A 56274-nucleotide genomic window follows, 5' to 3' on the forward strand; every position below is an offset into this window, starting at 1 on the left:
CCGAGGGCGTGCGCGGAGACGGCGGGGTGCTCAAGAACTCCGAGGACAAGCGGTTCATGTTCGAGTACGTGCCTGAGGTGTTCAAGGGCCAGTACGCGGACAGCGAGGGCGAGGCCGACCGCTGGTACACCGACCAGGAGAACAACCGCCGCACGCCGGACCTGCTGCCGCGCGACGAGGTGGCGCGGGCGATCAACTCCGAGGTCAAGGAGGGGCGCGGGTCCCCGCACGGCGGCGTGTTCCTCGACATCGCGAGCCGGCTGCCCGCCGAGGAGATCCAGCGGCGGCTGCCGTCGATGTACCACCAGTTCAAGGAACTCGCCGACGTCGACATCACCAAGGAGGCCATGGAGGTCGGCCCCACCTGCCATTACGTGATGGGCGGGGTCGAGGTCGACCCGGACACCGGCGCGGCGAGCGTGCCCGGCCTGTTCGCGGCGGGCGAGTGCTCCGGCGGCATGCACGGGTCGAACCGGCTCGGCGGCAACTCGCTGTCGGACCTGCTCGTGTTCGGCAGGCGGGCAGGGCTCGGCGCGGCGTCCTATGTGGACGGCCTCAAGGAGCGGCCCGCGGTCGCGCAGTCCGATGTGGACGCCGCGGCCGCGATGGCGCTCGAACCGTTCGACCCGCCCGCCGACGGCACGCCGGAGAATCCGTACACGCTGCACACCGAGCTGCAGCAGTCGATGAACGACCTGGTCGGCATCATCCGCAAGGCCGGGGAAATCCGGCAGGCGCTGGAAAAACTCGCGGACATCCGCCGCCGCGTCGGGCTCGTGACGGTGGAGGGCCACCGGCAGTTCAACCCCGGCTGGCACCTCGCCCTCGACCTGCGGAACATGCTGCTGGTGAGCGAATGCGTCGCCCGCGCGGCGCTGACCCGCACGGAAAGCCGCGGCGGCCACACCCGCGACGACTATCCGTCGATGGACGCGGAATGGCGGCACCGGCTGCTCGTCTGCTCCGCGCAGCCGGGCGACAACCCGCTGGTGCCGGACGTCGACGTGGCGGTGAAGGAACAGGTGCCGATGCGCCAAGACCTGCTGGAGCTGTTCGACCTCGACGAGCTGGGCAAGTACTTCACCGACGGCGAGCTGGAGAACCATCCCGGGAGGACCGCGTGAGCTACCAGGCGAAGTTCCGCGTGTGGCGAGGCGACGAGACCGGCGGCGACCTGCAGGACTTCACCGTGGAGGTGAACGAGGGCGAGGTCGTGCTCGACATCATCCACCGGCTGCAGGCCACCCAGGCCTCGGACCTCGCCGTGCGCTGGAACTGCAAGGCGGGCAAATGCGGTTCCTGCTCGGCGGAGATCAACGGCAAACCGCGGCTGCTGTGCATGACGCGCATGTCGACGTTCACCGAGGCCGAGGTCGTGACCGTCACGCCGATGCGCACCTTCCCGGTGATCCGGGACCTCGTCACCGACGTGTCGTTCAACTACACCAAGGCTCGCGAGATCCCGTCCTTCACGCCGCCGGAGGGCCTCAAACCCGGCGAGTACCGGATGCAGCAGGTGGACGTCGAGCGCTCGCAGGAATTCCGCAAGTGCATCGAGTGCTACCTGTGCCAGAACACCTGTCACGTCGTGCGCGACCACGAGGAGAACAAGGAGAGCTTCGCCGGACCTCGTTACCTCATGCGGATCGCCGAGCTGGAGATGCATCCGCTGGACGTCGCCGACCGCCGCGACGCCGCGCAGGACGAGCACGGGCTCGGGTTCTGCAACATCACCAAATGCTGCACCGAGGTGTGCCCGGAAGGCATCCACATAACCGACAACGCGCTGATCCCGATGAAGGAACGCGTCGCCGACCGCAAGTACGACCCGATTGTCTGGCTGGGGGACAAGCTGTTCCGCCGTAACCGGTGAGCGATTCCTGCAGTGGGGGCGGGTTTCGCTCGCCGCGCGGGTCGCGTGCGCCGCGGTCGTTACGCGGACTGGGAGCCTGTTCATCGGGGTCGTGGGCCTGCCTGGCTCGCGGCCCCGGGCTGTCCGGCTCGCGGCCCCGGGCTGTCCGGCTCACGGCCCCGGGCTGTCCGCTCTGGCTCCGGCCCCGTTCGCTCGCTGACCCGTGCCCGTTCGCTCGCGGCCCTGCCCCTGGCCCTGGCCCGGCCCGGCTCGGCCTGGTCTGGCGCTGGCCGCTGCTTGCTCGCTGGCCCCCGCCCCGCCCCTTCCCCCACCCCGGTTCTGGTCGCAGTTCGCTCGAGAGCTGTGGGCGTATTCAGTTGTGGTTGGGCGATAGGCGATTCCTCCTTCCTCAGAGACGGTGGGCGTGACGGCATGGACCCCGGCGCAGGCAGGCCGGGTGCCTGCGCCGGCGCGGGTCGGGCTGGGTGCCGGGCATCGGCGCGGTTCGCGGAGGGTTCCTTGGTCGGGTGGCTCGGTCTCTCCGCGCGCTGGCGAGGTCGAAGACGACCACGGCGCGGGCCAACGCGCGGGGAGCGATCAAGGAACCTGCGCGGCCGCTGCGAGGATGCTCGCGGGCTCATGCCACAGGACTTGCTTTGATGACATCAACGTTACCAGCGCTCACGACCGGGCCGCATCACTCGATCGGTTCGAGTCAAGAGTCGATTCCCGTTGCCAGGCAAGAACTTCCAGAGAGGAAGCCATGATCACCGGAGCCCACGTGATCCTCTACAGCAAGAACGCAGCCGCAGACCGGGAGTTCCTCCGGGACATCCTGGAACTAGGCCACGTAGACGCAGGCGAAGGCTGGCTCATTTTCCGTTTGCCCCCAACGGAAATCGCGGTGCATCCGACCGAGGGTGAGCCGCAGCAGGAGTTCTACCTCATGTGTGACGACCTGGACGGCACCGTCCGGCAGTTGACCGACAAAGGGGCCGAAGTGGACGGTGCGGTCATGAAAGCATCGTGGGGCTCGCGGGTGTCGATCCGGTTGCCCAGCGGCAGCCTCCTGCCGCTGTACCAGCCCCGGCATCCGTTAGCGCACCACTGAAACGAAGAAACCCCGGCACCGCAAGAAAGCAGCGCCAGGGGCTTCACCCGAAAGCTACCAGTCGAAAAGCCGGAAACAAAGAAACCCCCAGCGCCGCAAGGAAAGCAGCGCCGGGGGCTTCACCGGAAACCGTCAGGCCGGGCCAGTAGCCATCCCGCCGGTAGCGGTAGTGCCGAGACCAGCCATTGTCGCACCGTCGTCCGTGTCGATGTGCTTCTTGCTGCGGCGGTTGCGGCGTTCCAGGTACGTCGCGAGCGCGGTCAGCAGGAGGCACATCGCGATGTAGATCGCGGCCGCCACGAGGGTCGACGGGACGAGCGGGCGGCCGAAGTCGCCCTGGCCGCCGATGTAGCGGGCGTAGTACAGCAGTTCCGGGTACGTCACGAGGAAACCGAGCGCGGTGTCCTTGAGCAGCACCACCAGCTGGCTGATGATCGTCGGCAGCATCGCGCGCAGCGCCTGCGGCAGCAGGACCGTGAACATCACCTGGGTCTTGCGCATGCCGAGCGCGTACGCGGCTTCGCTCTGGCCCTTCGGCAGCGACAGGATGCCCGCGCGGAACACCTCCGCCAGCACCGAGCCGTTGTACAGCGTCAGGCCGGCCACCACCGCGAACAGCGGCGACGTTTCGACGCCGAGGGTCGGGAGGCCGTAGTAGAACAGGAACATCAGGATCAGCAGCGGGATCGCGCGGAAGAACTCCACGACGAACGTGCAGATCCCGCGCACCCACGCGTGGTCGGACAGCCGTCCGGCGGCGAAGATCGCGCCGAACACGATGGCCAGCACCGCGCCGAACGCGAAGGCCTTCACCGTCGCCAGGATGGCGCTCGCGAGGTCGCTCTGCACCTGGGAGTACTGCAGCCACTCCCATTTGCGGGCGGTGAACTGGCCGGTGTCGACGAAACGGTAGATCACGAACGCGATCAGCGCCGCCACGACGAGGGCGCCGAGCACCGCGTAGATCCGGTGCCGCACGCGCGCTTTCGGGCCCGGGGTGTCGAACAGAACCGTGCTCATCGGGCCACGCTCCAGCGCTTCTCCAGGCTGCGCTGCACCAGCGACAGCACCGACACGAGGATGATGAAGCCGAGCGCCACCCACAGCAGCGCGACCATCTGGCTGTCGCCGCGTTCGGACACGTACTGGCGGATCGCGCCCGCCTCCGCGACCGAGAACCCGCTGGCGATCGTCGTGTTCTTCAGCAGCGCGATGAGCATGCTGACCAGCGGCGGCACCACCGAGCGCAGCGCCTGCGGGAGGACGACGCTGCCGAGGATCTGCCCGGAGGACAGGCCCAGCGCGCGGCCCGCCTCGGCCTGGCCGATCGGCACCGTGTTGATGCCGGAGCGCACGACCTCGCAGATGAACGCCGACGTGTAGATCGTCAGCGCCACCGCGGCGGTCGGGAAGTAGTCGATCTTGACGATGTCGAGCAGCGGGTACGCGAACACGAGGAACGCGAAGACCAGCGTCAGCGGCGTGTTGCGCAAGAGGGTGACGTACGTCGTGCCGATCGCGCGCAGCAGCGGGACCGGGCTCACCCGCAGCATCGCGAGGATCGTGCCCAGCACCAGGCTGCACGCCCCCGCGATCAGGAACAGTTCGATCGTGGTGAGAAAGAACGGACCGAAGAGGTCCAGATTGTCGAGCAGGACGTCCATGGAGCCTTCCCCGCGTCCGTGTGCCGATAGTGGGTGTGCCGCGGCCGGTGGGCGAAAACCTCGCCCACCGGCCGCCGGATCAGATCAGTACCGCTGGATGGCCGGCGGCGTCGCGGGCGCGCCGGACTTGCCGAGGGTGGCGTCGTAGATCTTCTTCCACGTGCCGTTGTCGATCGCGGCCTGCAGCAGGTCGTCGATCTTGTCGCGCAGCACCTTGTCGTCCTTGTTAAGGCCGATGCCGTAGGGCTCCTTCGAGAACGGCTTGCCGACGACCTTGAAGGTGTCCTTGTCCTGCGCGGCGTAGCCCTTGAGGATCGCGTCGTCGGTGGTGACCGCGTCGACCTCCTTGGTGTTCAGCTTGTCCACGCACTGCGAGTACTTCTGGAACTCGACGATCTGGTCGGTCAGCTTCTGCTCGCGCACGCGCTGGATCGGGGTCGACCCGGTCACCGAGCAGACCTTCTTGCCCTTCAGCGTCTCCGGGCCGGTGATCGAGTTGTCGTCGGCGCGCACCAGCAGGTCCTGCCCGGCCTGGAAGTACGGGCCGGCGAACGACACGAGCTTCTTGCGCTTGTCGCTGATGGTGTAGGTGCCGACGTAGAGGTCGACCTGGCCGTTGGAGATGGCCTGCTCGCGGGCGGCCGAGTCGACCGTCGTGTACTTGATCTTGTCCTCGCTGAAGCCGAGGCCCGCCGCGACCATCCGGGCGATCTCGATGTCGAAGCCCTTGAACTTGCCGGTCTTCGGGTCCTTCTGGCCCAGCTCGGGCTGGTCGTCCTTGACGCCGATGGTGATCGTGCCCGCGGACTTGATCTTCGTGAACACCGCCGAGCCGTCGAGCTTGACGTCCTTGGCGACCTCGTACGTCGGCAGCGGCGCGGCGCTGGCGTTGTCCCCGCCGGAACCGGCCGGGGAGCCTTCCTTGCCGCAGGCCGTGAGCAGCAGCCCGCCGGCGAGCAGAGCGGCCGCGAGGGTGCGGATCCTCATGTCTGTCTCTCCAATATCTGTCCGGGAACGTCGGTACCGGTCCGGGTACGGCCGATTACAGCCACCTCGGACGCGGGGCGCCGGGGGATTCCCCCGAACGGGTCAGTGGGTCAGGATCTTGCCGAGGAAGTCCTTCGCGCGGTCGGACTTCGGCTTGGTGAAGAACTCCTCCGGCGTCGTGTCCTCGACGATCTCGCCGTCGGCCATGAAGAGGACGCGGTCCGCGGCGCGGCGGGCGAAGCCCATCTCGTGGGTGACCACGAGCATGGTCATGCCGTCCTTCGCCAGCCCGGTCATCACGTCCAGCACCTCCTGGACCATTTCCGGGTCCAGCGCCGAGGTCGGCTCGTCGAACAGCATCACCTTGGGCTTCATCGCGAGCGCGCGGGCGATCGCGACGCGCTGCTGCTGGCCGCCGGACAGCTGGGCCGGGTACTTGTCGGCCTGGTTCGCGATGCCGACGCGCTCGAGCAGCTGCATCGCGGTCTTGCGCGCCTCGGCCTGCGCCGTCTTGCGCACCTTGACCGGCGCGAGCATGACGTTCTCGAGGATCGTCTTGTGCGCGAACAGGTTGAACTGCTGGAAGACCATGCCGACGTCGGCGCGCAGCGCGGCGAGCGCCTTGCCCTCGGCGGGCAGCGGCACGCCGTCCACGGCGATCTCGCCGGAGTTGATCGGCTCGAGCCGGTTGATCGCGCGGCACAGCGTCGACTTGCCCGACCCGGACGGCCCGAGCACGACGACGACCTGGCCGCGCGGCACCTCGAGCGTGATCTCGCGCAGCACGTGCAGATCGCCGAAGTACTTGTTCACGGCGGCCGCCTTGATCATCGGCGTCGCCACCTCGGTGGTCATCGTGGCCTCCAGAGCTCCGTTGGTCAGCGGCGTCCGCGGAACCGGGGTTCCGCAACGCTTGCGGAAACCTACTACCGGGACATCTCTTGTAAAGACGGCTTGAGCAATACTTAGGGTTTCAACTACGTATCGGATCCGGCCGTCGTGGCGGCTTTCAGCCTAGTCGGCACTGTGGCCGCCGCCACGCACCGTGTCCGCGGGGCGCGGCGCCCTAGAGTCCGGCTACCGTGGCCTGGATCACCGGGGAGGAGCAAGCGTGCGCGTGCTGCTGGTGGAAGACGACGACCGGGTCGCGGGCGCGCTCGTTCCCGCGCTGGTCCGCCGGGGCCTCACCATGCAGCGGCTGCCGTCCGGGGCCGGGGTGCTCGACCGCGTCCACGACGTCGACGTGATCCTGCTGGACCTCGGCCTTCCCGACGTCGACGGCGTGGTGCTCTGCCGGCAGATCCGGGCGGTCAGCGACGTCGCGGTGATCGTCGTGTCCGCGCGCGGCGAGGTGAACGACCGGGTGCACGGCCTGCGCGCCGGAGCCGACGACTACCTGGTCAAGCCGTACGACGTGGAGGAACTGCTCGCCCGCGTCGAAGCGGTGCGCCGCCGGCGTGTCGACCGGGCCGCGCAGACGGTGCCGGTGGTGGAGGTCGGCGACGTCCGGATCGACCTCGCCCGGTACGAGGTGCTCGTCGCCGGCGAGCCGATCGCGTTGTCCCGCAAGGAGTTCCAGGTGCTTGCCCTGGTCGCCGCGGCGGGCGGCGCGGTGCGCTCGCGCGAGCAGGTGCTGAACGAGGTGTGGGGGCACCGCGGCGCGGCGGAGAGCCGTTCGCTCGACGTGCACGTCGCCACCCTGCGCACCAAGCTCGGCCGCCCGGCGCTGATCGAGACCGTCCGCGGCGTCGGCTACCGGCTGGGCAGCGGACGGGACTGACCGGTGCGCGTCCGGCTGCAGGGCATCGTCGTCACGCTCGTCGCGCTGCTCGTGTTCGGCCTCGGCATCCCGCTCGCGCTGAGCACCGCGGGCAGCCTCCAGCAGAAGCTGTTCCTCGACCGGCTCACCGACACGTCGCGGTTCGCCTCGCTCGCCCAGCGCCCGCTGCTCGACAACCAGCTCGGCAGGCTGGAGCCGGAGCTGCGCCGGTATACCGAGGTCTACGGCGTGAAAGTGGTCGTGGTGAACCAGGACGGCGAGCCGGTGCTGAGTTCGCTCGGCGCCGGCCGCGTCGACCGGTCCGCGATCGAGGTGCCGGTGAACGAGGCGCTCGCCGCCCGTCCGCCGGCGGCCGGGCCGCTGCTGATGCCGTGGGCGACGAAACCGCTGGTGCTGGCCGAGCCGATCCTCATCGACGGCGAGGTGCGCGGCGCGGTGGTGACGGAATCCGCGACCGACCACGTGCGCACCCAGCTGATGTGGCAGTGGCTGCTGCTGGCCGCGGGCGCGCTGGTCGCGTTCGGGCTCGCGCTGCTCGTCGCGCTGCCGGTGGTGCGCTGGACGCTGCGCCCGGTCCGGCGGCTGGACGAGGCGACCGGCGCGCTGGTCGCGTCCGTGGTCAGCGGGCGGGAGGCGGAGCCGGTGGGGGAGAGCGGCGGGCCGCCGGAGCTGCGGCAGCTGGGCCGGTCGTTCGACCGGATGGCGGCGAGCGTGTCGGAAGCGCTGGCCGCGCAGCGCGCGTTCGTCGCCGACGCCTCGCATCAGCTGCGCAATCCGCTGACCGCGCTGAAGATCCGGCTGGGCAATCTCGACGGCCAGGTGACCGACGAGACCGCGGCCGCCGACCTCGAAGCGGCGCAGGTGGACGCCAAGCGGCTGAACCAGATCCTCGACGAGCTGCTGTCGATGGCCCGCGCCGAATCCGCGGGCGGCGAGCTGGTGTCCGAGGACCTCGCCGAGGTGATCGCGGACCGGGTCGCGGACTGGTCGGTGGTCGGGGCGGCCCGCGAGGTCGCGCTGGAGAGCGCGGTGGACGTCGGCGGGGCGCGGGTGCTCGTGCCGCCGCGCGGGCTGGAGGTCGTGCTCGACGCGCTGCTGGACAACGCGCTCAAGTTCAGCCCTTCCGGGACGTCGGTCGAGGTCGCCGCGGAAGTCGCGGACGGCCGGGCGACGGTGTCGGTCCGCGACCACGGGCCCGGCCTGCGCGAGGAGGAACTGGAGCGGGCGGCCGACCGGTTCTGGCGGAGCACCGCGCACCAGAACGTGCCCGGGTCGGGGCTGGGGCTGGCGATCGTGACGGAGATCGTCCGGCATTCCGGCGGCGAGCTGCGGCTGTCCCTTCCCGAGGGAGGCGGGCTGCGGGTCGCGATGGACTTCCCGGTCGCGAGCTAGATCTTTTCCGCGCGGTAGTACGCCAGCGCCCCGGGATGCAACGGCAGCGGCCCGGTCTCGATCCCCGGATGCACGTCGATCGACAGCGCCGCCCGGTTGACCGCCGCGAGCGACGGGCGGGCGTCGTACAGGCCCTTGGTGAGCGCCTCGGCGACGTCGGCGGACATCGAGGTGGGCACGACCAGGAAGTTCGGCACCACGAGCGTGATGACCGGGCCGTGCTGGTTGTAGGTGCTGCCCGGGATGGTCGCGGTGCCGTACACCGGGCTGAACCGCTGCATGCCCGGCATCAGCGCGGACATGTCGAGCAGCCGCAGGCCGACCTTGCGGTGGTACTCGGTGATGAGCGGCGTCGGCAGCCCGCCGGACCAGAACATCGCGTCGATCTTGCGGTCGGCCAGCGCGGTGAGCGACTCCTCGAGGCTCAGCTGCTGGACCGTCACCGCGCTTTTCAGCCCCGCGACCTGCAGCACCCGGTCGGCGATGTACTCGACGCCCGACTCCGGCGAGCCGACCGCGATGTGGCGTCCGCGCAGCATCGGCACCGAGGTGTAGGGCGAGTCCGCACGAACGACGATGTGCAGGTAGTCGTCGTGGATGCGGGCGAGCGCGGCGAGCTTGCCGGGGTGCGCGGCCGCCGCGTCCGCGGCCAGGTCCGCGGCGACGAATGCGACGTCCGCGCCCCCGGAGAGCACTCGGTTGAGGTTGTCGCGCGACCCCTGGGTGGAGAGCACCTCGGGAGTCTCGATGCCGAGCCCGCCCGCCCACGCGGACGCCAGCGGCCCGGCGAGGTCGTGGTAGACGCCGCCCACCGACCCGGCCGCGACGCGCAGGTGCAGGTTCGCGAAGCTCGGCCCGCACCCGCTCAGCAGCACCACGAGCACTGCCAGCGCCGCGGTCAGCCTCCATCGCATGGGGCGATGGTGCCAGAGGTCAGCCGGTGACGTCGGTCAGGCTGTCGCCCATCCGGATCTTGCTGAGCCACTGCGTCGCCGTCTCGCCTGCCTCGTGGTACACGCCCCACTTCAGGTAGTTGCGCGTGCCGTCGATCGTGGTGCCGGTGTAGGTGGTCGATCCGTCGGAGAACGTCTGGCGCTTGCCGTCGAACCAGAACTGGATCGTGCCCTTGGTGCGGTCGGTGGAGATCCGGAACGCGATGTCGTGCCATTGGTCGTTCGAGACCGGCGCGTTCCACAGCTTGACGCTCGTGTGGTCGGTGGTCCACTCCTCCAGTTGGAGTTTGCCGCCGGAGATCTTGAGGACGACCGGATGGTTCGCGGTGCCGTCGCTCGGGCTGCATTTCAGCTGGAACACGTAGCGGCTGGTGGAGTCGGTGATGCGGTACTTCGACGACCAGCCGAGGTAGAAGGTCTTGCCCGCGGCGAGGTCCGGGCCGACCGCCTCGCAGCGCTCCTCGTTGGCGAGCTGCTCGGCGACCCACACCTTGCCCTTGGCGGCGTCGTTCGCGGTCTTGAAGTGGCCGTCGGCGCACTGGATCGAGTTGAACGCCCCGACGCCGTCGGCGGGGTCGGCCTGCCAGGTGACCGACAAGGGAGCCGCGGCCACGGGCGCGACCAGAGCGAGGGTGCTCGCGACAACTGCCGCTGAGCAGGCGAAAATCTTGCGCACTTTTCCTCCTGGGCGGCGGCGGTCCGATTCGGAACAATGGCGGCGATCATATCTTCGGGGGCGTGCGGAAAACAATAGCGGGAATTGTTTCCGGGCGGCCGGTCCAGTGCATTTCCGTTCCCGGTCAACGGCACATTTCCCGATTATCGGAATTCCGGGCGGACCCCGTCGCATAACGCCCCGGCGGGCGGGTGCCCGGTCCGGCGGCGGAGCCGGGGTTTAGGCTGGACGGCGATGAACGCGAAAACGTACCAGATCCGCACGTTCGGCTGCCAGATGAACGTGCACGACTCCGAACGGCTCGCCGGGCAGCTCGAGGAAGCCGGCTACGTCCCCGCTCCCGGGCAGGCGAAGCCGGATCTGGTCGTGTTCAACACCTGCGCCGTGCGGGAGAACGCGGACAACAAGCTCTACGGCACCCTCGGCCACCTCCGCCCGGACAAGATCGCCAATCCGGACATGCAGATCGCCGTCGGCGGATGCCTCGCGCAGAAGGACCGCGGCGACATCGTCAAGCGCGCGCCGTGGGTCGACGTCGTCTTCGGGACGCACAACATCGGCTCGCTGCCGACGCTGCTGGAGCGCGCGCGGCACAACGCCGAGGCCGAGGTCGAGATCCTCGAATCGCTCGAGACCTTCCCGTCCACGCTGCCCGCGCGCCGCGAATCGTCCTACGCGAGCTGGGTGTCGGTTTCGGTCGGCTGCAACAACACCTGCACGTTCTGCATCGTGCCGTCGCTGCGCGGCAAGGAGCGCGACCGCCGTCCCGGGGAGATCCTCGCCGAGGTCGAAGCGCTGGTCGCCGAGGGCGTGCTCGAGGTGACCCTGCTGGGCCAGAACGTGAACTCCTACGGCGTCGAGTTCGGCGACCGGCTCGCGTTCGGCAAGCTGCTGCGCGCGACCGGCGGCATCGAGGGGCTGGAGCGCGTGCGGTTCACCTCGCCGCATCCGGCCGCGTTCACCTCGGACGTCATCGACGCGATGGCCGAGACGCCGAACGTCTGCCACCAGCTGCACATGCCGCTGCAGTCCGGTTCGGACCGGGTGCTGCGCGAGATGCGCCGGTCGTACCGGTCGACGCGGTTCCTGAACATCCTCGACGAGGTGCGCGCCAAGATGCCGGACGCCGCCATCACCACCGACATCATCGTCGGCTTCCCCGGCGAGACCGAGGAAGACTTCCAGGCGACGCTCGACGTCGTCCGCGCCGCGCGGTTCTCCAGCGCGTTCACCTTCCAGTACTCGAAGCGTCCTGGCACGCCCGCCGCAGAGATGGACGGGCAACTGCCGAAGGAGGTCGTGCAGGAGCGCTACGACCGGCTGGTCGAGCTGCAGAACGAGATCTCCTGGGAAGAGAACCGCAAGCTGGTCGGCCGCCGGGTCGAGCTGCTGGTCGCCGCTGGCGAGGGCCGCAAGGACGCCGAGACGCACCGGATGAGCGGCCGCGCCCGCGACGGACGGCTGGTGCACTTCACGCCGTCCGGTTCGGCCGTCGACCGCTCGGTCCGGCCGGGCGACGTCGTGGAGACCGTGATCAGCTACGGCGCGCCGCACCACCTGGTCGCCGACGGCGATCTCCTGACGCATCGCCGCACGCGAGCGGGCGACAACGCCGAAGCCGGTCTTCGGCCCAAGACGAGCGGGGTCACCCTGGGACTGCCGGGCTTCGGCGCCCGGCGGCGCAGCCGGCCCCGGTGAGTGGGTGTGCAGGATGAGCGAGGGAACTCCGGCCGAGGTCGACCAGCGGCTGAGCGACGAGATCGACGACGCGGGCCGCCGGGCCGCGCGGACGGTCGAGCTGGGCAGGCGCGGGTTCACCATCTCGGTGCTGATGTTCGTGCTGCTCGTGGCCCAGATCCTGCCGTGGGCGCAGGGCCGCGCGGGCTGGGAGACGCTGGCCGGCGAGGCGGGCGGGGTCCCGCAGCTGTTCGCCGTGACTTCGACCGGGATCGGCGTGTTCGTCGGCGCGGTCGCGCTGGTGTCGCGCCGCTGGTGGGTCGCGTGGTGCAGCGCCGCGGGCGGCTGGTTCGCCTCGGTCGACGGCCTGCTGGCGATCTGGTCGCAGCAGTCCGCGCACGCCAGCGGAGCGGTGGGCGACGGCCCGGGCATCGGGATGATCGTGGCGTGGATCGCGACGATCATCCTGGCGACGCTGTGGATGCGGACCGCTTTCTCGCGGAACTGAACCGAACGACGCGAAAAGGGCCGGTACCCGCGGGTACCGGCCCTTTCGTGAATCAGCGATCCGCGACCGCGGCTTCCGCGGCCTCCATCCATTCCCGCCACTGGGCGGCCTGCTCGTCGGCCTTCTTCGCCCGCCGCTCGTCGCCGGCGGCGCGGGCCTTCGCGGCCTGCGATTCGAACTGCTCGACCCGCTCCCGGAACTGCGCGGCGCGCGCCTGCGCCTCCGGGTCGGTGCGGCGCCAGCGGCTGTCCTCGGCGGACTTCACCGCGTCCTGCACGGCCTTGAGCCGTCCGTCCAGCTCGCGGATGCGTTCGCGCGGGACCTTGCCGATCTCGTCCCACTGCTCCTGGATCCGGCGCAGCGCCGACTTGGCCGCGTCGAGGTTGGCCGCCACGTCGATCTTCTCGGCCTCGACCAGCAGTTCTTCCTTGCGCTGCGCGTTGCCGGCGAACTCCGCGTCGCGCTCGGAGAACACCGCCGAGCGGCGGGCGAAGAACGCGTCCTGCGCCGCGCGGAACCGCTGCCACAGCGCCTCGTCGCTGTCCTTCGGGGCGCGGCCGGCGGCCTTCCACTCGGCCATCAGCTCCTTGTACCGGCCCGCGGTGGCTCCCCAGTCGTCCGAGTCGGACAGCGCCTCGGCCTCGGCGATCAGTTCTTCCTTGCGCTGCTTCGCGCTCGCCCGCTGCTTGTCCAGCTCCGCGAAGTGCGAGCCGCGGCGGCGGTTGAACGCCTCGCGGGCCTTCGAGAACCGCTTCCACAGCTCGTCGTCGGTTTTGCGGTCGACGCCCTTGACCGTCTTCCACTCGTCGAGGATCGCGCGCAGCCGGTCGCCCGCGGCCTTCCACTGGGTGGAGTCGGCGGCGATCTTCTCCGCCTCGTCGGCCAGCGCCTGCTTGCGCGCGACCGCCGCGGCCCTGGCTTCCTCGCGTTCGTGCTTGACGTTGACCAGCGCCTTCTCCGCCAGCCCGATCACGTACTCGAGCCGCGCGGCCAGCGCCTTGAGGTCGCCGACCACGGCCGCCTCGCCGAGCCCGTCGCGGATCTGGGTGGCGCTCGAGAGCGCGTGCTTCGGGTCGCCCGCCCCGGAGTTCAGGCGCGTTTCGAGCAGTTCGACCTCGGTGCGCACGTCGTCGAAGCGGCGTGCGTAGTGCAGCAGGCCTTCCTCGGGCGTGCCGGCCTGCCAGACCCCGACCTCGCGTTCGCCGTCGGCGGTGAAGACGTAAACGGTGCCTTCCCCGTCGACCCGGCCCCAGGTGGCGGGGGCGGACTCGGCGGGCGGCACCGGAGGCGCGGCATGGCCGGCGCCAGTGCGCGTGCGGCACCGGGTGCGGTGCCGGGGTGCCGGGGGACGTGTTCTCCTGGGCCATCGCAGGCTCCTTATCGCCTGTACGCCCGCTGCCGCGGGCGCCCCGCCGCGTGAGCGGGGCCGGGTTACGCTGTTGTCGTGCTCTGCCGGGGGCATGGGGCCCCAGCGGCATTCAAGCAGCTCAGCGCGCGCCGTGGTACTGGATGAGCCGCCTGAAAGCGTTGATCCTACTTCTCCTTGACGCTCCGTGCCCGCGTCCATCCCCGGCCGGGTACCGTTCTGCGGCGTGATCAGCCCTGCTCAACGGCCCCGCCCGGTGGCCGTCGTCGGCCCTACCGCCACCGGGAAAACGGCGCTGGCCGTCGAGCTGGCCCTGGCGCTGGACGGCGAGGTGGTGAACGCCGACGCGCTCCAGCTCTACCGGGGCATGGACATCGGCACCGCCAAGGCCACCCCGGAGGAACGGCGAGGGGTCCCGCACCACCTGCTGGACGTACTCGAAGTGACCGAGACCGCGTCGGTCGCCGCCTATCAGCGTGACGCCCGGAGCACGATCGAGCGGATTCTCGCCGCCGGCCGGGTTCCGGTGCTGACCGGCGGCTCGGGGCTGTACGTCCAAGCGGTCCTGGACGACCTCCGCTTCCCCGGCACCGACCCCGCGGTGCGCGCCCGGCTCGACGAGGAGGCGACGGAACTCGGCACGGCCGCGCTCTACACCCGGCTGGGGGAGCGCGATCCGGTCGCCGCGGCGGCGATCCTGCCCACGAACACCCGCCGCATCGTGCGGGCGCTGGAGGTCATCGAGATCACCGGCGAGCCGTTCTCCGCGAACCTGCCGAAACCGGGTCCGGCGCGCTGGGACACCGTGCTGATCGGGATCGACCGCGAGGTCGCCGAGCTGGACGAGCGCGTCGACCTGCGGGTGGAGCGGATGTTCGAGGCCGGGCTCGTGGACGAGGTGCGCGCGCTGCTCGGCCGCGGTTTGCGGGAGGGCAAGACCGCTTCGCGGGCGCTCGGCTACCAGCAGGTGCTGGCCGAACTGGACGGCGAAGGCGACTTCGCGGCGGCTGCGGCGGCGACCGCGCAGGCCACCCGCCGGTTCGTGCGGCGGCAGCGTTCGTGGTTCCGGCGGGACAAGCGGATCCAGTGGTTCGACGGCGGATCGGCGGACCTGGCCGCGCGGGTACTCGCCGCGCTCGACCAGTAGCCTGGACGCATGGGCGGCATCGAATTCCTGAAGGGCCACGGCACGCAGAACGACTTCGTGCTGCTGCCGGACGAGGCTGGCCGTCTCGACCTCACGCCCTCGCGGGTCGCCGCGCTGTGCGACCGGCAGCGGGGCATCGGCGCGGACGGCGTGCTGCGCGTCGTGCGGGCGAAGGCGATCGGCGAAGAGTCGGCCGGCGAGTGGTTCATGGACTACCGCAACGCCGACGGTTCGATCGCCGAGATGTGCGGCAACGGCACCCGCGTTTTCGCGCGCTACCTGGTCGAAGCCGGGCTGGCCGACGGCGGCGAGTTCGTCATCGGCACCCGCGCGGGCGACCGGCCGGTCGTCGTGCACCCGGACCGCTCGGTCACCGTCCAGATGGGCCCGGCGGCGATCACCGGCACGTCGGTCACCGTGGTGGCCGGGCAGCCGTTCTCCGGGGTCGCGGTGAACGTCGGCAACCCGCACCTGGTGTCGGTCACCGACACCGACATCGCCGGCCTCGACCTGCGCGACCAGCCCGATTTCGACCACGACGTCTTCCCGGCCGGGGTCAACCTCGAGTTCGTCAACCTGCTCGGCGAGGGCGCGCTGCGGATGCGCGTCCACGAGCGCGGCGTGGGGGAGACGCGCGCCTGCGGCACCGGCACGGTCGCTGCGGTGGCCGCCGCGCTGCACCTCGCCGGCAAGGACACCGGCGAGTCCACTGTGGACATCCCGGGTGGCCGGGTGTCGGTCACGATCGGGCGCGGCGAGTCCACGCTGACCGGGCCGGCCGAGATCGTGGCCCGCGGCGAGCTGGACGAGGCCTGGTGGCTCGCCGCGGGCGCTTGATCAGCTGATCGTCACCGCCACCGAAAGTTCGCCCTCCTGGGTGGCCACGGTGTTCACCACCCCGGCGATCCGCACGTCCTCGGCGATTCCAGCGAAGCCTTCGAGCACGTCCGCCGGAGCGGTGACCGACAGCGTTTCGACGGCGGTCCGCATCGACACCTTCGCGTCGGTCTTGGCCCGGCGCACGGCGGCGATCACCGAACCGGCCAGCGGCAGCAACGCGGCGTCCCCGTCGACGTCCGGCGCGGCCGGCCAGGACGCCTGGTGCACGGAACCTTCCTGCCACCACGACCAGATCTCTTCGGCGGCGAACGGCAGCACCGGCGCGAACATCCGCACCAGCGCCGAAAGCACCGTCCGCAGCGCCACTTGGGCCGATTCCGCCGCCTCCGCGCCGAGATCGCCGTACGCGCGGCCCTTCACCAGCTCCACGTAGTCGTCGCAGAACGTCCAGAAGAACGTCTCCGTCACCTGCAGCGCACGCGCCTGGTCGAGCGCCTCGAACGCGGCCGTGGCTTCCTCGATCACCTTTGCCAGCGCGGCGAGCACGGACCGGTCCAGCGGCTCCGTGGCGACCGATTCCGCTGGCGGGGTACCGAGGCCGAGCACGAACTTGCTCACGTTCAACAGCTTCGTCGCCAGCCGCCGCCCGACCTTCATCTGGCCTTCGTCGACCGCCGTGTCCACGCCCGGCCGGGCGCTCGCCGCCCAGTAGCGGACCGCGTCGGAACCGTGCCGGTCCAGCAGGTCCGCCGGGGTGACGACGTTGCCGACCGACTTCGACATCTTCTTGCGGTCCGGGTCGAGCACCCAGCCGGAGATCACCGCGTCCCGCCACGGCAGCACGCCTTCCTCCAACTCGGCGCGGACAGTGGTGGAGAACAGCCAGGTGCGGATGATCTCGTGCGCCTGCGGCCGCAGCGAGAACGGGAACACGCGGCGGAACAGGTCGTCGTCGAGGCTCCAGCGACCGGCGATCTGCGGCGTCAGCGACGACGTCGCCCAGGTGTCCATCACGTCCGCCTCCGCGACGAAACCGCCTGGCACGCCGCGCTGCTCCTCGGCGTAGCCCGGTGGCACGTCGGTGCTCGGGTCCACCGGCAGGCTCGCGTCGTCGGGCACCAGCACCGCGTCGTGGTCCGGCTCGCCGTCGGCGTCCAGCGGGTACCAGACCGGGATCGGCACGCCGAAGAACCGCTGCCTGCTGATCAGCCAGTCGCTGGTCAGGCCCTCGACCCAGCTGCGGTAGCGGACCTCCATGTGCGGCGGGACCCAGTTCAGCTCGGCGCCGCGGTCCAGCAGTTTCGCGCGCAGGGCGTCGTCGCGGCCGCCGTTGCGCAGGTACCACTGGCGGCTGGTGACGATTTCCAGTGGCTTGTCGCCCTTTTCGTAGAACTTCACCGGATGCGTGATCGGCCTCGGCTCGCCGCGCAGCGCGCCCGCGTCCCGCAGGAGGTCCACCAGGATCTGGCGTCCAGTGTGGACAGTCTTGCCCGCCAGCGGCTCGTATTTGTCCGCCGGGACGCCGTGCGGCGGTTCGGCGCGGAACCGGCCGTCGTGGCCCAGCACCGGACGCGTTTCCAGCTGCAGCGCCCGCCACCAGGTGACGTCGGTGGTGTCGCCGAAGGTGCACACCATCGCGATGCCGGTGCCCTTTTCCGGATCCGCGAGGTGGTGCGCGTGCACCGGCACTTCGACGCCGAACACCGGCGTGCGCACGGTTTTCCCGAAGAGCCCTTGGTAGCGCTCGTCGTCCGGATGCGCGACGAGCGCGACGCACGCGGGCAGCAATTCGGGCCGGGTAGTGGAGATCAGCACCTCAGCGCCGTCGTCGGCGGTGAACACGAGATCGTGATACGCGCCCGGGCGTTCGCGATCTTCCAGTTCCGCCTGGGCGACAGCGGTGCGGAACGTGACGTCCCACAGCGTCGGGGCTTCGGATTGGTACGCCTCGCCGCGCGCGAGGTTGCGCAGGAACGCGCGCTGCGAGATCTCCGTGGTCGCCGGGTCGATCGTCTGGTACGCCAGCGTCCAGTCCACCGAAAGCCCGATGCTCCGCCAGACCTCCTCGAAGACCTTCTCGTCGGTTTCGGTCAGCTGGCGGCACAGCTCCACGAAATTGCGCCGCGACACCGGAATCGCGTTCTTGCCGGGCTTCTCCGGCGGGACGAAGGACGGGTCGTAGGGCAGCGACGGCTCGCAGCGCACGCCGAAATGGTTCTGCACCCGGCGTTCGGTGGGCAGGCCGTTGTCGTCCCAGCCGACCGGATAGAACACCGAACGCCCGCGCATCCGTTGGTAGCGCGCGAGAACGTCGGTGTGCGTGTAGGAGAAGACGTGCCCGATGTGCAGCGAGCCGCTCGCGGTCAGCGGCGGCGTGTCGATCGAGTAGACGTCCGGGCGCGCGCGGTCGAACCGGTATACGCCTTCGCGTTCCCACACCGGTACCCATTTGGCGGCAAGGCCGTCGACGCCGACTTTGTGCGGGATCTTCTCGTTCATGCCCGCACTTTACGGGGCGGGTACAGCGATTTCCGCGCCCGTCGGCAGGTCCCGCATGCGCCGCAGCGGCGAGCAGATCACCCACAGCGCGCCGGCGACCGGCCCGGCCGTCCCGATCCACAGCGCCCCGGCGAGCCCGAGCCATTCGCCGAGCCCGCCGCCCAGCAGCCCGCCGAGCGGCAGCGCTCCCCACACGACGAACCGGACGCTCGCGTTCATCCGGCCCAGCAGCCGGTCCGGCGTGATCGCCTGCCGGTAGGAGACCTGCGCGATGTTGTAGAGGATCACCCCGAACCCGAACGACGCCATCCCCAGCCCGGCCAGCACGATCCGCCAGTCCGGCGCGGCGAACAGGACCAGCACCTCGCCCGGCCAGAACAGCACCGGGACCAGCCAGATCGACCGGGACTGCCCGATCCTGCGGATGATCGGACCGGCGCACAGCGCGGCCGCGATGCCGCCGACGCCGCTCACCGCGAGCAGTCCGCCGACCTCGGCCGGTTTCAGCCCGGCGGTGCGGGTCAGGAACAACACCTGGACGGCCTGCACCACGCCGGCGAAAAGGTTCGACGTGGCGGTGCAGGCGACGATCGCGCGCAGCGGCCGGTCGGCGACGACGAACCGCAGGCCTTCCAGCATCTGCGGCACCAGCCGGTCGTGCTCGGCGCGTTCCGGACGGGTCTCGACGGTGCGGATGCGCCACAGGCACAGTGCGGAGGTGAGGTAGCCGAGCCCGGTGACCAGGACGGTGCTGGCCGCGCCGATGAACTGCACGAGCACACCGGCGACACTCGGCCCGGCGATCTGCGCCGACGACTGCACGCCCTGCAGCTTCGCGTTGCCCTCCAGCAGCTTCTCGCGGCCGACCAGCGCGGGCAGATACGCCTGGTAGGAGACGTCGAAGAAGACCGTCGCGAAGCCGACGAACAGCACGACCACCAGCAGCTGCGCCATGGTGAGCACGCCCGCCCACCAGGCGAACGGGACGCTGAGCAGCAGCACCCCGCGGACCAGGTCGGCGGCGAGCATGAGCGGCCGTTTGCGCATCCGGTCCACCCACACGCCCGCGGGCAGGCCGAGCACCAGGAAGCCGAGCGTCTCGGCCATGGTCAGCAGGCCCATCTCGAACGGGGTGGCGGCCAGCGTGACGGCGGCGAGCAGCGGAATGGCCGTGACCCCGACGAACATCCCCAGCTGGCTCGCCGTGTCCCCGGCCCACAGCCGGCGGAAATCGGCGTGGAAGAACAGCGAATCGCGACGCACCCGATCGAGTGTCGCGGAGTGATTGGAAAGAGTCAATCACTTTGTTTAGGCTGCGGGGCATGCCGTTGCACCGACGTCCCTCCACCGAAGCCGAGGCGGCCGCGCTCGCGTCCGGAATACGGCTGCGCATCATCCGGTTGACCTCCTTCGAGGCGATGACGAACAAGGAGCTGGCGGCGCGGCTCGGCCGCGACCCCGCGACCACGCTGCACCACGTGCGGCGGCTGGTCGACACCGGTTTTCTCGTTCCGCAGGAGCCGCGCCGTGGCGCGCGCGGGGCGAAGGAGATCCCGTACCTGTCCACCGGGCTTTCGTGGCAGCTGGAAAACGCGGACGCGGACGCTGTTTCGGTCAACCAGGCCATGCTCGAGGCCTATCTGGCCGAAATGGCCGAGGCGGACCTGGCGGAGACGGAGACGACCCGGCTCGTGGTCCAGGTGGGCGCCGAGGACGTCGCGGAGTTCAAGCGGCGGCTCGACGGATTGCTCGAAGAATTCCAGGCCAGGCCGCGTGATCCGGCCTCGGAACGCACGGCCGTGTACGTCTCGGTCTATCCCAGCAGGTAATCCGTTCGGTTCCCGCGCCGAAACGTGGGACCATGGAGGCACGATGACAGAACAGACACACGAAGACTTTTACGACGACAACGACCCCTACGACCCCTCGGTCGGGGAGATGGAGCTTGAGGACCGGGCGTCGCTGCGCCGGGTCGCGGGCCTGTCCACCGAACTCGAGGACATCACCGAGGTCGAGTACCGGCAGCTTCGGCTGGAGCGAGTCGTGCTGGTCGGCGTGTGGACTGAAGGCACCGCCCAGCAGTCCGAGGCGTCGCTGGCCGAACTGGCGCGACTGGCCGAGACAGCGGGCTCCGAGGTGCTCGAAGGCCTCGTCCAGCGGCGGCAGAAGCCCGATCCGGCGACCTACGTCGGCTCCGGCAAGGTCCGCGAGCTGCGCGACGTGGTCGTGGCCACCGGCGCCGACACGGTGATCTGCGACGGCGAGCTTTCGCCCGGCCAGCTGCGCCAGCTGGAGGAGAAGGTCAAGGTCAAGGTGATCGACCGGACCGCCCTGATCCTCGACATCTTCGCCCAGCACGCCCGCTCCAAGGAGGGCAAGGCGCAGGTCGAGCTGGCCCAGCTGCAGTACCTCGTCCCGCGGCTGCGCGGGTGGGGTTCGGCGCTGTCCCGGCAGGCGGGCGGCCGCGCGGGCGGCGCGAACGGCGGCGTGGGCCTGCGCGGGCCCGGTGAGACGAAGCTGGAGACGGACCGGCGGCGGATCAGCAAGCGCGTGGCGAAGCTGCGCCGGGAGATCGCCGCGATGGACACCATCCGCGAGACCAAGCGCGGCAAGCGCGTGGCCAACGAGGTGCCGAGCGTGGCGATCGTCGGCTACACCAACGCCGGCAAGTCGAGCCTGCTCAACGCCCTGACCGGGGCCGGGGTGCTGGTGGAGGACGCGCTGTTCGCCACCCTCGACCCGACCACGCGCCGGGCGCAGACGGCCGACGGGCGCACGTTCACGCTCACCGACACCGTCGGGTTCGTGCGGCACCTGCCGCACCAGCTGGTGGACGCGTTCCGCTCGACGCTGGAGGAGGCGGCCGACGCCGACCTGCTCGTGCACGTGGTCGACGGGTCCGACCCGGCGCCGGAGGACCAGGTGAACGCGGTGCGCGAGGTGCTCGCCGAGATCACCCGCAGCCGCAAGGAACCGCTCCCGCCGGAGCTGCTGGTGATCAACAAGGCCGACGCGGCCGACGACGTCACCCTGGCCCGGCTGCGGCACGCGCTGCCCGGTTCGGTGCAGATCTCCGCGCGCACCGGTTCGGGCGTGGCCGACCTGGCCGAGGTGCTGGCCGAGCGGCTGCCGCGGGCGGAAACGGTGATCGACGCGCTGGTCCCGTACGCGCGGGGCGAACTCGTGTCGCGGGCGCACGCGGAAGGCGAGGTGCTGGAAGAGGAGCACGTCGCCGACGGCACGCGCCTGAAGGTGCGGGTGCGGGCCGACCTGGCCGCGGCGCTTCGGGCGTTCGAAACCAACGCCTCGGCGCTCTGAACGTCTTTCGTAGTGCACGGCCCGAGCGGGCCGTGCACTACGGAGGTGAACTGGTGCGGGTCGTCCTGGCACTGACGGCTGTCCTGATGCTCGCGGGAGCGATCCCGGCCGCGGCGGCTCCTGCTTCTCCTGCTCCGGAAACGCTGTGCCAGGTCAAGGACAAGCGCGTCAACGAGCTGTCCGGCTTGGTCTCCGACGGCGAACACTGGTACGCCATCAACGACGGCGGCACCAAGGTGCAGGTCTTCGTCATGGACCGGAAATGCCAGGTGCAGAAGGTCCTGACCGACCCGACGGACCCGTACGACGTCGAAGACTTCGCCCGGGGCCAGGACGGCACGCTGTGGCTCTCCGATACCGGCGACAACCGCGCCAAACGGGAGACCGTCGCCCTGCTGGAGCTGAAACCGTCCGGCGGCCCGGCAGTGGTGCATCGGCTGACCTATCCGGACGGCCCGCACGACACCGAAGCCCTGATCCTGGACCAGTCCGGCACGCCGTTCCTGGTGACCAAGGACCTGCTGGGCACGTCGAAGGTCTACAAACCGTCAGCGCCGCTGGCCACACCCGGCCCGACGAAACTGGAGCAGGTCGGCACCCTGCGCGTCCACAGCACCGACACACCCGGCGGCCCGGTCGGCTCGTTCGGTTCGGCGCTGATCACCGGAGGCGCGACGAGCGCGGACGGCAAGGTCATCGCCCTGCGCACTTACACGGACGCGTATCTGTACGCGGTCCCGGACGGCGACGTCGCGGCCGCGCTGCAACGAGAACCGGTGCGCATTCCGCTGCCGAACGAGAAGCAGGGCGAAGCCATCGCGTTCGAACCGGACGGCACTTTGCTGTCCGCAAGCGAAGGCGTCGGCGAACCTGTGCGCGCGATCAAAAACGCGACGGCGTTGGTGACTCCGCAAGCGTCTGCGCCCAAGCCTGGCGGCGCTGCCACGCCGCAGCCGGCCGCGGAAGACGCTGACGGGTTCCCGGTCGTCCCGACCGTTGCCATCGCCGCGGTGGTTTTGCTGGCGGCGTGGTTCCTGCTGTCCAGGAAACGCCGCCGCTCCTGACCCGGTTCGCATTGCTGCTGCCGTGGCGGGCTTGCCTTGCGTTCCGGCCGCTGTGGCTGGCTTGGCTCGCATTGCTGTTGCCGTGGCTGTCTCGCCTCGCATTCCGGCCACCACGCCTGATCTGGCTCGCGTTCCTGCCGCCGTGCTTGGCTTGGTTCGCGTTCCTGCTGCTGTGGCTGGCATGGCTCGTATTGCTGCTGCCGTTGCTGGCTCGGCCCGCCTTCCTGCCGCCGCGCCTGAGTCGCCTCGCCTTCCTGCCGCCGCTCCTGGCTCGGCTCCCGTCCCCGCCGCCGTGTCTGAGTCGGCTCGCATCCGCAGCTCGCGGGTGAACGCCCCGAAACCAAGGCGTGCGGGTCCGCGTGGTCCGGGCTCGTGAGTGGCAACGCCGGTTCTTACCGGCATTGCCACTCACGACGGGCCCAGGGCGAGCCGATGCTCAGAGGCGGCGCAGCACAGCCACGACCTTGCCCAGGATCGACGCGTCGTCGCCGGGAATGGGCTCGTACGCGTCGTTGTGCGGCATCAGCCAGACGTGCCCGTCCTTGCGCTTGAACGTCTTCACCGTGGCCTCGCCGTCGATCATGGCGGCGACGATGTCCCCGTTCTCCGCGGCGGGCTGCTGCCGGACGACGACCCAGTCGCCGTCGGTGATGGCGGCGTCGACCATCGAATCGCCGGTGACGCTCAGCAGGAACAGCTCACCCTCGCCGACGATCTCGCGCGGCAGCGGGAAAACGTCCTCGACGGCCTGTTCGGCGAGCACCGGGCCGCCCGCCGCGATCCGGCCGACCAGCGGCACGTACGCCGCCTTCGGCACGGACGGCTGCTGGTCCATCTCGATGCCCATCGGGTTGTCGTCGGTGGACGCGAGCACGCCCACCGCGCGCGGCCGGTTGGCGTCGCGGCGCAGGTAGCCCTTGCGCTGCAGCGCGCGCAGCTGATGCGACACCGACGACGTGGACGTGAGCCCCACCGCCTCGCCGATCTCGCGCACGCTCGGCGGGTAGCCGAAGCGGCTCACCCACGTGCGGATGACGTCGAGCACCTGCTGCTGGCGGACGGTCAGCGTCTCGTCCACGTCGTACACCTCCGGCATGGCGCTCACCTTCCCCGTGCTCTCGTGGCCGGATTCGCGCGCGGATTGTGCGGCTTGTGCGGACGCCTTGCCTCGCGAGGCCGTCTTGGCCCCCTTCGCCGCGGTGCCCTTCACCGTGTCCTTCTCCAACGCTGCGTCGCCTCCAGCCGTCCCGCGGTCGCCGTGTCGGCGTCCCGCGCGTATCCGCGTGCGCCGGCCCGGCTCCCGCGTTTTCCGCGAACGCCCGGCCAGCGGCACCCGCCGGAGCCGGTCCGGCAGATGTCCTGGTCACCGACGTTAGCCACCGCGCGCGGCGATTTCAAACATCTGTTCGATCGACACGCCGTGTCCTCTCGATTTTGTCGGTGCGGGGTGGTAGACCTTCGCACGGACGTTCGATAGAACGCCTGTTCGATCCGGACCGCTGCGCCGCAGGTGATAGGGCTCGGACCGGACGGATCCGCAGGTCATGAGGAGGTTCCGGCATGTCGATCCTGGCAGATCGAGGGCTCGTCCGCCCGCTTCGGCCCGTCCCCGCCGTCCGCCCCGCCGAGGGCGGAGCCGAGCCCGAAGGGGCGATTCCGTCCCGGCGGGAACCCGGGCCCGGAGGTCCCGGCGGCGGCCCGGCGCGCCGTTCGCGGCGGCGTGCGGGGCGCAGCGAAGCCACCCGAAAGGATGGTGTTCCGGAGGAGTCCGGGACCGGATCCGGCGCGGATTCCGGCGCGGCGGCCGGTTCCGGCGAGGTGGTGGAGCTTCGCGGGCGAACCGGTTCCCGCCGAGGTTCTCGCGGGGTGCCCGCTCGCCGCGGCGGCGGTGCCGGAGCGGCGGCGGTCGCCGAGCCGCGATCCGCCGCGGCTGTCCGGTCTGGGGAGCGGGCGGAGTTCCAGACGTCGGCTCCTTCGGCCGTCGAGACCGGAGAGGCGTCGATCTGGTCCGCTGAGCGGGCGGGATTCCAAACCTCGGTTCGTTCCGCGGTCGAGGCTGGAGAGGCCTCGGTTCGGGGTGCGGTCCGGCCCGCCGAGCGTGCTGGATTCCAGACCTCGGCCCCTTCCGCCGTCGAAGCCGAAGAATCTCCTGTCCGCGAGGCGCGCAGCCGCGGTGCGCGTGCCGGGTTCCAGACCTCGGCCCCCTCCGCTGTCGAAACCGAAGAAGCCCCCGCCCGCGAATCCCGCCGGACGCGCCGCACCGCCGTCCGGCACATCCCCGCGGCCCCGGCCAACCCCGGTCGCACCGCGCGTGAGCGGCGTGGCGAGCCGTTGCGGCCGCCGTCGCGGGCTCGGGTCGTCGCCGGGCGCAGGGGAGGCGTTGCCTGCCAGACCTCGGCCCGGCCGTCCGTCCGGTGGCCGTGGCTGTTCGCGATCGCCTTCGCGGCGTGCCTCATCGTGACCGGGCTCGGCGCCTTCGGCTCGGGAGTGTCCAGCGGCCCGGTGCCGTCGCGGACCGCGTCCGTTTCCGTGCAGCCCGGCGATTCGCTCGGCGCGCTCGCCGCCCGGTTCGCGCCGAACGCGGACCAGAGCGCGGTCGTCGAACGCATCAAGGAACTCAACAACCTCGACGACACCGCGCTGCTTCCCGGCATGCCGCTCACCGTCCCGGTCGCCTGGTCCGGCAGTGGTTCGGGCGAAGGTTCGGGCGGACAACCCGCCGGGGGATCGGACAGCGCGGGCTCATGATTTCCGCAAACCACCCGGTCGCCTCTTGCGCAACCTGGCTTTCACCCTCTCGGGTTCCTTGCGCCCGCCCCGGAGGCGATCTATGGTCTACCCCTATATCTAGTAGTTACACCGCTGTAGTTGGTCCACAGGTAGGGGTAGACTGGCGGCAGTTGTCCACAGCCGGCCGGCAGTTGCCCACCGGATGTCCACAAGTCGATCACCAGGCGCGGGGTCGCGCGCGGTGACCGCGGTCCAGGCCGTAGCGTGGCGGCAGGGGCCGGTTGGGACAGGAATCGACCGGCGCGGAGGGGAAGGTGATCGGCGGATGAGGTGCCCGTTCTGCCGGCATGCGGACTCTCGGGTCGTCGACTCCCGAGAGGTGGACGAGGGACAGGCGATCCGGCGGCGGCGTTCGTGCGCCGAGTGCGGACGGCGTTTCACCACGTCGGAGACGATGGTGCTGGCCGTGGTCAAACGGTCCGGCGCCACCGAGCAGTTCAGCCGGGACAAGGTGGTCAACGGCGTGCGGCGGGCCTGCCAGGGCCGTCCGGTCGACGACGACGCGCTGCAGAAGCTCGCGCAGCGCGTGGAGGAGTCGATCCGTTCCGCCGGCCTGGCCGAGATCCCCAGCCACGAGGTCGGCCTCGCCATCCTCGGGCCGCTGCGGGAGCTGGACGGCGTCGCGTATCTCCGGTTCGCCAGCGTCTACCGCTCCTTCTCCTCGGTCGAGGACTTCGAGAAGGAGATCTCCGACCTGCGGAAAGCCATGGCGGGAACTGCGGAGGACCAGGAAGGCGAGCGCGCCGGCGACGACTGAGCCGTCACCGGGTCGCGGGGAGCGAGGGACAGGACCGCATGACCGAAACCGTGGGAACCGGCGCCGCGGCCGGACAGAACAAGAAGCCGAACAAGGGCCTCACCGTCCGGCGGGTCTTCACCACCGAGGGGACCCACCCCTACGACGAGGTCGCGTGGGAGACCCGCGACGTCGTCATGACGAACTGGCGCGACGGCAGCGTCAACTTCGAGCAGCGCGGGGTCGAATTCCCCGAGTTCTGGTCGGTCAACGCCACCAACATCGTCACCAGCAAGTACTTCCGCGGCGCGGTCGGCAGCCCGCAGCGCGAGAGCAGCCTCAAGCAGCTCATCGACCGCGTGGTGCGCACCTACGTCAAGGCCGCCGCCGAGCACGACTACTTCGCCGGTCCGTCCGACCTCGAGATCTTCGAGCACGAACTCACCTGGATGCTGCTGCACCAGGTCTTCAGCTTCAACTCGCCGGTGTGGTTCAACGTCGGCACGTCCTCGAAGCAGCAGGTGTCCGCCTGCTTCATCCTCGCCGTCGACGACACGATGGAGTCGATCCTCAACTGGTACCGCGAGGAAGGCCTGATCTTCAAGGGCGGCTCCGGCGCGGGCCTCAACCTCTCCCGCATCCGGTCCTCGAAGGAACTGCTCACCTCCGGCGGCACCGCCTCCGGCCCGGTCTCGTTCATGCGCGGGGCCGACGCGTCCGCGGGCACCATCAAGTCCGGCGGCGCCACCCGGCGCGCGGCGAAGATGGTCGTGCTCGACGTCGACCACCCGGACATCGAGGAGTTCATCCAGACCAAGGCGCGCGAAGAGGAGAAGATCAAGGTCCTCCGCGACGCCGGGTTCGACATGGACCTCTCCGGCTCCGACATCTCCTCGGTGCAGTACCAGAACGCGAACAACTCGGTCCGCGTGTCCGACGAGTTCATGCACGCCGTCGAGAACGGCACGGACTTCGGCCTGCGCGCCCGGCTCACCGGCGAGGTCATCGACCGCGCCGACGGGAAGAAGCTGTTCCGCAGCATGGCGCAGGCGGCGTGGGAATGCGCCGACCCGGGCATCCAGTACGACAGCACGATCAACGACTGGCACACCTGCCCCGAATCGGGCCGGATCACCGCGTCCAACCCGTGCAGCGAGTACATGCACCTCGACAACTCGAGCTGCAACCTCGCGTCGCTCAACCTGCTGAAGTTCGTCTCGGAAGAGGGCACGTTCGACGCGCCGCTGTTCGCGAAGGCCGTCGAGTTCGTCATCACCGCGATGGACATCTCGATCTGCTTCGCCGACTTCCCGACCGAGCCGATCGCCGACACCACGCGCAAGTTCCGCCAGCTCGGCATCGGCTACGCCAACCTCGGCGCGCTGCTGATGGCGCTGGGCCACGCGTACGACTCCGAGGGCGGCCGCGCGCTCGCCGCCGCGATCACGTCCCTGATGACCGGCGTGTCCTACCGGCGTTCGGCCGAGCTGGCCGGCGTCGTCGGCCCGTACGAGGGCTACGCCCGCAACGCCGAGGCGCACCAGCGCGTCATGCGCAAGCACGCCGCGGCGAACGAGCTGGTCCGCACCTATCACAGCAACGACGCGGCCGTCCGCGCGCTCGCGTCGGAGGAATGGCAGCGCGGCATCGAGCTGGGCGTCCGCAACGGCTGGCGCAACGCGCAGGCCTCGGTGCTCGCGCCCACCGGCACCATCGGCTTCATGATGGACTGCGACACCACGGGCATCGAGCCGGACTTCTCGCTGGTGAAGTTCAAGAAGCTCGTCGGCGGCGGGTCCATGCAGATCGTGAACCAGACCGTGCCGCGCGCCCTGAAGGTGCTGGGGTATCAGGCCGAGCAGGTCGAGGCGATCGTCGAGTACGTCGCGCAGCACGGTCACGTGGTCGACGCGCCGGGCCTGCGCCCCGAGCACTACGAGGTGTTCGACTGCGCGGTCGGCGACCGGTCGATCGCGCCGATGGGCCACGTGCGGATGATGGCCGCGGTGCAGCCGTTCATCTCGGGCGCGATCTCGAAGACGGTCAACATGCCGGAGTCGGCGACGGTCGAGGACGTCGAGGAGATTTACTTCCAGGGCTGGAAACTCGGCCTCAAGGCGCTCGCGATCTATCGCGACAACTGCAAGGTCGGCCAGCCGCTGTCCACGGCGAAGAAGAAGGAAGCCGAGGCCGAGCCGGAGAAGGTCGTCGAATACCGCCCGGTGCGCCGCCGGCTGCCGAAGAAGCGCCCGAGCCAGACGGTGTCGTTCACCGTCGGCGGCGCCGAGGGCTACCTGCACGCGGGCTCGTACCCGGACGACGGCCTCGGCGAGATCTTCGTGAAGCTCGGCAAGCAGGGCTCCACGCTGTCCGGCGTGATGGACGCCTTCTCGATGTCGATCTCGGTCGGCCTGCAGCACGGGATTCCGCTCGAGTTCTACGTTTCGAAGTTCTCCAACCTGCGCTTCGAACCGGCGGGCATGACCGACGACCCGGACATCCGGATCGCCACGAGCGTCATGGACTACCTGTTCCGCCGCCTGGCCCTCGACTACCTGCCGTACGAAAAGCGGGCCCAGCTGGGCATTTTCACCGCGGACGAACGGTCGGCCGAGGTCGAGGCGAACTACGGCGGCCAGAACCTGGACGTCGAGGTGCTGCGCAGCAGCGTGGACGCTTCGCCCGCGCAGGAGTCCACAAAGGACACCTCGGCGCGTGACGCGCACAGCACGGCCGAGCTGATGGAACTGCACCTCGGCAAGGCGGCCGACGCGCCGCTCTGCATGACCTGCGGAACGAAGATGCGGCCCGCGGGGTCCTGCTACGCCTGCGAGGGCTGCGGGGCTACTTCCGGCTGCAGCTGATCGATCCTCACAGAGAAGAGGGGGAGGCGTGGAGACGCCTTCCCCTCTTTTCGGAGCTACGGCGGGATGGTTCAGTGTCCTGCCCGCGTACCAGAGGGCATCAGGCCGAGCAGTGGCAGCCACACCGTGTCCACGATCTCGACGATCGTCCTGTCCGGCACCGCGCCCATGGTCATCAGCATGTCGTGGCGCATCAGGTCGAACGGCAGGTTCACCACACGGTCGGGTCGCGCCGCGTCCGGCAGTTCGCCGCGTTCGACGGCGCGGCTGACGATGGTCGCGAAGGGCGGCGTCTGGTCCTCCGGGAAGACGCGGCCGCGCAGGTCGGCGAAGCTGGTGCCGGTTTCGCGGAAGTAGTCCGCCAGTTGGATGCGCAGGAGGATCACCAGGCGGGCTCGCTCGGCGTTGACCGTGCGCAGGAGGGCCAGGGCGTCCTGGCGCAGGCTGCCGGTGTCCGGGAGGTCGAGCGGGTTCCAGTGCCGGGCGAGGGTGGCGACGAGGAGGTCCTCGCGCCGCGGCCAGCGTCGGTAGAGCACTGGTTTGCTGGTTCCGGCGCGCGCTGCGACGGCCTCGTAGGTGAAGCCGTGGTAGCCCTGCTCTGCGAGCGTTTCCCAGGCGGCATCGGTGATCGCGTTCTCCAGGGCGGTACCCCTGCGCCGGGTGGGCGTGCCCTCTGCGTGCCGCCGCTCCTTCACCGCTGCCCCCTCGACGTTCGTTCAGCCTTGCGGTTAGACCCGCTTGCGTATCTTATCCCGCGCTCGTAGGCTGGGCACTATAAGATACGCGGCCGTTTCTAAAGGGCGGCCAGAGGAGGGAAGCGAGCTATGTCCATGATCAACGCCGCGCTGGTGGAGTCCTTCGACGAACCGCCGCGCTTCCGTTCCGTTCCCGCTCCCGAGGCCGCTCCTGGCCAGGAGACGGTGGACGTCCTCGCTGTCGGCGTGCATCCCGCCACCCGCGGCATCGCCGCCGGCAAGCACTACACGAGTCCCAAGACGCTGCCCGCGCTGGCGGGGGCGGACGCCGTTGTCCGCCGGGCGGACGGCAGTCTCGGTTACGTCATGCTCATGGGCGCCGGCACCCTGGCTGAGCGGATCGTCATCGACCCGGACGCCGTCATCCCGGTTCCGGACGGCACCGATCCCGCGCTTCTCGCCGCCACCATGAACCCCGCTCTGTCCTCGTGGACCGCGCTGCGCACCCGCGTCCCGTTCCAGGCCGGGCAGTCGGTTCTGGTGCACGGCGCGACCGGCAACGCGGGCTCGACGGCGGTGAAGGTCGCCAAGCATCTCGGCGCGGGACGGGTGATCGCCGCCGGGCGCAACCGTGCCCGCCTTGACGAACTCACGGGTGCGGACGCGGTTGTTCAGCTGCTTCCCGACGAGGACGCCACCGCGGCCGCGCTCGCCGAGGCCGCCGCGGAGGTCGACGTGGTCCTGGACTACGTGTGGGGGCCGCCCACCGAACTCGCCATGCGGGCCGTCCTCGGAGCGCGTACCGAGCACACCCGCCTGCTCGACTGGGTGCAGATCGGCGGCATGGGCGGAGACGCGATCACCCTGTCCGGGCATGCGTTGCGCTCCAACGCGTTCCGGATCCTGGGCAGCGGCTTCGGCGCGGTGGACGCGCAGGTCATGCAGCGGGAGTTCACCGAACTCGTCGCCGCGATCGCCGCGGGAGGCATGGCGGTGCGCCCGCATCCGTTCCCGCTCGACCAGGTCGAGGCGGCCTGGGCGCATCGGGACGAGCCGGGCGAGCGCACCGTCATCCTCCTGTGAGTGCTCAGCGCAGCATCTGCGCGACACCTCCGCCGAGCGACCAGTCCGCCTCGTGGTTTTCGGTCAGGGTGAAGAACACATTCCGCGGTTCGATTCCGGTCGACTCGGCGATGAGTTCGGTCGCTCGGCGGTACAGCGCGGTTTTCTGCTCGTCGGTGCGGCCGGCGCGCATGGTGATGGCGATGTACACGATGTCGTCGTCGCGGTGGACGCCGAGGTAGCTGGGGTCGTAGCGCACCCGGCCGGCGGCGTGGCTCGACAGGATCTGGAAGCGGTCGTCGACGGGGACGTTGATGGTCTCGGTCATCGCCTGGTGCACGGCGTCGCCGATGGCGGGGAGGCGGTCGTCGTTGGGTTCGGACAGCACGTCGATGCGGACGAGCGGCATGGGAGACCTCTCAGTTCAGGTGGTCGATGTTGGGACGGGACAGGTGAAGCACCCGGTAGCGGACGTCGGTGTCCTCGTCCGGGGTGGTAGTCCAGAGGGTGAAGCGCACGAGTTCCCAGCGCTTCGGGTCGACGGCCAGCGCGGTGGTGTGCACGCCCGGGTTTCGGGACAGTCGCGCCAGTTCGCCGATTTCGTGCTCGATCCGGTCCGGGCCTTCCACGATGCGTCTGGTCGCGAACTCCGGCTCGGTCGCTCGTGCCGGACCGGCCAGGCAGCCAGCGCCGGTCCAGTGCTGCACCGGCGGACGGCCGAAATCCTGGACTATGCCGTCGAATCCGCCGCCGCCCCACAGGAAACGGCTCATTCCGGCGGTGTCGGTCCAGAGGTAGAACGGCGCGTATTGGTTGGCACGCACCAAATACGCCTTGAGCCCCAGCCCGGGGAACGCGTCGGTGCGATGGCCCCGGGTGGCGACTCGATGCCGGATGTCGTATCCGGCAGGCAGATCGATCTCGTACTGCATCGCGTACATCGGCGTCACCGCCGTTCGAGGAGCGCGAGTGCGCCGCGGATCGCTTGGTCGAACGGCTCGACCGACCCGGACGACCGGGCGAGCACGTATCCGCCTTGCACCACGGCGACGAGCGCGGTTGCCGTCGCGGCTGGGTCGAGATCGCTCGGAAGTTCGCCGTTCGCGGTGCCCTCGGCGATGACCTCGGCGAGCCGTCCGCGCAGCCAGTCGAACGTTTCCTCCAGCGGCGCCCGCAATTCCGGGTTCGTGACGACCTCGGGATCCAGCGCCAGCCGACCGACCGGGCAGCCACGCAGGATGTGACGCTCGCGCCGCAGATACGCGGAGACGCGTTCGATCGCGGTCGTGCCCTCGGCGAGCAGGGCTTCGGTGGAGGCGCGCAGATCGTCGGCGTTCTGCCGGATCGCGGCGAGCGCCAGGTCGGCCTTGCCGGCGAAGTGGTGGTACATGCTGCCCTGCCCGGCCCCGGCGCGCTGCTGGATCGCCTTCGGGCTCGTGCCGACGTACCCCCGCTCCCACAACAAGTCCTGAGTGCTCGCGATGAGCTGGTCTCTCGTGGACATGAGCACACCGTACATACTAGTAGGTACAGAGACAAGCGGGTGCAGGCCCTACCGCGGAGAGACCGGCTGTCCGCAGTGTGCGGACGATCTTGGCCCGGGAGGCTTCCAGGGAACCGAAGGAAGGAATTTCTCCGTGATGAAGTCTGCTGGCCGCCGGGTGGTCGCCGTGACTGCGGCCTGTGCGCTCCTGTTCTCGACCGGCACTGCCGAGGCGATCGTGAAGGGCGGAGACTCGACGCAGCGCTATCCGTTCATGGCGTCCATCTCGGAGCGGGTCAACCAGACCGGCGACCGCGGGGTGTGCGGCGCTTCGCTGATCGACCCGCAGTGGGTGCTCACCGCGGCGCACTGCGTGGATTCGACGCTCGTGACCCCGGACGGGACCGTCCGGATCGGCAGCGAGCGACAGCATTCCGGCGGGACTGTTCGCCGGATCGCGCGAACGGTCCCGCATCCGGGCTATGCGCTGCAGAGCGAAACCGTTCCCTTCAACCGCAACGACCTCGCGTTGCTCAAGCTTGATCGCCCGGTTGCCGAGCAGCCGATCCGGCTTGCCGCACAGCCGGGCGCACCTGGTTCGCCGACGCGGCTGCTGGGGTTCGGCACCACTGTCGACACGTACGATTTCAAGCAGGCCAGGTTCGCGGAACGGTTGCAGGAGCTGGACGTTCGGCGCGGCGCGGAATCCGAGTGCGGTCCGGGATACGCGGGCCGGACGCGGTTGTGCACGGTCAGCCCGCGGCCGGAGGCGATGGCGTGCATCGGCGATTCCGGCGGCCCGCAGATCCGGCGCGGGCCGGGCGGGCGATGGGAACTGATCGGGGTCACCTCGGGGCCGGGGACTGCGCGTTCGTCTTGCGCGGGCGGGCCGGGGCTGTACACCAGCGTGCCGGCGTACGCCGAATGGATCCGGCGGACGATCCGCGGGTAACTCCACGGAATCTCCACATCCTCCCCGCGCCAGCGGCACATCCGGGCGGCAGCATGACCGCCGTGGAGTGGACTGCGGTTTTCGAGGCGGAGGCGCGGCGGCGGAAGATCCGGCCGCAGCCGGCGTGGGGGAGCGGGGCGAGGCTGGATCCGGTGGTGGCGCGCAGCGTCCGGCGGTTCCAGCCCGCGCCGGACGATGAGCAGCATCTGGTTGCCCGGCTGCTCGAAACCGCGAGCCCGCCGGGGAAAAGCGACGTGATGACCCAGCTGATCGCCGACGTGCTCGCGCTCGGCTACTACCGGGCGTTGCGGGACGGCACCCGCGATCCGCTCACCGCGGAGGTGGCCGCGCGCGTGTTCGCCGGGCTGGAGCGGCGGCTCGGCTATCACGTGGATCGGTTGCGGCGCTGGAAAATCGCGGCTTCCGTGCGATGGCGGGCCAGAGCGGTTCTGGAAACCGGCGGCATCCTGGTCGGGCACGGACGTGCGTTGCGTCGGCTCGGCGTGCCGTGGCTCGCGTTCGTCACCGACGCCTGGGCGCGCTTCGAACGAGCCCTCGCGGAGGTCCACAGAGGACCGTCGGTGCGCCCGGGGCCGCGCGTGCGTGCGCGACCCCGGGGACTCGTTTAGGACAGCTTCGACCAGAGGAACTCGTACGCGACCGCCGAACGGAACGCGAGCTGCTCGTTGTCGGCCGCCGCCCCGTGGCCGCCTTCGATGTTCTCGAAGTACTCCACGCGGTGGCCCTGTTCGCGCATCCGGGCGACCATCTTGCGGGCGTGCCCGGGGTGCACGCGGTCGTCGCGGGTGGAGGTGACGAAGAGGATCGGCGGATACTCGACGTCCGCCGAAACCCGTTGGTAGGGCGAGTATTTCGAGATGTACTCCCACTCTTCCGGAATGTCCGGGTCACCCCATTCGGCCATCCACGACGCCCCGGCCGGCAACAGGTGGTAGCGCTTCATGTCGAGCAGCGGCACCTGGCACACGATCGCGCCGAACAGCTCCGGGTAGCTGGTGAGCATCACGCCCATCAGCAGCCCGCCGTTGCTGCCGCCCTGGATGCCGAGCCGTTCCTTCGTCGTGATGCCCCGCGCGACGAGATCGCGCGCGACCGCGGCGAAGTCCTGGTACGCCTTGTACCGGTTCTCTTTCACCGCCTGCATGTGCCATTCCGGGCCGTACTCGCCGCCGCCGCGGATGTTCGCGACCACGTACGTCCCGCCGCGCGCCAGCCACGCGCGGCCGACGACCCCGCCGTACGACGGGGTCAGCGAAACCTCGAAGCCGCCGTAGCCGTACAGCAGCGTCGGGCCGTTTTCCGCGCCGGGCGGGCGGACGACGAAGTACGGGATCTTCGTGCCGTCGTCCGACGTCGCGAAGTACTGGCTGACCTCGATCCCGGTCGCGTCGAAGAACGCCGGCGCCTGCTTCAGCACCTCGACGTCGCCGCCGACGACGCCGCGAGTGAGCGTGGACGGCTGGATGTAGCTGGACGAGTCCACCAGGTACTCGTCGTCGACGTCCGGTTCGGTGTCGACGATCTGCGCGCTGCCGAATTCGGGCGCGCCGCCCAGCTCCGCCTCGGTCCAGCCGTCCGGGCCCGGCGTCAGCACGCGCAGCTCCGACTTGACGTCGTGGAGAGTCGCGAGCAGCAGGTGGTGGCGGGTCCAGGCGTAGTAGTCCAGCGACGTGTGCGCGTCCGGGGTGAACAGCGCGGTGAACTCGCGGTCGCCCGCCTTGAACGCGTCGTAGCGGATCGCGAGCAGCGTGCCCGCCGGGTGCTCGGTCCCGCCGACCGTCCACGCGCTGCGCGGGTGCACGAGCAGCCATTCGCGGTGCGTGGACACCTCGACGTCCTCGGGCAGGTCCAGTTTGGTCAGCCCGGTTTCGGTCCGCTCGAAGTATTCGGTGCGGTAGAAGTCGATCGCGCGGCGCACGAAGTCGCGTTCGAAGCCCTCGGTCGGATCGTGGTACGCCGTGATCGCGACGTCGTCCGGCTTGCCCTCGGCGACGAGCTTCGCTTCTTCGAGCGGGGTGCCGCGCCGCCATTCCTTCGCCAGCCGCGGGTAGCCCGAAGTGGTGAGCGAGCCGGGGCCGAAATCGGTCCCGAGGTACACCCGGTCGGCGTCGATCCAGCTGATCCGGTGCTTCGCCTCGGGCAGGGTGAAGCCGTCCGGCACGAACTCGTGCGCGTCGAGGTCGAACTCGCGCACGACGGTCGCGTCCGCGCCGCCCCGCGACAGCTGGACCAGGCCGAGCCGGTGCCCGGGACGCAGCACCGCGGCGCCCTTCCAGACCCAGTTCTCGTCCTCGGCGGCGGCGAGCGCGTCGACGTCGAGCAGGATCTCCCAGTCCGGTTCGGCGGTGCGGTACTGCTCCAGCGTGGTGCGCCGCCACAGCCCGCGCGGGTGCTCGGCGTCCTGCCAGAAGTTGTAGAGGAGCGTCCCCCGGCGCGCGACGTACGGGATCCGCCCGCCCGCGTCGAGCACCTCGCGGATCGAGTCCCGCAGCTGCCCGAACCTCTCGCTCGCGGTGAGCACGTCCAGCGTCTCCGCGTTGCGCGAACGGACCCATTCGAGCGCCTCGTCGCCCGTCACGTCTTCCAGCCACAGGTACGGATCTTCGACAGTCATAGCGTCCAGTCTCGCTGTCTGTCGCGGATCCGGCCAGGAGCCCGGCGTTCCCGTTTCGTGATCCAGGGCGGCGCGCGGTCTCCGTATGCTGGTCGGGAGGGGGAGGAATGACGTATTACGCCGGAGGCCCGTGGCCTCCGCCAGCACCGCCGCCGGCCCCGCCGCGCCGGAAGGCAGGCAAGGCGCTGGGCGCCGTGGCCGCGGTGGCGATCGTCGCGGGCACGCTCGCGCTCATGGCCGCGGTGCCGCACGAGGTGTCCGGGCACGCGGTCGCGGCGCCGGACGCCGACACGATGCCGGACCGCCAGGACGCCAAACCGGTGCGCAAGCTCAGCGGCAACCCGTTGCTGGCCGAGGGCGTCGCGCTCGGGCCCGTGTCGTGCGACCTGCCGGAGCTGAGCCGGGACGCCGAGCAGCTCAAGACGTTCTACACCGTGCTCGTCGGCTGCCTGAAGCAGGCGTGGCAGCCGGCGCTGGACAAAGCGGACGAGCCGAACCTGCCGGTCAAGGTGTCGGTCACGCTGCCGAAAACCAGCGCCTGCGGCAACGCGCCGTCTCGCGACGAAGCGGTCGCGTACTACTGCGGCGGCGACGCGACGATCTACGCGCCCACCGAGTGGATGCTGTCGGACGCCGGGCTGAGCCGCGCACGGCACCTGGCGACGCTCGCGCACGAGTACGGCCACCACGTACAGCGCGAAAGCGGCATCCTCGACGCGGCGAGCGCGGAGATGAGTTCGCCGGAGCCGAGCAGCGACGCGGACAAGGCTGTCGTACGCCGGATCGAGTTGCAGGCCAACTGTTTCGGCGCGCTTTTCCTCAACGCGGCGGCAGACCACGGTTCGATCAGCCGGGCCACCGCGAACGCCGCCGTCGCCGATTACGGCCGTGCCGACGACAGCGGCGACCACGGCACCCGCGCGAACCAGCTGGTGTGGGCGAAGGCTGGTTACACCGGTGCTGGGCCCGCGGCGTGCGACACCTGGTCAGCACCGGCGGAGAAGGTCAGCTGACCGTCCATGCCGGGTCGCGGCCCAGCAGGCCGAGGAACTGGTCCAGCTCGCTTTCGTCGGTGCTGACGGACACTACGGGCGCGAACGTGCCTCGCTTGACGCGTTCCTCCGGGGCGGCCGGGATCATGAGCGCGAACTGCAGCGCGGCGTGCACCGCTGCTGGCACCGGGTCGTACGCGACGTCGAGGGTCTTGGCGAGGTCCCAGCCGTGCGCGACGGTGTCGACGAGATGCATCGCGACCGCCACTGTGCCCGGGAAGGTGCCGAAGGTGTTGATGGCGATCTGTCGTTCCGCGATGTCGGCTTCGCCGTACGCGGCGAGGTAGTCGGTCACTGAAGCTGCGTACGCGGCGTACGGGTCTTCGCCGAGTTGTCCGCTGTCCCAGTCCTTCGCGGAGCCGTTGCGTGCTGCTTCGGCGAAGGCGTGGTTTTCGCTGACTTGGTGGCGGAGCAGGTCCGCGAGCGTCCAGCCAGCGCACGGCGTGGGCCGGTCGAGGTCCGCCGCGGTGGCTTTCGAGACGATCGGGTCCAGAACGAGCAGAGACTGACGGTCGAGGTCGAACGTGGTCATGCGCTCACGCTAACCGCGAGATCGGTCCAGGAAGAGAGCCAAAATGAAGCCAACTGCGGTGGACCAATCTAGGCTGGACGCGTGGACCTGCACCTGGACCTGTCCGGCACCCGCGGCCATCGCGACGAGATCTACCGCCAGATCCGCGAAGCGGTGCTCGACGGACGGCTCCGCGACGGCGACGTCCTGCCGCCGACCCGGGAACTGGCGCACCGGCTGGCCGTTTCGCGCACCACCGTCACCGCGGCGTACGAACGGCTCACCGCGGAAGGATTCCTCACCGGCCGGGTCGGAGCCGGTACTTACGTGCGGGCCGGTGCCGCGAGGCCCGCCGAACCGGCCGGGCTCGCCGAGGGGGTCCAGCCGCGTCCAGAGTGGACAGACGTGCCCGCGCCGCCGAAAGCGTTCACCACTCCGCCGGAGTTCGATTTCCGTGCCGGAGTACCGGATGTGCGGCTGTTTCCGTTCGACACCTGGCGTCGGTTGACGACCCAGGCGTTGCGCAGTTCCCGCGCGGAACTGATGACTTACGGCGAACCGCAAGGCGATCCGCGGCTGCGCGCCGAACTCGCGCGCCACCTCGCGGTGTCCCGGAACGTGCGCGTGCGCCCCGAACACCTCGTGATCACCGTGGGCGCGCAGCAGACGATCGACCTCGTCGCGCGCGTGCTGCTGCGGCCCGGCGACCTGGCTGCGGTCGAGGATCCCGGCTATCCGCCGCCGCGCCTGCTGCTGGGCACGCTCGGGGTGCGCGTCGCGCCGGTGCCGGTGGACGACGAAGGCATTGTGGTCGACGCGATCCCGCCGGGCACTCGCCTGGTGCACGTGACGCCGTCGCACCAGTACCCGCTCGGCGTCGCGATGTCGCCGTCGCGCCGGCGAGCGCTGCTGGATTGGGCCGAGGACAACGGGGCGGTGGTGGTCGAGGACGATTACGACACCGAGTTCCGCTACTCCGGACGTCCGCTGGAACCGTTGCACAGCTTGGATTCCCACGGCCGGGTGGTGTACGTCGGCTCGTTCTCGAAGGTCCTGTCGCCCGCGCTGCGGCTGGGTTTCCTCGCCGCACCGCCCGCGTTGGCGGAGGCGATCGTGAAGGCGAAATACCTCGCCGACTGGCATTCCCCGGGCATCGAACAGGCCGTGGTCGCGGCGTTCATCGCCGAAGGCGGGTTCGCCCGGCACGTCCGGCGCATGCGCGGCATCTACCGCGCCCGGCACGACCTGCTCGTCGACGGCCTCCGCGCCGAGTTCGGCGACGTGCTGGACCCGGTGCCCGCGTCGGCCGGGCTGCACCTGAGCGCGTCGGCGGACCGGGATCTGCGCGGCTTCGCGCGGGCGGCGTCCGGGGCGGGCGTCCGGCTGTTCTCGCTCGGCGATTTTTCGGTGACCGCGCGGCGGCACGGGCTGCTGTTCGGCTACGGCGCGATCGCGGCGGAGCGCATCGGGCCGGGCCTAGCCCGGTTGCGCCGGGTGCTCGACGGCTGAACGCGTTACCACGAACGGACGCATCCCGCTGGACTTTCGCACTCGGCAGCGGGGCCCTAACCTGATGTGACCCGACTCACCGAGGAGAGGGCATCGCCATGCGGATTGCGGATGTGCTTCAGCGCAAGGGCGCGACGGTCGCCACTGTGTCGCCGGGTACGACGGTCGCCGAGCTGCTGGCGGGCCTGGCCCGGCACAACGTCGGCGCGATGGTCGTGGTCGACGCCGAGGGCGGGATCGCCGGGATCGTGTCCGAACGCGACGTCGTGCGCCGGCTCAACGACCACGGCCCCTCCGTTCTCGACGGGCCGGTCGCGGACATCATGACCACCATGGTCGCCAGCTGCACCCCGGACGATCCGGTGGACCAGCTCAGCGTGGTGATGACCGAACGGCGGATCCGGCACGTGCCGGTGCTCGACGGCGGGCGCCTCGCCGGGATCGTGAGCATCGGCGACGTGGTGAAGATCCGGATGGAGCAGCTGGAACAGAGCCAGGAGCAGCTCGAGGCCTACATCGCGCAGGGCTGAGGGGCACCCGCCCAGGTCACTCGCCGGGGCCGCTCGCGGGGGTCACTCGCGCCAGCCGCTGAGTTCGACGCCCTTCGCGACGTCCACGCGGTAGCCGAGCGAGACCGTCGCGGACGCCTCGGGCGCGAGCGTGAGCCGCCAGGTGAACTGGCCGAGTTCGGTGCGCTCGACCGGCTCCGGGCTGAGCCGCAGGTCCCGCACGGTGATCGCGTCGTCCCGGGAGACCGGGGCCTGGTCGAGCACGGCCACGACGGCTTCGCGCGGGCTGTGGTTGGTGACCGTCGTCAGGTAGTCGGCTTCGCGGCGGCGTTGTCCGGTGATAGTCGCCTTGCTGGCGCTGCGCTTCACCAGCTCGCGTTCGACGCGGATGCGGTCGTCGACGCCCAGCGCGAGTTCGCGTTCTTCGCCGGGCGCCCACAGCTCTAGCTGCGTGGTGCCGACGAACTCGGCTTCGTGGAACACTGCGGCGCGTCCGGCGCGAAGCGTGTGCTCAGCGGTGTTGACCACCTTCGCGCGCAGGTATGCCTCCTCGGCCTGCGTCGGCGCTGTCACGTAGTCCAGTTCCGCAGTGAGGTCCAGCTGTGCGAGCGTCGTCCGGTGGCCCTGCGCGCCGGACGGGATCGCGACGGGGCGGGCCGGGCGGAAGGTGACCGCGGTGGTGCCCTGCTCCACTTCGGCGACGTGCGCGGCGAAGCCGTCTCGACCGGCTCCCGCTGCGCCGTACGCCATCGCGGCGGGAGCGGGCGGCACCATCGAACGCCGCTCCGGCTGCTGCCGATCCAGGTACCAGGGCTGGAGTTCCGGGATCACGACGGTGTTCGCCGGGCGAGCGGTGGACAGCGTCAGCTCGCACTCCGGCCAGTCCTCGCCGGTGTGCTGGCTGACGAGGCCGTACGAGGTGACCGTGACGTCGGTGCCGCGCACCCGCACGTCATACCCGGGCTCCCAGCGCGCGCCGGGGACCACATAGGACAGTTCGATTTCGGCGGTGGCGGGGGATTCCAGCTCCACCACGATGGTCGAACTGTCCTGTTCGGACTGTGCACTGCGGGTCTCGATCTGCCGGTCGAGCGCGGCGAGGTCTTCGCGCAGCCGTTCCAGCTTCGTCGTGAGCGCGCGACGTTCCTTAAGCGCTACGGCCAACTGCGTGCTGAGCGCTTCGCTCACTTCTTGGACACGGCCAGGTTCGGCGTCGCCTCCGGCCAACGCCTTCGCGAAGCTTGCTCCGCTGCGTCGCGAGACGCCGGTCAATAGGTCGACGCGCGCCGACGCCGCGCTCTCGTCGTCCGCTACTTCGTCGACAGTCGCTTGGTCCGCGCGACGCTGCTCCACGAGCGCGCGCAGGGTTGGATCGGCAGGCTCGGCGTGCTGTGCGTACGTGACGTCGACGCCGGTGACCAAAGCGTCGCCCGCGCCGCTGACACGCACTGAAGCAGCGTCGAGCGACAGGGGGAGCCCTGTGATCTCTATGCGGGACCCGTCAGCTTCGGTGACCTGACAGCGACGGGTGACGCGCGCGTGCTGCGGATAGACCGTGACCGTGACGATCGAAGCGTCCATGGCTCCGACGTTAGTCGGTTGACGCAACTTGCGGTTGGCGGAAGTCTCAAAGCTTGCTCGCCTGCTTCGTCCGGCTTGGGGGGTACTGGTGGGAGTTGCTGCTCGAGTTGCTGCCGTTTTCGTCGCAGTAGCCACGTTGTCCGTGCCCGCGGTCGCTGAAGCTGCTTCGCCGACAGGGCCGGTCTTCACCGACGGCCAGGCACAGCCGGTCTTCGATCCGGCTGATGTCATCCGAGAGGACGTCTGGGTCACCGCGCCCGTCGACAGCGACCACGACGGCAAGGCTGACCTCGTACACGCGCAGGTAGTGCGCCCGCGCGCTACGGAACAAGGCATGAAGGTCCCGGTCGTGTACGAAGCGAGCCCGTACTTCGCGGGCGGCAACGACATCCCGAACCACGACGTCGACACCGAGCTGTACGTGCCAGGCCCGCACGTCGCGTCGCCGATCGGGTGGAGCTACCAGAACTACTTCACCGCGCGCGGATTCGCTGTCGTGTACGGCGAATCGCTGGGCACCGGGCTGTCCACCGGCTGTCCGACGACCGGCGACGTGAACGAGACCATCGGCGCCCGGTCGGTGGTCGACTGGCTGAACGGCCGCGCGGAAGCGCGCAACCAGGCCGGAGCGCCCGTCGCGGCGAGCTGGAGCACGGGGAAGACCGGGATGATGGGCGTGTCGTACAACGGCACGCTGCCCAACGCCGTGGCCAGCACCGGCGTCGAAGGGCTCGAAACGATCGTGCCGATCGCCGCCATTTCGAGCTGGTACGGGTACTACCGCAACGCGGGCGCGGTCGTCGCGCCCGGCGGCTACCAGGGCGAGGACACGGACGTGCTCGCCGGATACGTCTACTCGCGCGCCGACCACCAGGTCTGCCGTCCGGTGCTCGACGGCCTCACCGCCGACCAGGACCGGCTGACCGGGGACTACAGCGAGTTCTGGAACGTGCGGAACTACCGCAACGACGTCGGCAAGGTGCACGCCTCGGTGCTCGCGGTGCACGGGCTGAACGACTGGAACGTGAAGACCGAGCAGGTCGCCACCTGGTACGAAGCGCTGAAGAAGCACGGCGTCGAGCACAAGATTTGGCTGCACCAGTCCGGCCACGCGGACCCGATCTCGCTGCGCCGCGACGTCTGGCTCACGACGCTGAACAAGTGGATGTCGCACTATCTCTACGGCATCGACAACGGCATCGAGCGCGAGCCGAAGGCGACGATCCAGCGCGAGGACAAGTCGTGGGTCGACGAGGCCGACTGGCCCGCGCCGGGCACCTCGGACGTCCAGCTGCACCCGTGGCCGGGCGGACGTTCGACCGGGGCACTCGACCGGCAGCCGGTGCCAGGCAGTCCCACCGTCGAAACGCTGGCCGACGACGCGAGCAAGAAGATCGAACAGCTCGCCGACGCGGCTTCGTCCGGCAACCGCTTGCGCTACAGCACTTCCGCGTTCGCGGAGCCGGTGCGGCTTTCGGGTGCCGCGAAGGCCGAGCTGCGGCTGTCGTTCGACCGTCCCGCCGCGAACGTCACCGCGGTGCTGCTGGACCGCGCGCCGAACGGCACGTCCCACGTGATCAGCCGGGGCTGGACGGACCCGCAGAACCGGGAGAGCCCGGACGTCACGTCGCCGATCACGCCCGGACAGCGGTACCGCATCGAGGTTTCGCTGATGCCGAAGGACTACATCGTCGCCGCTGGGCACAAGCTGGAGTTCGTGCTGGCGTCCAGCGACCACGACTTCACGCTGCGGCCGGAGCCCGGCGCGGGACTGTCGCTGGACCTGACCGGGACGACGGTGACGCTGCCGATCGTCGGCGGGCGGAAGACGCTCTACTCGGCGATGCCGGCGCGGTAGGCGAAGGCGACAGCCTGGGCGCGGTCGCGCAGGCCTGCCTTGGAGAACAGGTGGTTGACGTGCGTCTTCACCGTCGCTTCGCTGACGACGAGGGTGCGCGCGATCTCCGTGTTCGACAGGCCGGCTGCGATCAGCCGCAACACCTCGACTTCGCGCGCGGTGAGGCCCTCCAGCTCCTTCGTCCGCACTGGAGCACGGCTCGTCGCGGCCGCTACCAGCCGCTGCTGGAGTGCGCCGTCCACAGTGGACTGGCCGGCCGCCGCTGAGCGGAGCGCGCGGACGATCGCGTCGGCGTCGGCGTCCTTGGTGAGGAACCCGCGCGCACCGGCTTTGAGCGCGGAGAGCAGGGAATCGTCGTCGGCGTACGTGGTGAGCACGACGACCTCGGTCTTCGGATGCTGCGCGCGGACCAGTTCGGTCGTCTCGACGCCGTCGCGGTTCGGCATGCGAAGGTCGACGAGCAGCACGTCCGGCTGATGCTCGGCGACAAGGTCGAGAGCCTGTACGCCGTCCGCCGCCGCGCCTACGACCTCTATGCCCGGCAGCAGCCCGAGCAGCGTGACGAGCCCTTCGCGCACTACTGCCTGGTCGTCGGCCAGCACCACGCGCAGCGTCACGCCGGTACCGTCAGCTGAATCCGCCATCCGTCCTCCCCAGGGCCGCATTCGAGCTTCCCGTTCAGCAGTGCGGCCCGCTCGCCCATGCCTCGCAAACCGTATCCCGGCGACGGCGGCTCCGGCGGACGGCGGCCCTGGTGGTCGAAGATCGTCAAGTCGACTTCGCCGGTCTTGAAGGTCAGCGTGACGTCGACAGCGGGGCTGCCCGCGTGTTTGCGCGAGTTGGCGAGGGCTTCCTGTACGGCGCGTACGAGCGTGGTGCCGACAGCCGCGTCTAGCTCCCGCGGCTCGCCTTCGATCACCAGGTCGGCGCGAGAGCCGGTGTCGAGCCGGTACGCGGCGAGAAGGTCCGAGACCGAGCGCTCGACGGGTACGGCGTCTTCGCGCAGCGCGGCGACGGCCTTGCGTGCTTCGGCGAGACCGTCCGTCGCCAGCTTCTGTGCGCGTTCTATCTGCGCGAGAGACTCTTCGCTCGCACCGTCGCGGACGAGCATCAGGCGCGCGCCCTGGAGGTTGAGCGCGAGGCCAGCTAGAGAATGCGCGAGGACGTCGTGCAGCTCGCGGGCGATGCGCGCGCGTTCGGCGAGAGCGGCCGCGCGGGCGTGCTCCTCGCTGGCGGTTTGGGCCCGGGCGAGCGCGAGTTCGGTCTGCTCCAGCCGCTCCGCGCGACCCCGGCGGTTGGCGGCGAGCAGCACCATCACGGCGAGGATCGCGAAGAGGGCGAGCGCGTTCAGCCAATCGAGGTCGTAGGTGATCGACCAGACGAGGATCGCCGCCGACGCCACGGCGAGCGAGACGGACGCTGCGGTCCGCCCGGAGACGCGCAGGGTGTAGAAGACGGCGCCGAACATCGTCGTCGAGGTCCAGCTGCTCGGCTGCAGGATCCAGAGCCCGCCGGCCGCCGTGACGACGGCGATCATGGTCGCGGGCATCAGCCAGCGCGGCCGCGTCTCCCTGGTGAGCCAGAGCGCCGGGACGGACAGGACGAGAACCAGCGCGATGAGCGGCCATGCCCACGGCCGCGCGTTCGGGATCGCGAACAGGGCCGGCACCGCGAGCACGCCCCAGCGCACCCAGTCGGCGCCCTCGAACCTCCGCCGCGCCTTGGCGAGCGAGGCCGCTGGTGTGCCCATGGGCCCTCCCTGTCGTCTTGTACGGAAAATGTACTGGCTCGGGCTTGGCTGGCGGGTGTCGGACATTTCCCCCACCAGGAGGTACGCCCCATGTCCAGAGTGAGACGGTTCGCGGCGGCCGTGGCCGCGGTGGCCTTGCCCGCGTGCGGCCTGACGCTCGCCGCCCAGCCGAGCGCGTCGGCGGCGCCGAACTTCCAGGTGCCGTTCAAGTGCGGCGTCACCGTCACCGCGGCGACCTTCAGCGGCCACAACCCGGCGAACTCGGTCGACTTCCAGAAGTCCGGCATCACCGGCATGCCGGTGCTCGCGGCCGCCCCCGGGACGGTCACGCGCGTCGCGAACGAGGGCAGCACCAGCTACGGCCGCTGGATCGAACTGGACCACGGCGGCGGCTGGCGGACCCGGTACGCGCACCTGTCCGAACAGGAAGTCTCGGTCGGCCAGAGCGTCGGTCAGGGCAAGGAGATCGGCAAGGCGGGCGCGACCGGCGGGGTGACCGGGCCGCACTTGCATTTCGAGGAAAACCTGAACGGCGTCACGCAGAAGGCCGTGCTGAACGGCGTCGCGGTGCCGTACTTCGGCAAGAAGGACTTCACGAGCAAGAACGGCTGCGGCGGCAACCCGTACTCGGCGACGCAGGTGTGCGGGTCGGGCTTCTCGGTGATCGACCAGCAGGCGCTGGGCACCGCGGGCACGGCGTACCTGCTGTACAACGCGTCGTCCAAGGAGAACTGCGTGACGACCCTCAAGGCAACCTCGCTCGGGACCGCCAGCGCGGCGTCGGCGTTCCTGGAGGTGCAGGGCTCGACCAGGACGACGGATTCGGGGAACTTCACCTACTACGCCGGCCCGGTGAAGAAGAACGCCGGTTCCACGTGCGTCAAGTGGGGCGGCTCGGTCGGCTCCTCGGCGTACGAGAGCCCGTTCGAACACTGCGGCTGATTCGCTTGCCGGGGCCGGATTCCGCCCGGCCCCGGCAGCAATGTTCCATTGTGGACAGTTGCTTCCGGCTCCGATGCACACACCCCCGACAATTTCCGCCGGTCTCCTTTTCTGACACCGCGGTTGTCCACAACGGCCTGTCGCCGTCCACAGATTTGCCGTGCTGGCCCCGAATCGCGCCTCGGCGGCGCACAGTGGAGGCGTGACCACCTCGACGCCGCCCGGCATCTCCCGGGCCACCCTCAGCAACCCGGCCGACCTCATCGCCTCGCTCCCGTACCTGCTCGGTTTCCGCCCCGGCGATTCCCTGGTGCTGCTGGGCCACCGCGTACCCGGCACCACGCTCGGCTTGACCGTGCGCGCCGACCTCCCGCCCCGGGAAACCCAAGCGGCGCAAGTGGATTCGCTGATCCCGCGCTTCGCGGCCCTGGACCACAACGGCGTCACCGCCGTCGTCATCGGCGGCTCAGCGGACGAAAACGGCCCACCCCGCGCAGAACTCGTAGACGAGCTGACCCGGGCTTTGGCCGAACACGATCTCAACCTGTTCCATGCACTGTGGACACCCGAGGTCGCCCCCGGCGCCCGATGGTCGTGCTACCTGGACCCAGATTGCCAAGGCGTGCTCCCGGATCCGCAGGAAACCGTCCTCGCCGCCGCGACCACCGAGGCGGGTTTCGTCGTCTTCCGCAGCCGCGAGGAGCTAGCCGCCGTACTGAAACCCCGCTCCCCGGAAGCGATCACCCGCCGAGCCGAACTGCTGGCCTCCGACCCAGAACCCTTGCGTGGCCCAGACATGTCGCCGAGCGACGTCCTGGACGCCGCCGTCGACGAACTCCGCGAAGCCTTCCTCCGCCACCGCAGAGGCGCAGGCCCACCCGACGACGACCAAGCCGTCCGATTGGCGCACGCGCTGACCTTCAACCCCATCCGCGACGCCTGCCTGGCCCTGGCCGTCCCACCGCACACGTCACTGACCCGCGAGGCCGAGCAGATATGGCTGACCTTGGTCCGCGAACTGCCCCCGCCGCATCGAACCGAGGCAGCCGTCCTGCTCGGCTATGCCGCGTTGATGCGCGGGGAAGGCGCCCTCGCCGGGATGGCCCTGGCGAACGCCGTCGAAGCCGATCCGGAGCACCTGGTGGCGCAGCTGCTGCAGGCCGTGTGGAACATCGGCACGGATCCCGCGAAACTGACCGGCCTCGCCGACCTCGGCACGGCCGTGGACCTCGGGCTCGACCCGCCGCCGGAACCCGGCAGCGCTGCGGACCCTGACCCGGGCCTGGGCCGAAGACCGGAGCCGCCGAGCTGACTGACGCTGGGGCTGCCGTGAGTGGCTATGCCGGTGAGAACCGGGAAACACTCACGACGTTCCCGCCCAGCCGCTACGGCCGCGGTCAGTTTCTGCCGCTGCTTCCCGCTGCCTCGCCCCGTGCGGTGCCGCGTGCCAGGCGTAGCCGCGCCGTGCCGTGCTGGGTGCCTGGCGTCGCCGCGCCGCGTGCCTCGCATCGCGTCGCCGTGCCGCATGCCTGGCATTGCGTCGCCGTGCAGTGTCGCGCTGCAACAGCGTGCCTGTCCGGTGCCGCACCCGCGCCGCCCTGCGCCAGCGTGCGTGCCGCTAGCGCGGGCATGCGTCGTGGCTGGCCTCGCGAGTGGGCTATCCCGGTTCTCACCGGCATAGCCCACTCACGAGGCGGGCCGCGTCAGGCTGGGCCGAAAACCCGTCAGGAACGGCGCGACTGGGTGAACTGCCAGGCGTCCGACACGATCCCGTCGAGGTCGGTCAGCTTGGGGGTCCAGCCCAGTTCGCCGTTGGCCTTGTCGCTCGAGGCCACCAGCACCGACGGGTCGCCGGCGCGGCGCGGGGCCACCTCGGCGGGGATTGCGTGCCCGGTGACCCGGCGGCAGGCTTCCACGACCTCCAGCACCGAGAACCCGGTGCCGCTGCCGAGGTTGTAGATGCGGTGCTCGCCGGCGGCGGCGTGGCGCAGGGCGAGGAGGTGGGCGTCGGCGAGGTCGACGACGTGGATGTAGTCGCGGACGGCCGTGTGGTCGGGCGTCGGGTAGTCGTCGCCGTAGATGGAGATGTGTTCGCGGTCGCCGGTGGCGACCTGGAGGACGAGAGGGATGAGATGGGTTTCGGTGGTGTGCCGTTCGCCGAACGCGCCGTAGGCGCCGGCGACGTTGAAGTACCGCAGGCTGACCGCGGCCAGGCCGTGGGCGCGGGCGAAGCTGGTGATCGCGTGGTCGATGGCGAGCTTCGACGCGCCGTAGGTGTTGGTCGGCTGCGTCGGGGCCGTTTCCGGGATCGGCGACACGTCGGGCTCGCCGTAGGTCGCCGCGGTGGAGGAGAACACCAGGCGCGGCGTGCCGTGCTGCTTCATCGCCTCCAGCAGCCGCAGCGAGGTCACCACGTTGCCTTCCCAGTACTTCGCCGGGTCGGTCATCGACTCGCCCACCAGCGATTTCGCGGCGAAGTGCAGCACGCCGTCGAAACCTTCGCCGAGCAGGTCGGCGGCGACCTCGGCGGCGTCGCCCTCGACGAAGCGCGCCTGCGGGTGCACCGCGTCCGCGTGCCCGGTCGACAGGTCGTCCACCACGGTGACCTGGTGACCCGCTTCGATGAGGCGGGCGGCGCACACGCTGCCCACGTACCCCGCGCCGCCCGTCACGACAAGTTTCAGGGGGCTCTGCTGGTCCGTCACGTCAAGGCCTTTCTGCTGAGGGGTGGCGACTCTGCGGCACAGTCTCCCCTCAGCACGACGCGGCGGACCCTCCGGGGGTTGCTCCGGAAATCAGGCCTCGTCGCGGCCCGCGCCGCGCGACGGCACCGCCGTGAACATCCGCGGACGGCGGAACCCGGCCTGCTCGCAGGCGGTTTCGACCGCGGCGCGAACTCCGTCCAGATCCTCGTCGCGGACCAGCGCGATCGCCGAGCCGCCGAACCCGCCGCCGGTCATCCGGGCGCCCAGCGCGCCTGCCGACCGGGCCGAGTCGACCGCCATGTCCAGTTCGGGCGTCGAAATCCGGTAGTCGTCGCGCATGCTGACGTGCGAGGCGTCGAGGTGCGGGCCGATCTCGGCGAGCTTCTTCTCGCGCAGCAACGCGACCACGTCGAGCACCCGCTGGTTCTCGGTGACCACGTGCCGCACCAGCGGAACCAGATCCTCGGGCAGCTGCGCGAGGGCTTCGCCGAGACCGTCGAGCGGCACGTCGCGCAGCGCCTTCACGCCGAGCAGTTCCGCGGCGCGCTCGGTGCCGCGCCGCCGGGCGCCGTAGCCGCCGTCGGCGTGGGAGTGCTTGGTGCGGGTGTCCATGATCAGCACCCGGAGCCCTGCCTCGGCGAGCGGGAACGGCACCTGCTCCATCTCGCCCGAGCGGACGTCGAGGAACAGCACCCGCGAGTCTTCGCAGCACAGCGACGCCGTCTGGTCGAGCAGCCCGGTGGGGGCCCCGACGTAGTCGTTTTCCGACCGCTGCACCCAGCGCGCGATCTCCGGGCGCTCCGGAGTCCCCGCGCCGCCGTCGTCGAGTTCGACCCCGGCGACGCCGAGCAGAGCCAGCGACACCGCGCATTCCAGCGCGTGAGAGGAGGAGAGCCCGGCCCCGGAGGGCACGTCGCCCGCCACGACCAGGTCGGCGCCGTCGGCGAAACCCTGGTCGCGCAGCACCCACGCCACCCCGGCGGGATACGCGGCCCAGCCAGGCACCGAACCCGGTTCGAGCGCGGCGATGTCGTGCGGGCCGGAGTGCTGCAGCTGCCCGTCGTCGCCGAGGGTGGCGACCTGGAGCTTGCCGTCCCGGCGCGGGGACGCGGCCGCGGCCAGCCGGTGCGGGAGGGCGAAGGGCAGCACGAAGCCGTCGTTGTAGTCGGTGTGCTCGCCGATCAGGTTCACCCGGCCCGGCGCGGACCACACCCCTGCCGGGGCCCGCCCGTGGACCTCCCGGAACGCGCGGGCCGCGGCGGCCGCCGGGGTCACTTGGCGAGCGCCAGCACGGCGTGCAGGGCCGCGGTGGACACCTGCGCGGTGCTTTCGGTGCCCTTGACCTCGACGGTGGCGCTGCCGCCGGACGCCTTGCCGACCGTGACGAACCCGCCGGGTACGATCCCGACCGTCCGCAGCTCGGTGAGCAGCGACTCGTCGAGCTGCACGTGCTCGGCGATGCGGCGGATTTCCACCTCGCCGCCGCCCGTGCGGGCGAACTCGTCGAGGCGCACCAGGCCGTCCTCGGCGCGCGGCGCGGGGTCCCCGTCGCCGAGCTTGTCGAGGCCGGGGATCGGGTTCCCGTACGGCGACGTGGTCGGGTGGTCGAGCAGCTTCACCAGCTTGCGCTCGACGGCCTCGCTCATCACGTGCTCCCAGCGGCACGCCTCGTTGTGCACGTGCTCCCACTCGAGGCCGATGACGTCGACGAGGAGGCGCTCGGCGAGCCGGTGCTTGCGCATGACCGCGACGGCGAGGTCGTGGCCGTGGTCGGTGAGCTGCAGATGCCGGTCGTCCGCGACGACGACCAGCCCGTCGCGCTCCATCCTGGCCACGGTCTGGCTCACGGTGGGCCCGCTCTGCTGCAGGCGCTCCGCGATCCGGGCCCGCAACGGGACGACCCCTTCCTCTTCGAGCTCGTAGATGGTACGCAGGTACATCTCGGTGGTGTCGATGAGATCGTTCACGCTGTCCCCTTCGTCCGCGTAGCTCATCGTAGTCGTTGGCCCCGACAGCGACGGCTCGCCTCGGCGTAACGACCCGGCCGCGGCGAAAAGTCCTGCCCTGATGCGCGAACAGCGGCCGGACCTGCAGGATGGGGCCATGGATCCGTTGCTCTCGCCCGCTCAGCTCGCCGCGTTCCCCGGCCGCGAGCGTCCCGTCGTGCTGGACGTCCGCTGGCGGCTCGGCGGGCCGCCCGGCGCGGAGTCCTACCAGGAGGGACACGTCCCCGGAGCGGTGTTCGTCGACCTCGACACGGCGCTGGCCGCGCCGCCCGGCGAGGGCGGCCGCCATCCGCTGCCCGACCCCGCCGTGCTGCAGCGCGAGCTGCGGAAAGCCGGGGTCCGGGCGGGGCATCCGGTGGTCGTCTACGACGACGCCGACGGTTCGGTCGCCGCGCGCGCCTGGTGGCTGTTGCGCTGGGCCGGCCATTCGGAGGTGGCGGTGCTCGACGGCGGTTACGCAGCGTGGCTGGCCGAGGGGCGGGAAGTGACGGCCGAGGCGCCGTCGCCGGAGCCGGGCGACATCGAGGTCCGGCCGGGCGGCATGCCGGTGCTGTCGGCGGACGACGCGGCGGCCCTCGCGCGCGAGGGCGTGCTGTTCGACGCGCGGGCGCACGTCCGCTACACCGGCGAGACCGAGCCGGTCGATCCGCGGGCCGGGCACATCCCGGGCGCGGTCAGCGCGCCGTCGGCTGAGCACGTCGGCGAGGACGGGCGCTGGCGGTCGCCGTCCGAGCTGGCCGAGCGGTTCGCGTCGCTGGGTCTGGCCGACGGGGTTCCGGCGGGCGCCTACTGCGGTTCGGGCGTCACGGCTTCGTCGGTGGTGCTCGCGCTGGAGGTCGCGGGGCGGAAGGAGCCGGCCGCGCTGTATGCCGGGTCGTGGTCGCATTGGTCGCGCGATCCGGAGCGTCCGGCGGCCACCGGGCCCGAACGCGGCTGAATCCGCCGGATCCGCCGGAACTTTCGGCGCTGCCCGCCGACTTCTCGTCCGGAAGGTTTTTCCGGGCGAGAGGCGGCGTTCATGGAGCGAAGGACATTCCTGCGCGGGTCGGCGGCGGCTGGTGCGGCGATGGCGGCGTCGTCCGCGGTGCCGGCGACGGCATCGGCCGAGGCTGGCGCCGAGGCGGGTCGGCGGCCGTTGCGGGTGCAGGTCGTGTTGTTCGACGGCGTCGAGGAGCAGGACTTCGCCGGTCCGTACGAGGTGTTCTCCGCGGCGGGCATGCACGCGAAGCGCGGCACGGAGGTTTCGTACGTGCGCGTGGACGGGCCAGGTGTCGTGCGCGCGGCGTACGGGACGAAGGTGGAAGTCGAGCGCGGCTGGTCCCCGCAGGACGCCGACATCATCGTCGTGCCGGGCGGTGGTTACGCGAAGCGGCAAGGGCCGGGCATCTGGGCGGAGATCGACCGCCGGGTGCTGCCCGATGCGCTCGCCAGTGCGCGGCGCAAAGGGTTGACCCTGGCGTCGCTCTGCACTGGAACGCTTCTGCTCGGTGCGGCCGGGCTGGTGCGCGGACGTCCGTGCACGACGCACCACGGTGCCGTCAAGACGCTCGTCGAACAGGGCGGAGTGGTGAAGAAGGCCCGCGTGGTCGACGACGGCGACGTGGTCACCTCGGGCGGCATCACGAGCGGGCTGGACCTGGCTCTGTGGCTGGTGAAACGGGAACTCGGCAGCGACGCGGCGGCCGGGCTGGAGGAGATGCTCGAGTACGAAGCGCGCGGCGTCGTCTGGACTCGCGGCTGAGTTCCGTCCCCGCCGCGAAACCCGGCTCGGGGCGCGGCGGGGAAGTACAGTGCGGGGCATGTCGTCGCCCGCGGTTGTCTGGGACTCGTCGCTGCTGAAGTACGACCTGGGCGGGGAACATCCGTTCAACCCCGTCCGGCTCGACCTCACCGTGCGGCTCGCGACCGAGCTGGGCGTGCTCGACGGGGTCGAGCTGCTGGTGCCCACGGCGGCGGGCGACGAAGAACTGCTGCGCGTGCACGCGCCCGAGTACCTGGCCGCGGTGCGGGAGGCCCCGCTCGTCGGGTGGGACGTCGGGCACGGGCTCGGCACGGACGACAACCCCGTCTTCCCCGGGATGCACGACGCGACCGCGCTGGTCGTCGGCTCAACGCTGCTCGCCGCGCGCAAGATCGCCGACGGCGAGGTCCGGCGCGCGGTCAACATCGCGGGCGGGCTGCACCACGCGATGCGCGACCACGCGTCCGGCTTCTGCATCTACAACGACTGCGCGATCGCCATCTCGTGGCTGCTCGACCACGGCTTCGACCGCATCGCATACGTCGACACCGACGTGCACCACGGCGACGGCGTCCAGGCCGCCTTCTACAACGACCCGCGCGTCCTGACCGTCTCGATGCACCAGCACCCGTTCACGCTCTGGCCCGGCACCGGCTACTCCGCCGAGGTCGGCAAGGGCGCGGCGGCGGGCACTGCGGTGAATATCCCGCTGCCGCCGCACACGCGGGATCCGGGGTGGCTCCGCGCGTTCGACGCGGTGGTTCCGGCTGTGCTGAAGGAATTCCGGCCGCAGCTGCTCGTCACCCAGTGCGGGGTCGACTCGCACGAGGAAGACCCGATGGCCGACATGTCCCTGTCCGTGGACGGCCACCGCACCATCTACTCCACCTTGCGCGACCTCGCCGAACGCTACGCGGACGGCCGCTGGCTCGCCGTCGGCGGCGGGGGATACCAGCTGATCCGCGTGGTGCCGCGCTCGTGGACGCACCTGATGGCGACGGTCCTGGACCGCGACGTCCCGCCGGAGACGCCGCTGCCGCCCGGCTGGGTCTCGACGGTCAAACGCGCCGCCCCGTCCGCCGACCTCCCCGCCGCGATGACCGACGGCAAGGACACCGCCTTCAAACCCTGGGGCGACGACGCCGACGACCCGGTGGACATCGCGATCCGCGACACCCGCCGCGCGGTCTTCCCGCTGCACGGCCTCGACCCGGACGATCCGAGGGACTGACCCATGCCCGACCAACCTCGCCAGCCCGGCGAAAACCCCGGCCCGGGCGATCGCTCGGCTGGCACCCGCCGCACGACGCGCGGGCCCGATGCGGAGAACCCGCTCGACGCCTTCGCCGGCGAGGGCACCGGGTCTCCTGGTCCGGCCGCCGATCGCGAGCACGGCCAGCACGGTGTGCCGGGCAGTTCTGCGCGGAGCGGTGAGCTGGGCGGTTTCGGCGGGGGTTCGGCTGGCGGTGGCGAGCACGGCCAGCACGGTGTGTCGGGCGGGTCTGCGCGGAGCGGTGAGCTGGGCGGTTTCGGCGGGGGTTCGGCTGGCGACGGCGAGCGCGGAAGGAGCGGTGCACCACCCGGGTCCGGCGAGGCTTCGGGTGCGAACCCGGCGGCGCGGGGAAGTTCGGCTTCAGAATGGTCTGTTTCGGCAGGGGGTTCAGCCGCGGCGAGAGGCGGTGCGATGTCTGGCGAGTTTGGCGCGGGGGACGCTGCGGCGGGCAAGGACTCGGGGCAGTCTGCTTCGGCGGGGAGCCCTGGCTCGGGAGGCAGTGCAGGTGGCGAAACGGCAGCTGGGAACGACACCACTGCGGGAAACCCTGCTGAGGGCGGGAAGCGCGATCCCTACGACTACCCCCGCGATTGGGAAGCCGACGTAGTCCTCTCCGACGGCGGCACTGTCCACTTGCGACCCGTCATCCCCAGCGACGCCGACGGGCTCGTCGCGTTGCACGGCAGGCTTTCCGATCGCACTCGCTACTTCCGGTACTTCGGGGCCTACCCGCGGATCCCACCGCGCGATCTTGAGCGGTTTTCCACTGTGGACCATCACGATCGGGTCGCGTTTGTCGCCTTGCTGGGCGATGACGTGGTCGCGGTGGGGCGCTATGAGCGGCTCGATCAGGGGCCTTCGGCGGAGGTCGCGTTCGTTGTCGACGACAAGCACCAGGGGCGGGGGCTCGGGTCGATTCTGCTGGAGCATCTCGCGGCGGCGGCGTCCGAGAGCGGGTTGCGGCGGTTTGTCGCCGAGGTGCTGGCCGAGAACGCGGCGATGGTCCGGGTGTTCCGCGACGCCGGCTACCAGGTCAGCCGGGCGATCGAGGAAGGCGTGCTGCATCTCGAGTTCGACATCGATCCGACGGAGGAATCGCTCGCGGTCGCGCGGTCTCGGGAGCAGGCGGCGGAGGCGCGGAGTGTCCACAATCTGCTGCATCCGGACACGGTGGCGGTGATCGGGGCGTCGGCGGATCCCACGAAGGTCGGGCATGTCGCGTTCGCCAATCTGCTCGCGGCGGATTTCGCGGGGGCGGTGTATCCGGTCAATCCGGAGCATCGGTCGGTTCGCGGGGTGCGGGCTTATCCGTCTGTGCTCGATATTCCGGATCCGGTCGATCTCGCGTTGGTGGCGGTGCCTGCGGAGGCCGTTGAATCCGTGTTGGACGCGTGTTTGGCCAAGGGCGTCAAGACGTTGGTGATTGTGTCCGGCGGGTTCGCCGAGTCTGGGCCGCTGGGGTTGCACGCGGAGTTGCGGCTGGTCGGCGAGGCGCGGGCGCACGGGATGCGTGTGGTCGGGCCGAATGCGCTGGGTGTGTTGAATACCGCGAAGGATGTTCGGCTTAACGCGACGCTTGCGCCGAGGTTGCCGAAGCGGGGGCGGACTGGGTTCTTCTGCCAGTCGGGGGCGTTGGGGACGGCGATTCTGGCGGACGCGGGATCGCGCGGGCTGGGGCTGTCGACGTTTGTGTCGGCGGGGAACCGGGCGGACGTGTCCGGCAATGACTTGCTGCAGTACTGGGAGACTGACCCGGATACCGATCTGGTCCTGTTGTACCTCGAATCGTTCGGCAATCCGCGCAAGTTCGCGCGGCTCGCGCGGCGGTTGGCGCGGTCGAAGCCGATCGTCGCGGTGAAGTCGGGGCGGCATGCGGTGCGGCCGCAGCTCGCGGCGACGTCTGCCGAGGTGGACGAGGCCAGTGTGCAGGCGTTGTTCGAGCAGGCTGGCGTGGTGCGGGTCGAGTCGCTGGCGCAGTTGTTCGACACGGCGCTCGTGTTCGCGCATCAGCCGCTGTCGGCCGGGCCGCGGATCGGGATTGTCGGGAACTCCAGTGCGATCGGGTTGCTGGCGGCCGACACGGCGCGTGCGGAGGGGTTGCGGCTGGCGTTCGATCCGGTCGACATCGGGCCGCAGGCCGGGCCGGACGAGTTCGCGACGGCGGTGCGGGAGGCGTTGGATTCGCCGGAGACCGACGCGTTGATAGCGGTTTTCGCGCCGCCGGTGGCGATTCCTGGCGCTGCGTACGCGCGAGCGTTGCGCGAAGCGGTGTCGGAGATGAAGCAGTCGAAGCCGATCGTCTCGACGTTCCTCGCTGCTGAAGGCGTGCCGGACGAACTCGCGGTGCTCTCGGACGACGGGGTGCCGACGCGTGGGTCGATTCCGTCGTACTCGAGTCCGGAGCGAGCGGTGAACGCGTTGGCGCGCGTGGTGCGGTACGCCGCGTGGCGGCAGCGGCCGCAGGGGACGTTGGTGCGGCCTGGCGGTCTGCATGTCGAGCAGGCGCAGGAGATCGTGCGCGAGTTGTTGCCGGAGGACGGCAGTTCGACGTTGCTGTCCGACGACGACGTGGTGCGGCTGCTCAGCTGCTACGGCGTGGATGTGGTGCCGTTCCGGGTGGCGTCCAACGAAGGCGAAGCGGTGGCTGCGGCGGCTGAACTCGGGTACCCCGTCACGTTGAAGGCGGTGGACGAGCGGTTGCGCGGGCGGCCGGATTTCGCTGGCGTACGGCTTGACCTGATGTCCGAAGACTCCGTACGTGGTGCGTACCGGGATCTGTGTGCGGT

General features: G+C 70.4%; 50 protein-coding genes and 1 pseudogene (2 of these 51 running past the window's edge). 29 read left to right on the top strand and 22 right to left on the bottom strand.

Translation table 11 applies throughout. The annotated features are described in order from the left end of the window. The 3 genes from RPX00_RS25290 to RPX00_RS25300 all read left to right on the top strand — a co-directional run. Positions 1–1124, top strand: the 3' portion of a protein-coding gene (locus RPX00_RS25290; protein WP_406629062.1) for a fumarate reductase/succinate dehydrogenase flavoprotein subunit. 793 nt of this gene lie to the left of the window's left edge; 1124 of the gene's 1917 nt are visible here — the last part of the coding sequence; its start codon lies off the left edge, out of view; it ends in the stop codon at positions 1122–1124. After that, entirely contained in the window at positions 1121–1873 is a 753-nt protein-coding gene (locus RPX00_RS25295) for a succinate dehydrogenase/fumarate reductase iron-sulfur subunit (RefSeq protein ID WP_406629064.1), read from the top strand. The genes RPX00_RS25290 and RPX00_RS25295 overlap by 4 nt, the downstream gene beginning before the upstream one ends. 742 nt (positions 1874–2615) lie before the next feature. Further along, on the top strand, positions 2616–2963 hold the full coding sequence (locus RPX00_RS25300) for a VOC family protein (protein WP_406629066.1): 348 nt from the start codon (positions 2616–2618) through the stop codon (positions 2961–2963). 132 nt (positions 2964–3095) lie between these two features. Here the strand turns inward: RPX00_RS25300 and RPX00_RS25305 are convergent, their stop codons facing one another. The 4 genes from RPX00_RS25305 to RPX00_RS25320 all read right to left on the bottom strand — a co-directional run bounded on the left by RPX00_RS25305 (position 3096) and on the right by RPX00_RS25320 (position 6445). Then, entirely contained in the window at positions 3096–3983 is an 888-nt protein-coding gene (locus RPX00_RS25305) for an amino acid ABC transporter permease (RefSeq protein WP_406629068.1), read from the bottom strand. Beyond that, positions 3980–4627: an amino acid ABC transporter permease gene (locus RPX00_RS25310; RefSeq protein WP_406629071.1), complete on the bottom strand. Its 648-nt coding sequence runs from the start codon at positions 4625–4627 to the stop codon at positions 3980–3982. The genes RPX00_RS25305 and RPX00_RS25310 overlap by 4 nt, the downstream gene beginning before the upstream one ends. Positions 4628–4711: 84 nt before the next feature. After that, positions 4712–5614, bottom strand: a complete 903-nt coding sequence (locus RPX00_RS25315; protein WP_406629073.1) for a glutamate ABC transporter substrate-binding protein — start codon at positions 5612–5614, stop codon at positions 4712–4714. A gap of 102 nt (positions 5615–5716) precedes the next feature. Continuing rightward, complete coding sequence (locus RPX00_RS25320) at positions 5717–6445, bottom strand: amino acid ABC transporter ATP-binding protein (RefSeq protein ID WP_378313200.1); 729 nt, start codon at positions 6443–6445, stop codon at positions 5717–5719. Positions 6446–6725: 280 nt separating this feature from the next. Between RPX00_RS25320 and RPX00_RS25325 the strand changes: the two genes are divergently transcribed. Continuing rightward, positions 6726–7394: a response regulator transcription factor gene (locus tag RPX00_RS25325; protein ID WP_406629075.1), complete on the top strand. Its 669-nt coding sequence runs from the start codon at positions 6726–6728 to the stop codon at positions 7392–7394. Positions 7395–7397: 3 nt separating this feature from the next. Continuing rightward, positions 7398–8786 carry an ATP-binding protein gene (locus tag RPX00_RS25330; protein WP_406629077.1) on the top strand — a complete coding sequence of 463 codons (1389 nt, stop codon included), beginning with the start codon at positions 7398–7400 and terminating at the stop codon, positions 8784–8786. On the opposite strand, the gene RPX00_RS25335 is transcribed toward RPX00_RS25330, so the two are convergent. Then, the gene (locus RPX00_RS25335; protein ID WP_406629079.1) at positions 8783–9700 is read right to left on the bottom strand and encodes a TAXI family TRAP transporter solute-binding subunit; all 918 of its coding nucleotides are present in this window, start codon (positions 9698–9700) and stop codon (positions 8783–8785) included. The genes RPX00_RS25330 and RPX00_RS25335 overlap by 4 nt on opposite strands. Positions 9701–9719: 19 nt before the next feature. Further along, on the bottom strand, positions 9720–10415 hold the full coding sequence (locus RPX00_RS25340) for a heparin lyase I family protein (protein WP_406629081.1): 696 nt from the start codon (positions 10413–10415) through the stop codon (positions 9720–9722). A 234-nt stretch (positions 10416–10649) separates the two neighbouring features. Here RPX00_RS25340 and miaB point away from each other — a divergent pair, with 234 nt between their 5' ends. Beyond that, on the top strand, positions 10650–12113 hold the full coding sequence (miaB, locus tag RPX00_RS25345) for a tRNA (N6-isopentenyl adenosine(37)-C2)-methylthiotransferase MiaB (protein ID WP_406629083.1): 1464 nt from the start codon (positions 10650–10652) through the stop codon (positions 12111–12113). A gap of 13 nt (positions 12114–12126) precedes the next feature. After that, positions 12127–12600 (top strand): hypothetical protein, encoded by a 474-nt coding sequence (locus RPX00_RS25350; RefSeq protein WP_406629085.1) that lies wholly within the window; start codon positions 12127–12129, stop codon positions 12598–12600. A 52-nt stretch (positions 12601–12652) separates the two neighbouring features. Here RPX00_RS25350 and RPX00_RS25355 read toward each other — a convergent pair. Beyond that, positions 12653–13967, bottom strand: a pseudogene (locus tag RPX00_RS25355) (DUF349 domain-containing protein). Positions 13968–14192: 225 nt separating this feature from the next. On the opposite strand from RPX00_RS25355, the gene miaA reads away from it, so the two are divergent. Further along, positions 14193–15113, top strand: a complete 921-nt coding sequence (gene miaA, locus RPX00_RS25360; protein ID WP_406629087.1) for a tRNA (adenosine(37)-N6)-dimethylallyltransferase MiaA — start codon at positions 14193–14195, stop codon at positions 15111–15113. A 9-nt stretch (positions 15114–15122) separates the two neighbouring features. Then, on the top strand, positions 15123–15950 hold the full coding sequence (gene dapF / locus RPX00_RS25365; protein ID WP_406629089.1) for a diaminopimelate epimerase: 828 nt from the start codon (positions 15123–15125) through the stop codon (positions 15948–15950). Here dapF and valS read toward each other — a convergent pair whose 3' ends face one another. Both valS and RPX00_RS25375 read right to left on the bottom strand, forming a co-directional pair. Further along, positions 15951–18452 (bottom strand): valine--tRNA ligase, encoded by a 2502-nt coding sequence (valS, locus tag RPX00_RS25370; RefSeq protein WP_406629091.1) that lies wholly within the window; start codon positions 18450–18452, stop codon positions 15951–15953. It abuts the gene before it with no gap. Positions 18453–18461: 9 nt separating this feature from the next. Then, complete coding sequence (locus tag RPX00_RS25375) at positions 18462–19715, bottom strand: MFS transporter (protein WP_406629093.1); 1254 nt, start codon at positions 19713–19715, stop codon at positions 18462–18464. 59 nt (positions 19716–19774) lie between these two features. Between RPX00_RS25375 and RPX00_RS25380 the strand changes: the two genes are divergently transcribed. Genes RPX00_RS25380 through RPX00_RS25395 form a run of 4 tightly spaced genes read left to right on the top strand, consistent with a single transcriptional unit; the run spans position 19775 to position 23163 of the window. Then, positions 19775–20281: an ArsR/SmtB family transcription factor gene (locus RPX00_RS25380; protein WP_406629095.1), complete on the top strand. Its 507-nt coding sequence runs from the start codon at positions 19775–19777 to the stop codon at positions 20279–20281. Between the two features lie 43 nt (positions 20282–20324). Beyond that, complete coding sequence (hflX, locus tag RPX00_RS25385) at positions 20325–21770, top strand: GTPase HflX (RefSeq protein WP_406629097.1); 1446 nt, start codon at positions 20325–20327, stop codon at positions 21768–21770. Between the two features lie 53 nt (positions 21771–21823). Next, complete coding sequence (locus RPX00_RS25390; RefSeq protein WP_406629099.1) at positions 21824–22834, top strand: hypothetical protein; 1011 nt, start codon at positions 21824–21826, stop codon at positions 22832–22834. Further along, a complete protein-coding gene (locus RPX00_RS25395) occupies positions 22798–23163 on the top strand; it encodes a hypothetical protein (protein ID WP_406629101.1) in 366 nt (121 codons plus the stop codon). Before RPX00_RS25390 ends, RPX00_RS25395 begins: the two co-directional genes overlap by 37 nt. A 107-nt stretch (positions 23164–23270) precedes the next feature. Here the strand turns inward: RPX00_RS25395 and lexA are convergent, their stop codons facing one another. After that, entirely contained in the window at positions 23271–23930 is a 660-nt protein-coding gene (gene lexA / locus RPX00_RS25400) for a transcriptional repressor LexA (protein ID WP_067593639.1), read from the bottom strand. Positions 23931–24700: 770 nt separating this feature from the next. On the opposite strand from lexA, the gene RPX00_RS25405 reads away from it, so the two are divergent. The 3 genes from RPX00_RS25405 (at position 24701) to RPX00_RS25415 (ending at position 29224) form a co-directional block, all read left to right on the top strand. Beyond that, positions 24701–25582, top strand: coding sequence for a LysM peptidoglycan-binding domain-containing protein (locus RPX00_RS25405; RefSeq protein ID WP_406629103.1), 882 nt, complete (start codon positions 24701–24703; stop codon positions 25580–25582). A 307-nt stretch (positions 25583–25889) separates the two neighbouring features. Continuing rightward, complete coding sequence (nrdR, locus tag RPX00_RS25410; RefSeq protein WP_037809784.1) at positions 25890–26381, top strand: transcriptional regulator NrdR; 492 nt, start codon at positions 25890–25892, stop codon at positions 26379–26381. Between the two features lie 38 nt (positions 26382–26419). Further along, complete coding sequence (locus RPX00_RS25415; RefSeq protein ID WP_406629105.1) at positions 26420–29224, top strand: vitamin B12-dependent ribonucleotide reductase; 2805 nt, start codon at positions 26420–26422, stop codon at positions 29222–29224. Between the two features lie 71 nt (positions 29225–29295). On the opposite strand, the gene RPX00_RS25420 is transcribed toward RPX00_RS25415, so the two are convergent. Then, complete coding sequence (locus tag RPX00_RS25420; protein WP_406629107.1) at positions 29296–29919, bottom strand: TetR/AcrR family transcriptional regulator; 624 nt, start codon at positions 29917–29919, stop codon at positions 29296–29298. A 129-nt stretch (positions 29920–30048) separates the two neighbouring features. Between RPX00_RS25420 and RPX00_RS25425 the strand changes: the two genes are divergently transcribed. After that, the gene (locus tag RPX00_RS25425; protein ID WP_406629109.1) at positions 30049–31002 is read left to right on the top strand and encodes a zinc-binding alcohol dehydrogenase family protein; all 954 of its coding nucleotides are present in this window, start codon (positions 30049–30051) and stop codon (positions 31000–31002) included. 4 nt (positions 31003–31006) lie between these two features. Here the strand turns inward: RPX00_RS25425 and RPX00_RS25430 are convergent, their stop codons facing one another. Genes RPX00_RS25430 through RPX00_RS25440 form a run of 3 tightly spaced genes read right to left on the bottom strand, consistent with a single transcriptional unit; the run spans position 31007 to position 32485 of the window. Then, positions 31007–31390: a tautomerase family protein gene (locus RPX00_RS25430; RefSeq protein WP_406629111.1), complete on the bottom strand. Its 384-nt coding sequence runs from the start codon at positions 31388–31390 to the stop codon at positions 31007–31009. 10 nt (positions 31391–31400) lie between these two features. Then, on the bottom strand, positions 31401–31922 hold the full coding sequence (locus RPX00_RS25435) for a DUF4865 family protein (protein WP_406629113.1): 522 nt from the start codon (positions 31920–31922) through the stop codon (positions 31401–31403). A 5-nt stretch (positions 31923–31927) separates the two neighbouring features. Continuing rightward, positions 31928–32485: a TetR/AcrR family transcriptional regulator gene (locus RPX00_RS25440; protein ID WP_406629115.1), complete on the bottom strand. Its 558-nt coding sequence runs from the start codon at positions 32483–32485 to the stop codon at positions 31928–31930. A 136-nt stretch (positions 32486–32621) separates the two neighbouring features. On the opposite strand from RPX00_RS25440, the gene RPX00_RS25445 reads away from it, so the two are divergent. Continuing rightward, positions 32622–33416: a S1 family peptidase gene (locus RPX00_RS25445; protein WP_406643076.1), complete on the top strand. Its 795-nt coding sequence runs from the start codon at positions 32622–32624 to the stop codon at positions 33414–33416. 53 nt (positions 33417–33469) lie between these two features. Next, on the top strand, positions 33470–34045 hold the full coding sequence (locus tag RPX00_RS25450) for a hypothetical protein (RefSeq protein ID WP_406629117.1): 576 nt from the start codon (positions 33470–33472) through the stop codon (positions 34043–34045). On the opposite strand, the gene RPX00_RS25455 is transcribed toward RPX00_RS25450, so the two are convergent. Continuing rightward, entirely contained in the window at positions 34042–36051 is a 2010-nt protein-coding gene (locus RPX00_RS25455) for a prolyl oligopeptidase family protein (RefSeq protein ID WP_406629119.1), read from the bottom strand. The two genes, RPX00_RS25450 and RPX00_RS25455, sit on opposite strands and share 4 nt — an antisense overlap. Before the next feature lie 107 nt (positions 36052–36158). Here RPX00_RS25455 and RPX00_RS25460 point away from each other — a divergent pair, with 107 nt between their 5' ends. Beyond that, the gene (locus tag RPX00_RS25460) at positions 36159–37064 is read left to right on the top strand and encodes a neutral zinc metallopeptidase (protein ID WP_406629120.1); all 906 of its coding nucleotides are present in this window, start codon (positions 36159–36161) and stop codon (positions 37062–37064) included. Here the strand turns inward: RPX00_RS25460 and RPX00_RS25465 are convergent. Beyond that, on the bottom strand, positions 37057–37635 hold the full coding sequence (locus tag RPX00_RS25465; protein ID WP_406629121.1) for a TIGR03086 family metal-binding protein: 579 nt from the start codon (positions 37633–37635) through the stop codon (positions 37057–37059). The genes RPX00_RS25460 and RPX00_RS25465 overlap by 8 nt on opposite strands. 81 nt (positions 37636–37716) lie before the next feature. Here RPX00_RS25465 and RPX00_RS25470 point away from each other — a divergent pair, with 81 nt between their 5' ends. Both RPX00_RS25470 and RPX00_RS25475 read left to right on the top strand, forming a co-directional pair. Then, positions 37717–39123 (top strand): PLP-dependent aminotransferase family protein, encoded by a 1407-nt coding sequence (locus RPX00_RS25470; RefSeq protein WP_406629122.1) that lies wholly within the window; start codon positions 37717–37719, stop codon positions 39121–39123. Positions 39124–39221: 98 nt separating this feature from the next. Further along, positions 39222–39653 (top strand): CBS domain-containing protein, encoded by a 432-nt coding sequence (locus RPX00_RS25475; RefSeq protein ID WP_406629123.1) that lies wholly within the window; start codon positions 39222–39224, stop codon positions 39651–39653. A gap of 42 nt (positions 39654–39695) precedes the next feature. On the opposite strand, the gene RPX00_RS25480 is transcribed toward RPX00_RS25475, so the two are convergent. After that, a complete protein-coding gene (locus RPX00_RS25480) occupies positions 39696–41213 on the bottom strand; it encodes a DUF4139 domain-containing protein (protein WP_406629124.1) in 1518 nt (505 codons plus the stop codon). 142 nt (positions 41214–41355) lie between these two features. On the opposite strand from RPX00_RS25480, the gene RPX00_RS25485 reads away from it, so the two are divergent. Then, on the top strand, positions 41356–43071 hold the full coding sequence (locus RPX00_RS25485) for a Xaa-Pro dipeptidyl-peptidase (protein WP_406629125.1): 1716 nt from the start codon (positions 41356–41358) through the stop codon (positions 43069–43071). Here RPX00_RS25485 and RPX00_RS25490 read toward each other — a convergent pair. Beyond that, positions 43047–43688: a response regulator gene (locus tag RPX00_RS25490; RefSeq protein WP_406643078.1), complete on the bottom strand. Its 642-nt coding sequence runs from the start codon at positions 43686–43688 to the stop codon at positions 43047–43049. The two genes, RPX00_RS25485 and RPX00_RS25490, sit on opposite strands and share 25 nt — an antisense overlap. Next, complete coding sequence (locus tag RPX00_RS25495) at positions 43685–44821, bottom strand: histidine kinase (RefSeq protein WP_406629126.1); 1137 nt, start codon at positions 44819–44821, stop codon at positions 43685–43687. Before RPX00_RS25495 ends, RPX00_RS25490 begins: the two co-directional genes overlap by 4 nt. 90 nt (positions 44822–44911) lie before the next feature. Between RPX00_RS25495 and RPX00_RS25500 the strand changes: the two genes are divergently transcribed. Continuing rightward, a complete protein-coding gene (locus RPX00_RS25500) occupies positions 44912–45763 on the top strand; it encodes a M23 family metallopeptidase (RefSeq protein WP_406629127.1) in 852 nt (283 codons plus the stop codon). A 202-nt stretch (positions 45764–45965) separates the two neighbouring features. Then, entirely contained in the window at positions 45966–47075 is a 1110-nt protein-coding gene (locus tag RPX00_RS25505; protein WP_406629128.1) for a DUF4192 domain-containing protein, read from the top strand. A 412-nt stretch (positions 47076–47487) separates the two neighbouring features. Here the strand turns inward: RPX00_RS25505 and galE are convergent, their stop codons facing one another. The 3 genes from galE to RPX00_RS25520 all read right to left on the bottom strand — a co-directional run bounded on the left by galE (position 47488) and on the right by RPX00_RS25520 (position 50462). After that, positions 47488–48468 (bottom strand): UDP-glucose 4-epimerase GalE, encoded by a 981-nt coding sequence (gene galE / locus RPX00_RS25510; protein WP_406629129.1) that lies wholly within the window; start codon positions 48466–48468, stop codon positions 47488–47490. A 90-nt stretch (positions 48469–48558) separates the two neighbouring features. Then, entirely contained in the window at positions 48559–49743 is a 1185-nt protein-coding gene (gene galK, locus RPX00_RS25515) for a galactokinase (protein ID WP_406629130.1), read from the bottom strand. Then, positions 49740–50462: a metal-dependent transcriptional regulator gene (locus RPX00_RS25520; protein ID WP_378312893.1), complete on the bottom strand. Its 723-nt coding sequence runs from the start codon at positions 50460–50462 to the stop codon at positions 49740–49742. Before RPX00_RS25520 ends, galK begins: the two co-directional genes overlap by 4 nt. Before the next feature lie 109 nt (positions 50463–50571). On the opposite strand from RPX00_RS25520, the gene RPX00_RS25525 reads away from it, so the two are divergent. From RPX00_RS25525 to RPX00_RS25540, 4 genes are all read left to right on the top strand, one after another. Further along, positions 50572–51411: a sulfurtransferase gene (locus RPX00_RS25525; RefSeq protein ID WP_406629131.1), complete on the top strand. Its 840-nt coding sequence runs from the start codon at positions 50572–50574 to the stop codon at positions 51409–51411. An 81-nt stretch (positions 51412–51492) separates the two neighbouring features. Then, positions 51493–52215: a DJ-1/PfpI family protein gene (locus RPX00_RS25530; protein ID WP_406629132.1), complete on the top strand. Its 723-nt coding sequence runs from the start codon at positions 51493–51495 to the stop codon at positions 52213–52215. 58 nt (positions 52216–52273) lie between these two features. Next, on the top strand, positions 52274–53446 hold the full coding sequence (locus RPX00_RS25535) for an acetoin utilization protein AcuC (RefSeq protein ID WP_406629133.1): 1173 nt from the start codon (positions 52274–52276) through the stop codon (positions 53444–53446). A gap of 453 nt (positions 53447–53899) precedes the next feature. Then, on the top strand, positions 53900–56274 hold the 5' portion of the coding sequence (locus RPX00_RS25540) for a GNAT family N-acetyltransferase (RefSeq protein WP_406629134.1). Its footprint extends 448 nt past the window's final position; only the first 2375 of its 2823 coding nucleotides appear in the window; its start codon is at positions 53900–53902; its stop codon lies beyond the right edge, outside the window.

Origin of the sequence: Amycolatopsis sp. WGS_07 (assembly GCF_045278895.1) — a bacterium.
Classification (GTDB): Bacteria; Actinomycetota; Actinomycetes; order Mycobacteriales; family Pseudonocardiaceae; genus Amycolatopsis.

What these genes read in the sequence shown, in the direction of transcription:
- RPX00_RS25300 (WP_406629066.1), top strand. Translation starts at nt 2,616, where the DNA reads ATGATCACCGGAGCCCACGTGATCCTCTACAGCAAGAACGCAGCCGCA.
- RPX00_RS25305 (WP_406629068.1), bottom strand. Translation starts at nt 3,983, where the DNA reads ATGAGCACGGTTCTGTTCGACACCCCGGGCCCGAAAGCGCGCGTGCGG.
- RPX00_RS25310 (WP_406629071.1), bottom strand. Translation starts at nt 4,627, where the DNA reads ATGGACGTCCTGCTCGACAATCTGGACCTCTTCGGTCCGTTCTTTCTC.
- RPX00_RS25315 (WP_406629073.1), bottom strand. Translation starts at nt 5,614, where the DNA reads ATGAGGATCCGCACCCTCGCGGCCGCTCTGCTCGCCGGCGGGCTGCTG.
- RPX00_RS25320 (WP_378313200.1), bottom strand. Translation starts at nt 6,445, where the DNA reads ATGATCAAGGCGGCCGCCGTGAACAAGTACTTCGGCGATCTGCACGTG.
- RPX00_RS25335 (WP_406629079.1), bottom strand. Translation starts at nt 9,700, where the DNA reads ATGCGATGGAGGCTGACCGCGGCGCTGGCAGTGCTCGTGGTGCTGCTG.
- miaB (WP_406629083.1), top strand. Translation starts at nt 10,650, where the DNA reads ATGAACGCGAAAACGTACCAGATCCGCACGTTCGGCTGCCAGATGAAC.
- RPX00_RS25350 (WP_406629085.1), top strand. Translation starts at nt 12,127, where the DNA reads ATGAGCGAGGGAACTCCGGCCGAGGTCGACCAGCGGCTGAGCGACGAG.
- dapF (WP_406629089.1), top strand. Translation starts at nt 15,123, where the DNA reads ATGGGCGGCATCGAATTCCTGAAGGGCCACGGCACGCAGAACGACTTC.
- valS (WP_406629091.1), bottom strand. Translation starts at nt 18,452, where the DNA reads ATGAACGAGAAGATCCCGCACAAAGTCGGCGTCGACGGCCTTGCCGCC.
- RPX00_RS25380 (WP_406629095.1), top strand. Translation starts at nt 19,775, where the DNA reads ATGCCGTTGCACCGACGTCCCTCCACCGAAGCCGAGGCGGCCGCGCTC.
- hflX (WP_406629097.1), top strand. Translation starts at nt 20,325, where the DNA reads ATGACAGAACAGACACACGAAGACTTTTACGACGACAACGACCCCTAC.
- lexA (WP_067593639.1), bottom strand. Translation starts at nt 23,930, where the DNA reads ATGCCGGAGGTGTACGACGTGGACGAGACGCTGACCGTCCGCCAGCAG.
- nrdR (WP_037809784.1), top strand. Translation starts at nt 25,890, where the DNA reads ATGAGGTGCCCGTTCTGCCGGCATGCGGACTCTCGGGTCGTCGACTCC.
- RPX00_RS25415 (WP_406629105.1), top strand. Translation starts at nt 26,420, where the DNA reads ATGACCGAAACCGTGGGAACCGGCGCCGCGGCCGGACAGAACAAGAAG.
- RPX00_RS25425 (WP_406629109.1), top strand. Translation starts at nt 30,049, where the DNA reads ATGTCCATGATCAACGCCGCGCTGGTGGAGTCCTTCGACGAACCGCCG.
- RPX00_RS25430 (WP_406629111.1), bottom strand. Translation starts at nt 31,390, where the DNA reads ATGCCGCTCGTCCGCATCGACGTGCTGTCCGAACCCAACGACGACCGC.
- RPX00_RS25435 (WP_406629113.1), bottom strand. Translation starts at nt 31,922, where the DNA reads ATGTACGCGATGCAGTACGAGATCGATCTGCCTGCCGGATACGACATC.
- RPX00_RS25440 (WP_406629115.1), bottom strand. Translation starts at nt 32,485, where the DNA reads ATGTCCACGAGAGACCAGCTCATCGCGAGCACTCAGGACTTGTTGTGG.
- RPX00_RS25445 (WP_406643076.1), top strand. Translation starts at nt 32,622, where the DNA reads ATGAAGTCTGCTGGCCGCCGGGTGGTCGCCGTGACTGCGGCCTGTGCG.
- RPX00_RS25450 (WP_406629117.1), top strand. Translation starts at nt 33,470, where the DNA reads ATGACCGCCGTGGAGTGGACTGCGGTTTTCGAGGCGGAGGCGCGGCGG.
- RPX00_RS25455 (WP_406629119.1), bottom strand. Translation starts at nt 36,051, where the DNA reads ATGACTGTCGAAGATCCGTACCTGTGGCTGGAAGACGTGACGGGCGAC.
- RPX00_RS25460 (WP_406629120.1), top strand. Translation starts at nt 36,159, where the DNA reads ATGACGTATTACGCCGGAGGCCCGTGGCCTCCGCCAGCACCGCCGCCG.
- RPX00_RS25465 (WP_406629121.1), bottom strand. Translation starts at nt 37,635, where the DNA reads ATGACCACGTTCGACCTCGACCGTCAGTCTCTGCTCGTTCTGGACCCG.
- RPX00_RS25475 (WP_406629123.1), top strand. Translation starts at nt 39,222, where the DNA reads ATGCGGATTGCGGATGTGCTTCAGCGCAAGGGCGCGACGGTCGCCACT.
- RPX00_RS25480 (WP_406629124.1), bottom strand. Translation starts at nt 41,213, where the DNA reads ATGGACGCTTCGATCGTCACGGTCACGGTCTATCCGCAGCACGCGCGC.
- RPX00_RS25495 (WP_406629126.1), bottom strand. Translation starts at nt 44,821, where the DNA reads ATGGGCACACCAGCGGCCTCGCTCGCCAAGGCGCGGCGGAGGTTCGAG.
- RPX00_RS25500 (WP_406629127.1), top strand. Translation starts at nt 44,912, where the DNA reads ATGTCCAGAGTGAGACGGTTCGCGGCGGCCGTGGCCGCGGTGGCCTTG.
- RPX00_RS25520 (WP_378312893.1), bottom strand. Translation starts at nt 50,462, where the DNA reads ATGAGCTACGCGGACGAAGGGGACAGCGTGAACGATCTCATCGACACC.
- RPX00_RS25525 (WP_406629131.1), top strand. Translation starts at nt 50,572, where the DNA reads ATGGATCCGTTGCTCTCGCCCGCTCAGCTCGCCGCGTTCCCCGGCCGC.
- RPX00_RS25530 (WP_406629132.1), top strand. Translation starts at nt 51,493, where the DNA reads ATGGAGCGAAGGACATTCCTGCGCGGGTCGGCGGCGGCTGGTGCGGCG.
- RPX00_RS25535 (WP_406629133.1), top strand. Translation starts at nt 52,274, where the DNA reads ATGTCGTCGCCCGCGGTTGTCTGGGACTCGTCGCTGCTGAAGTACGAC.